At 62.9% G+C, this 56,360-nt stretch carries 52 protein-coding genes and 1 pseudogene; 27 read left to right on the top strand and 26 right to left on the bottom strand.

What is annotated here, in order from left to right; all coding sequences use genetic code 11:
- Positions 1–240: 240 nt before the first annotated feature.
- The 3 genes from HU720_RS07410 to HU720_RS07400 form a co-directional block, all read right to left on the bottom strand.
- Positions 241–702 carry a DUF6392 family protein gene (locus HU720_RS07410; protein ID WP_186518668.1) on the bottom strand — a complete coding sequence of 154 codons (462 nt, stop codon included), beginning with the start codon at positions 700–702 and terminating at the stop codon, positions 241–243.
- Positions 703–817: 115 nt separating this feature from the next.
- A complete protein-coding gene (locus tag HU720_RS07405; protein WP_186518666.1) occupies positions 818–1,324 on the bottom strand; it encodes a hypothetical protein in 507 nt (168 codons plus the stop codon).
- A gap of 390 nt (positions 1,325–1,714) precedes the next feature.
- A complete protein-coding gene (locus HU720_RS07400) occupies positions 1,715–3,004 on the bottom strand; it encodes an MFS transporter (protein WP_186518664.1) in 1,290 nt (429 codons plus the stop codon).
- 318 nt (positions 3,005–3,322) lie between these two features.
- Here HU720_RS07400 and HU720_RS07395 point away from each other — a divergent pair, with 318 nt between their 5' ends.
- The gene (locus HU720_RS07395) at positions 3,323–3,721 is read left to right on the top strand and encodes an acyl-CoA thioesterase (RefSeq protein ID WP_101322846.1); all 399 of its coding nucleotides are present in this window, start codon (positions 3,323–3,325) and stop codon (positions 3,719–3,721) included.
- 70 nt (positions 3,722–3,791) lie between these two features.
- Complete coding sequence (locus HU720_RS07390; protein WP_186518662.1) at positions 3,792–4,688, top strand: D-hexose-6-phosphate mutarotase; 897 nt, start codon at positions 3,792–3,794, stop codon at positions 4,686–4,688.
- A 238-nt stretch (positions 4,689–4,926) separates the two neighbouring features.
- Here the strand turns inward: HU720_RS07390 and HU720_RS07385 are convergent, their stop codons facing one another.
- The 4 genes from HU720_RS07385 to purE all read right to left on the bottom strand — a co-directional run bounded on the left by HU720_RS07385 (position 4,927) and on the right by purE (position 7,438).
- Positions 4,927–5,460, bottom strand: a complete 534-nt coding sequence (locus tag HU720_RS07385) for a DUF3299 domain-containing protein (RefSeq protein ID WP_186518660.1) — start codon at positions 5,458–5,460, stop codon at positions 4,927–4,929.
- Between the two features lie 50 nt (positions 5,461–5,510).
- Complete coding sequence (locus tag HU720_RS07380; protein ID WP_186518658.1) at positions 5,511–5,756, bottom strand: GlsB/YeaQ/YmgE family stress response membrane protein; 246 nt, start codon at positions 5,754–5,756, stop codon at positions 5,511–5,513.
- 97 nt (positions 5,757–5,853) lie between these two features.
- Positions 5,854–6,936, bottom strand: a complete 1,083-nt coding sequence (locus HU720_RS07375; RefSeq protein WP_186518656.1) for a 5-(carboxyamino)imidazole ribonucleotide synthase — start codon at positions 6,934–6,936, stop codon at positions 5,854–5,856.
- Positions 6,937–6,946: 10 nt separating this feature from the next.
- Positions 6,947–7,438 carry a 5-(carboxyamino)imidazole ribonucleotide mutase gene (purE, locus tag HU720_RS07370; protein ID WP_186518654.1) on the bottom strand — a complete coding sequence of 164 codons (492 nt, stop codon included), beginning with the start codon at positions 7,436–7,438 and terminating at the stop codon, positions 6,947–6,949.
- Between the two features lie 269 nt (positions 7,439–7,707).
- Here purE and HU720_RS07365 point away from each other — a divergent pair, with 269 nt between their 5' ends.
- A complete protein-coding gene (locus tag HU720_RS07365) occupies positions 7,708–8,328 on the top strand; it encodes a reprolysin-like metallopeptidase (RefSeq protein WP_186518652.1) in 621 nt (206 codons plus the stop codon).
- On the opposite strand, the gene HU720_RS07360 is transcribed toward HU720_RS07365, so the two are convergent.
- Complete coding sequence (locus HU720_RS07360) at positions 8,320–9,237, bottom strand: LysR substrate-binding domain-containing protein (protein WP_186518650.1); 918 nt, start codon at positions 9,235–9,237, stop codon at positions 8,320–8,322. The genes HU720_RS07365 and HU720_RS07360 overlap by 9 nt on opposite strands.
- A gap of 182 nt (positions 9,238–9,419) precedes the next feature.
- Here HU720_RS07360 and aspA point away from each other — a divergent pair, with 182 nt between their 5' ends.
- The 4 genes from aspA to HU720_RS07340 all read left to right on the top strand — a co-directional run bounded on the left by aspA (position 9,420) and on the right by HU720_RS07340 (position 14,451).
- On the top strand, positions 9,420–10,844 hold the full coding sequence (gene aspA / locus HU720_RS07355) for an aspartate ammonia-lyase (RefSeq protein WP_186518648.1): 1,425 nt from the start codon (positions 9,420–9,422) through the stop codon (positions 10,842–10,844).
- Positions 10,845–11,015: 171 nt separating this feature from the next.
- Positions 11,016–12,008, top strand: a complete 993-nt coding sequence (locus tag HU720_RS07350; RefSeq protein ID WP_186518646.1) for an AraC family transcriptional regulator — start codon at positions 11,016–11,018, stop codon at positions 12,006–12,008.
- A 296-nt stretch (positions 12,009–12,304) separates the two neighbouring features.
- Positions 12,305–13,351 carry a histone deacetylase family protein gene (locus HU720_RS07345; protein ID WP_186518644.1) on the top strand — a complete coding sequence of 349 codons (1,047 nt, stop codon included), beginning with the start codon at positions 12,305–12,307 and terminating at the stop codon, positions 13,349–13,351.
- A complete protein-coding gene (locus HU720_RS07340) occupies positions 13,348–14,451 on the top strand; it encodes an extracellular solute-binding protein (protein WP_186518642.1) in 1,104 nt (367 codons plus the stop codon). Before HU720_RS07345 ends, HU720_RS07340 begins: the two co-directional genes overlap by 4 nt.
- Positions 14,452–14,675: 224 nt before the next feature.
- Here the strand turns inward: HU720_RS07340 and HU720_RS07335 are convergent, their stop codons facing one another.
- On the bottom strand, positions 14,676–16,205 hold the full coding sequence (locus HU720_RS07335) for a PLP-dependent aminotransferase family protein (RefSeq protein WP_186518640.1): 1,530 nt from the start codon (positions 16,203–16,205) through the stop codon (positions 14,676–14,678).
- A 91-nt stretch (positions 16,206–16,296) separates the two neighbouring features.
- On the opposite strand from HU720_RS07335, the gene HU720_RS07330 reads away from it, so the two are divergent.
- The 3 genes from HU720_RS07330 to HU720_RS07320 are packed head-to-tail and all read left to right on the top strand — an operon-like array spanning position 16,297 to position 18,064.
- A complete protein-coding gene (locus HU720_RS07330; RefSeq protein ID WP_186518638.1) occupies positions 16,297–16,926 on the top strand; it encodes an FMN-binding negative transcriptional regulator in 630 nt (209 codons plus the stop codon).
- 12 nt (positions 16,927–16,938) lie between these two features.
- A complete protein-coding gene (locus tag HU720_RS07325) occupies positions 16,939–17,385 on the top strand; it encodes a GNAT family N-acetyltransferase (RefSeq protein WP_186518636.1) in 447 nt (148 codons plus the stop codon).
- 7 nt (positions 17,386–17,392) lie between these two features.
- The gene (locus HU720_RS07320; RefSeq protein WP_186518634.1) at positions 17,393–18,064 is read left to right on the top strand and encodes a GNAT family protein; all 672 of its coding nucleotides are present in this window, start codon (positions 17,393–17,395) and stop codon (positions 18,062–18,064) included.
- A 111-nt stretch (positions 18,065–18,175) separates the two neighbouring features.
- Here HU720_RS07320 and HU720_RS07315 read toward each other — a convergent pair whose 3' ends face one another.
- The 4 genes and pseudogenes from HU720_RS07315 to HU720_RS07300 form a co-directional block, all read right to left on the bottom strand.
- Positions 18,176–18,454: a helix-turn-helix transcriptional regulator gene (locus tag HU720_RS07315; protein ID WP_186518632.1), complete on the bottom strand. Its 279-nt coding sequence runs from the start codon at positions 18,452–18,454 to the stop codon at positions 18,176–18,178.
- Positions 18,451–18,888 (bottom strand): annotated as a pseudogene (locus tag HU720_RS07310) (HipA domain-containing protein); the annotation flags it as partial. The gene HU720_RS07315 and the pseudogene HU720_RS07310, both read right to left, overlap by 4 nt.
- Positions 18,889–19,021: 133 nt before the next feature.
- Entirely contained in the window at positions 19,022–20,830 is a 1,809-nt protein-coding gene (oadA, locus tag HU720_RS07305; RefSeq protein WP_186518628.1) for a sodium-extruding oxaloacetate decarboxylase subunit alpha, read from the bottom strand.
- Between the two features lie 98 nt (positions 20,831–20,928).
- A complete protein-coding gene (locus tag HU720_RS07300; RefSeq protein ID WP_186518625.1) occupies positions 20,929–22,344 on the bottom strand; it encodes an acetyl-CoA carboxylase biotin carboxylase subunit in 1,416 nt (471 codons plus the stop codon).
- A gap of 191 nt (positions 22,345–22,535) precedes the next feature.
- On the opposite strand from HU720_RS07300, the gene HU720_RS07295 reads away from it, so the two are divergent.
- The gene (locus HU720_RS07295; RefSeq protein ID WP_186518623.1) at positions 22,536–23,498 is read left to right on the top strand and encodes a LysR family transcriptional regulator; all 963 of its coding nucleotides are present in this window, start codon (positions 22,536–22,538) and stop codon (positions 23,496–23,498) included.
- On the opposite strand, the gene HU720_RS07290 is transcribed toward HU720_RS07295, so the two are convergent.
- Together HU720_RS07290 and hexR are read right to left on the bottom strand one after the other, a co-directional pair.
- On the bottom strand, positions 23,440–23,658 hold the full coding sequence (locus HU720_RS07290; RefSeq protein WP_186518621.1) for a hypothetical protein: 219 nt from the start codon (positions 23,656–23,658) through the stop codon (positions 23,440–23,442). The genes HU720_RS07295 and HU720_RS07290 overlap by 59 nt on opposite strands.
- A 301-nt stretch (positions 23,659–23,959) precedes the next feature.
- Positions 23,960–24,826 carry a transcriptional regulator HexR gene (gene hexR, locus HU720_RS07285; RefSeq protein WP_186518619.1) on the bottom strand — a complete coding sequence of 289 codons (867 nt, stop codon included), beginning with the start codon at positions 24,824–24,826 and terminating at the stop codon, positions 23,960–23,962.
- A gap of 103 nt (positions 24,827–24,929) precedes the next feature.
- Here hexR and zwf point away from each other — a divergent pair, with 103 nt between their 5' ends.
- Positions 24,930–26,372, top strand: coding sequence for a glucose-6-phosphate dehydrogenase (gene zwf / locus HU720_RS07280; protein WP_186518617.1), 1,443 nt, complete (start codon positions 24,930–24,932; stop codon positions 26,370–26,372).
- Here the strand turns inward: zwf and HU720_RS07275 are convergent.
- Entirely contained in the window at positions 26,369–29,230 is a 2,862-nt protein-coding gene (locus HU720_RS07275; protein ID WP_186518615.1) for a GGDEF domain-containing phosphodiesterase, read from the bottom strand. The two genes, zwf and HU720_RS07275, sit on opposite strands and share 4 nt — an antisense overlap.
- A gap of 251 nt (positions 29,231–29,481) precedes the next feature.
- On the opposite strand from HU720_RS07275, the gene uvrD reads away from it, so the two are divergent.
- The 3 genes from uvrD (at position 29,482) to HU720_RS07260 (ending at position 33,312) form a co-directional block, all read left to right on the top strand.
- Complete coding sequence (gene uvrD / locus HU720_RS07270) at positions 29,482–31,665, top strand: DNA helicase II (protein WP_186518613.1); 2,184 nt, start codon at positions 29,482–29,484, stop codon at positions 31,663–31,665.
- Between the two features lie 276 nt (positions 31,666–31,941).
- On the top strand, positions 31,942–32,790 hold the full coding sequence (locus tag HU720_RS07265) for a Tim44 domain-containing protein (RefSeq protein WP_186518611.1): 849 nt from the start codon (positions 31,942–31,944) through the stop codon (positions 32,788–32,790).
- A 114-nt stretch (positions 32,791–32,904) separates the two neighbouring features.
- Positions 32,905–33,312 carry an SMI1/KNR4 family protein gene (locus tag HU720_RS07260; RefSeq protein WP_186518609.1) on the top strand — a complete coding sequence of 136 codons (408 nt, stop codon included), beginning with the start codon at positions 32,905–32,907 and terminating at the stop codon, positions 33,310–33,312.
- 63 nt (positions 33,313–33,375) lie between these two features.
- Here HU720_RS07260 and HU720_RS07255 read toward each other — a convergent pair whose 3' ends face one another.
- A complete protein-coding gene (locus tag HU720_RS07255) occupies positions 33,376–35,136 on the bottom strand; it encodes a cation:proton antiporter (RefSeq protein WP_186518607.1) in 1,761 nt (586 codons plus the stop codon).
- 324 nt (positions 35,137–35,460) lie between these two features.
- Here HU720_RS07255 and HU720_RS07250 point away from each other — a divergent pair, with 324 nt between their 5' ends.
- Positions 35,461–35,946, top strand: coding sequence for an acyl-CoA thioesterase (locus HU720_RS07250; RefSeq protein WP_186518605.1), 486 nt, complete (start codon positions 35,461–35,463; stop codon positions 35,944–35,946).
- Positions 35,947–36,100: 154 nt separating this feature from the next.
- Here the strand turns inward: HU720_RS07250 and pdxY are convergent, their stop codons facing one another.
- Entirely contained in the window at positions 36,101–36,973 is an 873-nt protein-coding gene (gene pdxY, locus HU720_RS07245) for a pyridoxal kinase PdxY (RefSeq protein WP_186518603.1), read from the bottom strand.
- 117 nt (positions 36,974–37,090) lie between these two features.
- Between pdxY and HU720_RS07240 the strand changes: the two genes are divergently transcribed.
- Positions 37,091–37,483: a DUF3301 domain-containing protein gene (locus HU720_RS07240; RefSeq protein ID WP_186518601.1), complete on the top strand. Its 393-nt coding sequence runs from the start codon at positions 37,091–37,093 to the stop codon at positions 37,481–37,483.
- Between the two features lie 3 nt (positions 37,484–37,486).
- On the opposite strand, the gene HU720_RS07235 is transcribed toward HU720_RS07240, so the two are convergent.
- The 3 genes from HU720_RS07235 to zigA form a co-directional block, all read right to left on the bottom strand.
- Complete coding sequence (locus HU720_RS07235) at positions 37,487–38,458, bottom strand: CobW family GTP-binding protein (protein ID WP_186518599.1); 972 nt, start codon at positions 38,456–38,458, stop codon at positions 37,487–37,489.
- A 66-nt stretch (positions 38,459–38,524) separates the two neighbouring features.
- On the bottom strand, positions 38,525–39,145 hold the full coding sequence (locus HU720_RS07230) for a DUF1826 domain-containing protein (protein ID WP_186518597.1): 621 nt from the start codon (positions 39,143–39,145) through the stop codon (positions 38,525–38,527).
- Positions 39,142–40,350, bottom strand: a complete 1,209-nt coding sequence (gene zigA, locus HU720_RS07225; protein WP_186518595.1) for a zinc metallochaperone GTPase ZigA — start codon at positions 40,348–40,350, stop codon at positions 39,142–39,144. Before zigA ends, HU720_RS07230 begins: the two co-directional genes overlap by 4 nt.
- Positions 40,351–40,465: 115 nt before the next feature.
- On the opposite strand from zigA, the gene folE2 reads away from it, so the two are divergent.
- Positions 40,466–41,347: a GTP cyclohydrolase FolE2 gene (gene folE2, locus HU720_RS07220; RefSeq protein WP_186518593.1), complete on the top strand. Its 882-nt coding sequence runs from the start codon at positions 40,466–40,468 to the stop codon at positions 41,345–41,347.
- Here folE2 and HU720_RS07215 read toward each other — a convergent pair whose 3' ends face one another.
- Entirely contained in the window at positions 41,348–41,875 is a 528-nt protein-coding gene (locus tag HU720_RS07215) for a DUF3617 domain-containing protein (protein ID WP_186518591.1), read from the bottom strand. It abuts the gene before it with no gap.
- Between the two features lie 128 nt (positions 41,876–42,003).
- Here HU720_RS07215 and cls point away from each other — a divergent pair, with 128 nt between their 5' ends.
- The gene (gene cls, locus HU720_RS07210) at positions 42,004–43,443 is read left to right on the top strand and encodes a cardiolipin synthase (protein WP_186518589.1); all 1,440 of its coding nucleotides are present in this window, start codon (positions 42,004–42,006) and stop codon (positions 43,441–43,443) included.
- Positions 43,444–43,446: 3 nt separating this feature from the next.
- Here cls and cfaB read toward each other — a convergent pair whose 3' ends face one another.
- The 4 genes from cfaB to hcnA form a co-directional block, all read right to left on the bottom strand.
- On the bottom strand, positions 43,447–44,631 hold the full coding sequence (cfaB, locus tag HU720_RS07205) for a C17 cyclopropane fatty acid synthase CfaB (RefSeq protein WP_186518587.1): 1,185 nt from the start codon (positions 44,629–44,631) through the stop codon (positions 43,447–43,449).
- A 123-nt stretch (positions 44,632–44,754) separates the two neighbouring features.
- Positions 44,755–46,002, bottom strand: coding sequence for a cyanide-forming glycine dehydrogenase subunit HcnC (gene hcnC / locus HU720_RS07200; RefSeq protein ID WP_186518585.1), 1,248 nt, complete (start codon positions 46,000–46,002; stop codon positions 44,755–44,757).
- 2 nt (positions 46,003–46,004) lie between these two features.
- On the bottom strand, positions 46,005–47,399 hold the full coding sequence (gene hcnB / locus HU720_RS07195) for a cyanide-forming glycine dehydrogenase subunit HcnB (RefSeq protein WP_186518583.1): 1,395 nt from the start codon (positions 47,397–47,399) through the stop codon (positions 46,005–46,007).
- Positions 47,396–47,710 (bottom strand): cyanide-forming glycine dehydrogenase subunit HcnA, encoded by a 315-nt coding sequence (hcnA, locus tag HU720_RS07190; protein ID WP_186518582.1) that lies wholly within the window; start codon positions 47,708–47,710, stop codon positions 47,396–47,398. The genes hcnB and hcnA overlap by 4 nt, the downstream gene beginning before the upstream one ends.
- Before the next feature lie 474 nt (positions 47,711–48,184).
- Between hcnA and HU720_RS07185 the strand changes: the two genes are divergently transcribed.
- The 8 genes from HU720_RS07185 to HU720_RS07150 all read left to right on the top strand — a co-directional run bounded on the left by HU720_RS07185 (position 48,185) and on the right by HU720_RS07150 (position 56,205).
- Positions 48,185–49,423: an OprD family porin gene (locus HU720_RS07185; protein WP_186518580.1), complete on the top strand. Its 1,239-nt coding sequence runs from the start codon at positions 48,185–48,187 to the stop codon at positions 49,421–49,423.
- Between the two features lie 283 nt (positions 49,424–49,706).
- The gene (locus HU720_RS07180) at positions 49,707–50,513 is read left to right on the top strand and encodes an NAD(P)-dependent oxidoreductase (protein WP_186518578.1); all 807 of its coding nucleotides are present in this window, start codon (positions 49,707–49,709) and stop codon (positions 50,511–50,513) included.
- Positions 50,514–50,537: 24 nt separating this feature from the next.
- On the top strand, positions 50,538–51,419 hold the full coding sequence (locus tag HU720_RS07175) for an SMP-30/gluconolactonase/LRE family protein (protein WP_186518576.1): 882 nt from the start codon (positions 50,538–50,540) through the stop codon (positions 51,417–51,419).
- Positions 51,420–51,481: 62 nt separating this feature from the next.
- Positions 51,482–52,453 (top strand): TRAP transporter substrate-binding protein, encoded by a 972-nt coding sequence (locus tag HU720_RS07170; RefSeq protein WP_186518574.1) that lies wholly within the window; start codon positions 51,482–51,484, stop codon positions 52,451–52,453.
- Positions 52,454–52,519: 66 nt separating this feature from the next.
- Positions 52,520–53,047, top strand: coding sequence for a TRAP transporter small permease (locus tag HU720_RS07165; protein WP_186518572.1), 528 nt, complete (start codon positions 52,520–52,522; stop codon positions 53,045–53,047).
- Between the two features lies 1 nt (position 53,048).
- A complete protein-coding gene (locus HU720_RS07160; protein WP_186518570.1) occupies positions 53,049–54,329 on the top strand; it encodes a TRAP transporter large permease in 1,281 nt (426 codons plus the stop codon).
- A gap of 59 nt (positions 54,330–54,388) precedes the next feature.
- Positions 54,389–55,312: a DMT family transporter gene (locus HU720_RS07155; protein WP_186518568.1), complete on the top strand. Its 924-nt coding sequence runs from the start codon at positions 54,389–54,391 to the stop codon at positions 55,310–55,312.
- 23 nt (positions 55,313–55,335) lie between these two features.
- Positions 55,336–56,205, top strand: a complete 870-nt coding sequence (locus HU720_RS07150) for an aldose 1-epimerase (protein ID WP_186518566.1) — start codon at positions 55,336–55,338, stop codon at positions 56,203–56,205.
- Positions 56,206–56,360: the final 155 nt, after the last annotated feature.

Genomic DNA, 56,360 nt, shown 5'->3' with positions numbered 1-56,360 from the left:
GCTCCTAGCAGGAATATCGTAGGGGTTGTGATGGAACGGGCCCAAGTATCTGTAGGCCGTGTGAACACTCTATGACCCCAATGTGACAATTGGATGAAAGGCCACCACGAGACGCTCGGGTGGCCTTTTTCGCGATCCCAGGCGGTTGCCTCAGCCCTGCGGTTTCGTGCGGCGATCGCCGAACATGACGTAGACCGGGCTCAGGTTTGTCTGTGGTGCACCAACGCCGTTGCTTTGATGTTATTGCTTCAAGCCAAAACTGATACAGAAAACCGTTAAATCAGCGTCATATTTGAATACAACCCTAAGGTGTTCACGGCCTTCGCAAGTCATAGTGTAGCCATCCCATCCTCCGACCTCGCCAAGGGGGTCAGGAAGCCTGAGGGGCCCTTTGCTAACATGGGGAGCACCAAAGCGGTCGCGAACATCATCTAGTTTTTTGCATGATGCGTAGGGCTCGGGCAAGTTACCGGTGAAGAGGACGTCTTCGGGTACCAGTTTCCGCAGTGTGTACATGACTGACTCCAGCTGTTTGGTCTCAGCTAAAAATGCCAGATCTAAACCGGCTTGCGGTTGCCGATACAGGGTCAGCGAACCCGGATAGACCTCTATTAACCGTGAATCATCCAGCACGCCGTGCTCGATAAGTTCAACGTGGGTTTTACCCAGATGCTCAAGGTAGGCATTCAGCTCAATGTTCATCGGGAGCGCCCTTTGACAGAGTGAAGCTCGTACAGGTTGAGCCTGGCTGACTCAATGTCAGACTCGGCAAACCCGTGGGCCAGTAAACCTGGTGTTCAAGCCTCGACGTTGAGCATTAAAGCTCGGCCACAGTAGTTACAAGCATTTTGTCAAAACTTGTTACTTCCAAAGAAAAGGTAAAACCAACTACGTTTAGCCCAACATCATATTTGAAAACAACATTCACTCCTTCATAGCCAAGCGCTTTCAGGCAGTAGATATCCCACCCGCCCGACTCACCCAATGGCCGTGGCATTTCAAACGGCCCCTTCGACGTGGCCGGCTCGCCATGAACCTGCAGAACCTCCTCTCTGACGCTGCAATTTCCAAAAGGCTTTTCAACCTTGCCCTCAAAAACCTCAGATGAGGCGGCATCGGGCGCCAAGGTAATATGCAGCTTCTCGAAAGTTCTGGACTGCGCCCAGAACTCTAGCTCTATGCCTGCGTCGGGCTCATAAAATGCGGTCAGCGAACCGTCATATATTTCCTGCAGGCTGTTCGGAGGCAGTAGCCCCTCCATGACCAGCTCATCATAGGAACGGCCTAGCCTGCCGAGATAAGTGTCAAGCTTCAAAACACCCATCGATAAATCCCTTTTCCCGCGTGAGAATCATGCGGCGATTGCCTGGCAGCCTCTGTCTTGACCTCACCAGACCCATAGCCCAACAGGCCAGGTGAAGGCAGGCCCTCCTCCGCCCCGAACCCAGGAATTATGACCCCTGTATCGTCCGAGTTCGCCCCCGGATGTATTACAGGATCTGGCACCATCAGGCCCGTCATTCAATCTATCTCCAGCCATACAGTTCTCCTTGTCTGTATGGCGGAGGGTCTGGGTTATCCGGGAGGCGCCTGAGTTACATATGCATCAGGCCTGCATGGTTGGTTACGGCATGTTTCTGGGGCCAGAAACAACAAGCCGCCGCCGAGAAAACCCGGCGGCGGCTTGAGGGACGGCGAACGCGGTCAGTAACGCTTAACGCTTTTTCGCGCGCAAATGCAGCCCCAGCATCAGCCCTACCGCACACAGGCACGCCACGTAATACGCCGGTGCCATGGTGCTTAACTTGAGCAGCGCAGTAACCACCATCGGGGTCAGGCCGCCGAAGATGGCGTAGGCCAGGTTGTAGGAGAACGACAGGCCGGTGAAGCGCACCGTTGCCGGGAATGCCTTGACCATCACGTAGGGCACCACGCCGATCACGCCCACGCACAGGCCAGTCAGGGCATACAGCGGGAACAGCAGGTCCGGGCGCGTCGGCAGGCTGTGGTAGAAGGCCCAGGAGCTTGCCAGCAGCATCAGGCTACCGACAATCAACACACGGCCCGCACCGAAGCGGTCGGCGAGCCTGCCGGCGACGATGCAACCCACGCTCAGCAGCACGATGGCCAGGCTGTTGGCCTTGAGCGAGTCGATCGGGCTGATGTGGTAGATGCTCTGCAGCAATGCCGGCGTCATCAGGATCACCACCACAATGCCGGCAGACAGCAGCCAGGTCAGCAGCATCGACTGAATCACCGCATTACCGTGGTAACGCAGCACCGTGCGCAGCGGCAGGTCCTTGGCCAGGGCCTTGCGCGCCTGCATTTCGGCAAACACCGGGGTTTCGTGCAGCCAGCGGCGCAGGTACACCGAGAACAGGCCGAACACCCCGCCCATCAGGAACGGGATACGCCAGGCGTAGTCGGTGACTTGCTCTGGGGTGTAGAGGGTATTGATCAACGTGGCCATCAACGAGCCGAGCAGAATGCCCGAGGTCAGGCCGGCGGTCAGGGTGCCGCAGGCGTAGCCGGTGTTGCGCTCCGAAACGTGCTCGGAAACGAATACCCAGGCGCCCGGCACTTCGCCGCCAATCGCCGCGCCCTGGATGACGCGCATCAGCAGCAGCAGGATCGGCGCCCACAGGCCAATCTGCGCGTAGGTCGGCAGCAGGCCCATGATCAGCGTGGGCACGGCCATCATGAAGATGCTCAGGGTGAACATTTTCTTGCGCCCGAGCAGGTCGCCGAAGTGGGCCATGATGATGCCGCCCACCGGCCGCGCCAGGTAGCCGGCGGCGAAGATGCCGAAGGTCTGCATCAGGCGCAACCAGTCGGGCATGTCAGGTGGGAAGAACAGCTTGCCCACTACGGTTGCGAAGAAGACGAAGATGATGAAATCGTAGAACTCCAGCGCACCGCCCAGGGCAGACAGTGAGAGGGTTTTGTAGTCGCTGCGGGTCAGCGGCCGGGGCGGCTGCTCGATACTGCTGGGCACGGAGGTCATCGATGTTCTCTTGTTGGTGTGCAGGCCGCTTGGCATGCGGCTTCTGTGGGGTCCAAAGGAAGATAACAAATTGCCCGACGCGGCTGATAGCACTACAAAATCTGTACAGATATTCATCAATGCACGGTCGTAGCTGGCTGTGATGGTCTATATACTTGCCGTTCGTAGGAAAAGGTTGCGTTAAACCGGGGCTGTTGTGCGAAAACGTAAGGCATTACTGTCAGACTGTTTCGCAGAGTTTCCCCTTTGGCCGCCCCTGAAGCGAAGGCGTCCACCACTGCGCACCCACCAAGCGTTACGGGTCAGAGGCCCCACGGCATGATTGAGCTCGAACAAGAAGATCCTATCCCGCAGGGCGACCTGGCCTTGCAGATCACTGCTCTGCCGCGCGAAACCAACGGTTTCGGCGACATTTTTGGCGGCTGGCTGGTCGCCCAGATGGACCTGGCCGGCACCGCAATGGCCAGCCGCGTCGCCGGTGGCCGGGTGGCAACCGTGGCCATCGACCGCATGGCGTTTCTGGTGCCGGTGGCCGTGGGTGCGCAACTGTCGTTCTACACCCAGACCGTCGAAATCGGCCGCAGCTCGATCCAGATGATGGTCGAAGTGTGGAGCGACGACCCGCTGTCCAGCGAATGGCGCAAAGTCACCGAGGCGGTGTTCGTGTTCGTCGCCATCGATGGCAGTGGCCGCACCCGCTCGGTGCCTCGTCGCTGACCGGGCCGCGCGGTAAACTCGTTGCCCGGCATGAGGTCCAACGCCTCACTGCATTCAACGAGACAAGCGCATGCCTACCCCACAGGTCGAGTCCGAAAAACATGGCGAGCTGAACTGCTGGCGCCTGACCACCGCCAACGCCGAACTGCTGATTGCCCAACAGGGTGCTCAAATTCTGAGCTACCAGCGCGTGGGCGAGCCGCCCCTGTTGTGGCTCAGCGAGTCGGCCATCCTGCGCCAGGGCAAATCCGTACGTGCCGGGGTGCCGGTGTGCTGGCCGTGGTTCGGTAACCTGCAACGCAACCCCAGCGCCGTGCAGGCCATGTATAGCGGCAGCGAGGCACCGGCCCACGGCCTGGCCCGCACCCGTGACTGGCACCTGCTCGGCGCCGAGCAACACGCCGACGCCCTGCGTGTGACCTTCGAGCTGCCGCAGGCGCAGGGTCAACTACCGGGCTGGGCGCATGACGTGGCGCTCACCCTTACGGTAGAGCTGGGCGATGCGCTCACACTGACCCTCACCAGCCGCAACCAAGGCCAACACCCGGTCACCATCAGCCAGGCACTGCACAGCTACTTTGCGGTAAGCGGCGTGCGCCAGGTGCAGGTTGAAGGGGTTGAAGGGCTTGGCTACATCGAGACACTGGCTGACTGGGAACAACGCCAGCAGCAGGGCGCGCTGACTTTCAGCGGCGAAACCGACCGCATCTACCTGGATACGCCGCAACAGCTGAGCATCGTCGACCCGCATTGGGGCCGGCGCATTACCCTGGCCAGCAGCGGCTCGGCCTCGGCGGTGATCTGGAACCCATGGACCGAGCGTGCCCAGGAGCTGGCCGATATGGCGGACGATGGTTGGCAGGGCATGCTGTGCATCGAAACAGCGAATGTCTGGGATGACGTGGTGGAGCTACAGGCTGGGGCCAGCCATTCGCTGGGGCTGACCATTGGCAGCGAGAAGCTCTGAGTATTGCCTGTAGGCCTCATCGCAGGCTGGCGCCAGCTCCCACAGAGCTCGCCCATCCCCATATCGATGCCGTCTAAGCGGTCAGTGTAGGAGCGGCCTTGTGCCGCTCCTACACAATCAAAAGCGACTTGCCCGAAACCATAGAATCTCCCACCGGAGCTCAGCCAGGCATTTCTATTCCGGCCCGGCGCAGTCTTTGTGGGAGCGGGCTTGCCCCGCGATGAGGCCGGCACAGGCACTATAAATCCGCATCCTCCACCACCCGCACCTTCGCCGCATCCAGCGCATACGCCGCATCGGCCAGGTCATTGCTGACCGCTTCCACTTTCAAGGCGCCGGTCACCCACAACGGTGTGTAGATATCGTCGATCTTCAGGCCTTTGGGATAGCGCACCAGCACCAGCTGGTTAGGCGGCGGTGGCGGCACGTGGATGCACGCGCCCGGGTACGGCACGAGGAAAAACAGCGTGCTGTGCCCCTTGGCATCGCTTTCCAGCGGCACCGGGTAACCGCCCAGACGAATCTGCTTGCCGTTCATCGCCGCCACGGTCTTGGTCGAATACATCACCGCCGGCAAGCCCTTGCTTTGCTTCAGGCCACCCTTGTCGGTAAAGGTGCCCAAAGCTTCCGGGGAGTTGTGGTCGATTTCGGGCATTTGCTCGAGCGCCTTCTGGTCCGACTTGGGCATCAGCTCCAGCCAGTCGGTTTCGGGCAGTTCGGCGTGGGCCAGGGCGCTGGCCATCAGCAAGGGAATGAGGAAGAACGCACGCATGAGGATGCTCGGCAACTCAGGATTGAATTGCCGGGCATTCTAGCCTGAGTTCACTTCTTCTTGATGAAGCCGTAGATCACCAGCAGGATGACCGCGCCCACCAGCGCACCGAGGAAGCCTGCCGCCTGGCCGGCCTGGTAGATACCCAGCGCCTGCCCACCATAGGTGGCCAGCAGGGAACCTGCGATGCCGAGCAGAATGGTCATGATCCAGCCCATGCTGTCGTCGCCCGGTTTCAAGAAACGCGCAAGCAGGCCGACGATCAGGCCGATGAAGATGGTTCCGATGATGCCCATGGCAATCCCTCTGCAAATGAAGATGGAACAAGCCAAAGCCTAGACAGCGCTTTGGCCAGTTGCCATTTCAGAGGGGTGCCGGCGGGCAGAAGTTCGATCAGCCGACGATCAACGCCTCTACTTCGGCGATCTTGGCCTGCAATGTGGCCATGTCCTTGCAGCGCAGGGTAGCGTGGCCAACCTTGCGCCCGGCCTTGAAGGCCTTGCCGTAGTGGTGCAAGTGACAGTCGTCGATGGCCGACACCTTGGCCACTGGCGGCACTTCACCGATGAAGTTGAGCATGGCGCTCTCACCGACCTTGGCCGTCGAGCCCAGCGGCAGGCCGGCAACGGCGCGCAAATGGTTCTCGAACTGACTGCACTCGGCGCCTTCGATGGTCCAGTGCCCGGAGTTGTGCACGCGCGGGGCGATTTCGTTGGCTTTCAGGCCGCCGTCGACTTCAAAGAACTCGAATGCCATCACGCCGACGTAATCGAGTTTTTCCAGCACACGGCCCACGTAATCTTCGGCCAAGGCTTGCAGCGGGTGCGCAGCGCTTGCCACCGACAGGCGCAGAATGCCGCTGTCATGGGTGTTGTGCACCAGCGGGTAGAAGCGGGTTTCGCCATCGCGGCCGCGCACGGCCACCAGCGAGACTTCACCGGTGAACGGCACGAAACCTTCGAGCAACAACGGCACGCTGCCCAGCTCGGCGAAGGTATCGACAACGTCTTCAGGGGTGCGCAACACCTTCTGGCCCTTGCCGTCATAACCCAGGGTGCGGGTTTTGAGCACGGCCGGCAGGCCGATGCTGGCGACGGCAGCGTCGAGGTCGGCTTGCGAAAGAATGTCGGCGAAGGCCGGGGTCGGGATGCCCAGGTCGCGGAACATGCTTTTTTCGAACAGGCGGTCGCGGGCGATGCGCAGCGCCTCGGCGCTCGGGTACACCGGCACGAACTGCGAGAGGAAGGCGACGGTTTCTGCCGGCACGCTTTCGAACTCGAAGGTGACCAAGTCCACTTCGTCGGCCAACTGGCGCAGGTGGTCCTGGTCGCCGTAGTCGGCACGCAGGTGCTCGCCCAACGCGGCGGCACAGGCGTCCGGGGCCGGGTCGAGGAAAGCGAAGTTCATGCCCAGCGGGGTGCCCGCCAAGGCCAGCATGCGGCCCAGCTGGCCGCCACCGATTACACCGATCTTCATATCGTCAGCCTCAAGCCTGGCGCGGGTCTGGATTGTCCAGCACGGTGTCAGTCTGCTCAGTGCGGAACTGCTTCAGCGCGGCGTGATACTCCGGGTACTTGGCACCCAGGATGCTTGCCGACAGCAGCGCAGCGTTGATTGCACCGGCACGGCCGATGGCCAGGGTGGCAACCGGCACGCCGGCTGGCATCTGCACGATCGACAGCAGCGAGTCGACGCCCGACAGCATCGACGACTGCACCGGCACGCCGAGCACCGGCAAGTGGGTCTTGGCGGCGCACATGCCTGGCAGGTGGGCAGCGCCACCTGCACCGGCAATGATCACCTCGATGCCGCGGCCATCGGCCTCTTCGGCGTACTGGAACAGCAGGTCCGGCGTGCGGTGTGCGGAAACCACCTTCACTTCATAAGGGATGCCGAGCTTTTCCAGCATATCGGCGGTGTGGCTAAGGGTGGACCAATCGGACTTGGAGCCCATGATCACGCCAACCAGTGCACTCATCGTCGAGCCTCTCCTGCAAGCGCCTTCTGGCGCGCTAAAAAGCAACAAGCCACGCAGGTGGACCGGCGTGGCTTGTATACGGATTCTGATCGGCCAGCTAGCCGAAGGCGCGGGATTGTAGCGTATTTGCAAGCGGCCCGCCCACCCCCTTAAGCACAGCTCGGATCAAAGGGCAAGCTGTCTCGCGGGACAACTTTTTCCGGCTGCTCAGGAATGTCGCGCAACAGCACGCTGCCCCTTAACCACTGCATTGCATCAAGGGGAATACCATGCTTAAAACCGCACTTCTGACGCTGCTGCTGAGCCTGGGCACGCTGCTGCCACAAACCGTTCTGGCCCGACCACTGGTGGTAACGGTGTACCTTCACAACGATCTGGCCGGAGAAAGCGACGAGCAGATCAACACCAACTTCTTCGGCCACTGGCTGAAAGAGATGCGTACCATTACTCAGCATCCAGTCGAGCTGATTTTCCGGCGCAACGTCGAAGGGGTCACCGACATCCACTATGCGGGCAAACCTTCGCGGGAAGTTCTGGACACCTTCACAGCAGCGATCCAGGATTCGGAGGCCGGCAAACTCTTCTCGTACATGAACAAGCATCTGCTGATGACCCGTGGAAGCTACGACCACCGCGGCTTGAATTTCAACGCCGGGCTAGCATTCCAGAAAGGCAACACCGCGATCGCATCCGTGGCTGTCTACGGCGCTGCGGCGCATGAGATCGGCCATATGCTGGGTGCCACACACGAAGATGCAACGGTGAACTTCAATGGCTGGGCCTGCGAAACCTATACCAAACCCCGCCTGCCGCTGCGCTCGAACTGCTACCGCTACAGCGACAAGAACCGCGCAACCATCGTTGACTACCTGAAGTACAACTCAAACTGAGGCTTCATCAGCGGAGTTCGCCGATTCCAACTTGCGCCACAACAGGCGCACGTTGGCCTTGCGCACCAAGGCGCAGCGGTACACGCGGATCTCCAGCGGCACATGCCACTGGCTGCCCCCGCACACCACCAGCTCGCCCCGCTGCAGCTCGCCGCGCATCGACAGCCGTGGCACCCAGGCGATGCCCATGCCCTCCAGCGCCATGCTCTTGAGGCTGTCGGCCATCGCCGTTTCATACACCGTGGTGTAGCGCAGATTGCGCTGGCGCAGCAGCAAGCTCACCGAGCGGCCCAGGAAGGCCCCGGCGCTGTAGGCCAGCAGCGGCACACTGGCATCACCCTCCAGGTCGAACAGCGGCTGGCCATCGGCGTCCACCGCGCAGACCGGCAGCATCTCAGTGTTGCCCATGTGCAGCGACGGGAAAATCTCGGCGTCCATCTGCAGCGCAGCGTCGGGGTCATAGAAGGCCAGCATCAGATCGCACCCCCCCTCACGCAGCGCATGCACGGCATCGCCGACGTTGGTCGCAACCAGCCGTGTGGCGATGTTCATGCCATCGTTGCGCAGTTGAGCGACCCAGCGCGGAAAGAAGCCCGATGCCAGCGAGTGCGCCGCCGCCACCTGGATGACCTCGCCCTGCCCGCCTTCAAGGTGGTGCAAATGGCGAAGAACTTCGCTCAACTGGTCGACAACGGTACGCGCGGTAACCAGAAACAGCTGCCCGGCCTCGGTCAGCTCGATAGGCGTGCGGGAACGGTTTACCAGAGTCAGCCCCAGCGCGGCCTCAAGGCTGCGGATGCGGCGGCTGAACGCCGGTTGAGTGACGAAACGGCGCTCGGCCGCCTGCGAAAAACTGCGCGTTGAGGCCAAGGCACTGAAGTCCTCCAGCCATTTGCTTTCGAGGTTCATCGACTACTCCGCAGCGCGTGCACCAAAATGGAACACGCTCGATTGTCAATCGGCGTCACATCAAACCGTATGCCGTTTGTGCATAGGTTAGCGTGCAACAGCATTGGCTGCAAAATCGGCTTCAGGCCTAGGATTGGCGCCATTCCGGCATGTGCCGGGTCAAAATCGAGATGATATCCATCATGTCCGCTGCTGCATCGTTCCGCGTCGAAAAAGACCTTCTTGGCACCCTCGAAGTCCCTGCTGATGCCTACTACGGCATCCAGACTCTGCGCGCCGCCAACAACTTCCACCTCTCCGGTGTTCCGCTGTCGCACTACCCGAAACTGGTAGTGGGCCTGGCGATGGTCAAGCAGGCTGCTGCTGACGCCAACCGTGAGCTGGGGCACCTGAGCGATGCCAAGCACGCCGCCATCAGCGAGGCTTGCGCCCGTCTGATCCGCGGTGACTACCACGAGCAGTTCGTGGTGGACATGATTCAAGGCGGTGCTGGTACTTCTACCAACATGAACGCCAACGAAGTCATCGCCAACATCGCGCTGGAGGCCATGGGCCACCAGAAGGGTGAGTACCAGTACCTGCACCCCAACAACGATGTGAACATGGCGCAGTCGACCAACGACGCCTACCCGACTGCCATCCGTCTGGGCCTGCTGCTGGGCCACGACGCCCTGCTGGCCAGCCTCGACAGCCTGATCCAGGCCTTCGCTGCCAAGGGTAAAGAATTCGACCACGTACTGAAGATGGGCCGTACCCAGCTGCAGGACGCCGTGCCGATGACCCTGGGCCAGGAATTCCGCGCCTTCGCCACCACCATGACCGAAGACCTGAACCGTCTGCGGACCCTGGCACCGGAACTGCTGACCGAAATCAACCTGGGCGGCACCGCCATCGGTACTGGCATCAACGCCGACCCTGGCTACCAGGCCCTGGCTGTTCAGCGCCTGGCCACCATCAGCGGCCAGCCGCTGGTACCGGCTGCCGACCTGATCGAAGCCACCTCCGACATGGGCGCCTTCGTGCTGTTCTCCGGCATGCTCAAGCGTACTGCGGTCAAGCTCTCGAAGATCTGCAACGACCTGCGCCTGCTGTCCAGCGGCCCACGCACCGGCATCAACGAGATCAACCTGCCAGCGCGTCAGCCAGGCAGCTCGATCATGCCAGGCAAGGTCAACCCGGTAATCCCGGAGGCCGTCAACCAGGTGGCCTTCGCCATCATGGGCAACGACCTGGCACTGACCGTCGCTGCCGAAGGTGGCCAGCTGCAGCTGAACGTGATGGAGCCGCTGATCGCCTACAAGATCTTCGACTCGATCCGCCTGCTGCAACGCGCCATGGACATGCTGCGCGAGCACTGCATCGTCGACATCACTGCCAACGAACAGCGCTGCCGTGAACTGGTCGAGCACTCGATCGGCCTGGTTACCGCACTGAACCCGTACATCGGCTACGAAAACGCCACCCGTATCGCCCGCATCGCCCTGGAAACAGGCCGCGGCGTACTGGAACTGGTACGTGAAGAGAAGCTGCTGGACGACGCGATGCTCGACGACATCCTGAAGCCGGCCAACATGATCGCTCCACGTCTGGTTCCGCTCAAAGGCTAACCAGACCGCTGCACACCGTCTCACCAGGTCGGGGGACTAGACACCTCTCAACCTTTCAAGGGCCCGAGCGCACGCTGCGGGCCCTTTTTTTATGCCTGCGCCCGGCGGCTGGCCAACTCGGCGGCACACAACTTGCTCTGCATTGCCCCTCAGCCCAACGGGACAGCGCGCATGCTGCACAGCCACCTCACCACCCTCAACGCGGTTTCGCTGATTCTCCAGGTGTTCCAGGAAGACGGCGTAGACCCGCAGCAGATGCTCGCCGGCAGCGGCATCAGCCCGGCAGACATGGGCCACGCCGACGCCCGCATTACCACCCAGCAAGAACTGCAGGTATGCGCCAACGCGGTGGCCCGGCGCGAGGACATCGGCCTTGAGTTGGGCCGGCGCATGCATGTGTCGTGCTACGGCATGCTCGGTTACGCGCTGCTCTCCAGTGCCACTTTGGGTGACGCCCTGCGCCTGGCGCTGCAGTATCCGGCACTGCTGGGAACAGTTTTCCAGCTGCGCCTGGTGGACGACGGCCAGCGAGTCTGGCTGTGCGCCAGCGATCACTACGACGCACCGGCATTGGCCGCGTTCAATGCCGAATTCTGCCTGGTGTCGCTCAAAGTCATCTGCGACGACCTGTTGGGGCGGCCGTTGCCGCTGCTGGGTGCGCGCTTCGAACATGCTCGGCCCGGCTACCACGCGCTCTACACCGGTGCGTTTCACTGCCCGCTGAGCTTTGCGGCCAGTGACAACGCCTTTGCCTTCGAGCGCCGCTGGCTGGACACCCCACTGCCGCTGGCCGACCCGATCACCCACAAGGCGATGAGCGAACGTTGCCGGCGCCTGAACCTGGAGTTCACCGGCCGCCAGGCGTGGCTTGGGCGGATTCGCCAGTTGCTTGTCCAGCAGCTCGACGCGGCACCTGGCCTTGAGCGGTTGGCGCAGCAGATGAACTGCTCGTCGCGCACTTTGCGCAGGCATTTGCAGGCGCTGGGCAGCAGTTATCAGCAGTTGCTGGACGAGTTGCGCTTCGACCGGGCCAAGCAATTGCTGGCCGAAGACCAGATGCCGATCTATCAGATTGCCGAGACCTTGGGGTTCAGTGAGACCGCGAGCTTCAGGCATGCCTTCCAGCGCTGGAGCGGCGTGGCGCCCAGCCACTTCAGGGGTTGAGCCGTGAGCACTTGTTCGCCGGTGTAGGAGCGGCCTTGTGTCGCGAAAGGGCTGCGAAGCGGCCCCAGGCTCTGCGCCTCATGGACAATCGCTGAGGCCGCTTTGCGGCCTTTTCGCGACACAAGGCCGCTCCTACACCTGTCGCGTAAAACAGCGTCGATGCTAGCGGCACCCGCGAAAAGCTCAGCCCCGGATGCCTTGGCCACATCGATCCCCTTTTGGCCGTTTGCATCGTCCCCGGTTAGCTGCCAGCCCAGCACAATTGGCCTACGCCAGTGATAACCCGGAGAACAACAATGCTGACGGTCTATTCCGATGACCACCGCCTGCACCACGGCCGCTGCGAGCTGATCGACGGCCAACTGATGCCCTGCTTCGAAATGCCTTCACGCGCCGACCATGTGCTGCAACAGGTGCACAAGCGCAACCTTGGCGAGGTACGTGGCCCCAGCGATTTTGGTCGCGCCCCGCTGCAACGCGTCCACAGCGCCGAATACCTGGCCTTCTTCGAAGGCGCCTGGGCGCGCTGGGCGGCCCTTGGCCATGAAGGCGACCTGCTGCCGTTCACCTGGCCGGCGCGCACCCTGCGCCAGGTCAAGCCGGTCGGGCTGCATGGCGAGCTGGGCTACTACAGCTTCGATGCTGGCGCACCGATCACCGCGGGCACCTGGCAGGCGGCCTATAGCGCGGCACAAGTGGCGCTGACCGCCCAGGCCGCCATCGAGCAAGGTGCCCACGCGGCATTCGCCCTGTGCCGACCACCCGGCCACCACGCCGCCGCCGAAGTGATGGGCGGCTACTGCTACCTGAACAACGCCGCCATCGCCGCCCAGGCGTTCATCGACCAAGGCCGCGCCAAGGTGGCGATCCTCGATGTCGACTACCACCACGGCAATGGCACCCAGGACATCTTCTATACCCGCGCCGATGTGTTCTTCGCCTCCATACACGGCGACCCGCAGGCCGAGTTCCCGTTCTTTCTCGGCTACGCCGACGAAACCGGCGAAGGCCCAGGCGCCGGCTGCAACATCAACTACCCGCTGCCCGCCGGCAGCGACTGGGCAGCCTGGAGCGCAGCGCTGGAGGACGCCTGCCAGCGCATCGCCACCTACGACGCCGAGGTGCTGGTGGTTTCGCTGGGGGTGGACACCTTCAAGGATGACCCTATCTCGCAGTTCAAGCTCGACAGCCCGGACTACCTGAAAATGGGCGAACGCATCGCGCAGCTCGGCAAGCCAACCCTGTTCGTGATGGAGGGTGGCTACGCGGTGGAAGAAATCGGTATCAACGCCGTCAACGTGCTGGAAGGCTTCCAGCGCGCCCAGCCAGGAGCCTCGACATGATCCGCCGCAAACAATTGCTTGCCCCGCTGATTGCCGCCAGCCTGCTGGCCGGCGCCCTCCCGGCACAGGCCGAGCAGCGCACCTTACGGGTGTACAACTGGTTCGACTACATCACCCCGCAAACCCTCACCGACTTCCAGAAGGACAGCGCGGTGAAGCTGGTGTACGACATTTTCGACACCAACGAGGCGCTTGAGGCCAAGCTGCTCACCGGCAATTCCGGCTATGACGTGGTGGTGCCTTCCAACGTGTTCCTTGCCAAGCAGATCCAGGCGGGCGTATTCCAGCCGCTGGACCGCAGCAAGCTGCCCAACTGGCAGCACCTGGACCCGGCGCTGATGAAGCTGATCGAAGCCAACGACCCCGGCAACCAGTACGCCGTGCCCTACATGTATGGCACCGTGCTGATCGGTTTCAACCCGGCCAAGGTCAAGGCAGCGCTCGGCGAAAACGCCCCGGTGGACAGTTGGGACCTGATCTTCAAGCCCGAAAACCTCGCCAAACTCAAGCAATGCGGCGTGGCACTGCTCGACTCCCCGTCGGAGATTCTGCCGCTGGCCTTGCAGTACCTGGGCCTGCCGCCGAACAGCGACAAACCGGCTGACTACCAGAAAGCCCAGGAACTGCTGTTGAAGATTCGCCCGTCCATCACCTACTTCCATTCCTCCAAGTACATGGCTGATATCGCCAATGGCGACATCTGTGTGGCGGTGGGGTATTCGGGCAGCTTCTCGCAGGCGGCCAACCGTGCGCGCGAGGCGAACAATGGCGTGGTGGTGGACATGCGCCTGCCCAAGGAAGGCGCGCCGATCTGGTTCGACATGCTGGCGATCCCGAAGAACGCAGCCAACCCGGACGATGCCCACACGTTCATCAACTATCTGCTGCGCCCTGAGGTGATCGCGCCGATCAGCGACTTCGTCGGCTACCCCAACCCGAACAAGGATGCGACCGAGAAAGTCAGCCCGGCGATCCGCGACAACCCCAACCTGTACCCCACCGCCGAGGCGATGGCCAAGCTGTATACCCTCAAGCCCCTGCAGCGCGACGCCGAACGCGCCCGCACCCGCGCCTGGACCAAGATCAAGTCCGGGACCTGAAAGATCGATGGCGGACTCCACGCGGTCAAGGTTTTTACACGCCTGTTCGCACCAGATATATCTCCTTGTGGCGAGCGGGCTTGCCCCGCGTTGGGCTGCGCAGCAGCCCGAGGGTTACCCTTGGGTGTCGGGGCTGCTGTGCAGCCCAACGCGGGCCAAGCCCGCTCGCCACAACTATCTCTGTGGGCGATTCCATGGTTTTGTGCAAGCTTGTGCGGCCCCTTTCACCGGCGCCAAGCCTTGCGCAGGCGCAGCAACGCCCCGGCAATTTCGGCTTCTGGCACCGCTGCAAACCCCAGCACCAGCCCGGCGCGGTTATCCACAGGCACTGGGCTGTCCGGCAACCAATAAGCGCTCAGCGGATTCACCTCCACCCCCACCTCCTCAGCCTGCGCCACTAACTCCTGCTGCCGCGCAAAGTTATCCACAGCCACTTTCACATGCAGCCCCGCCGCCACCTGCGGCATGCCACCCAGCCCCGGCACGTCCTGCGGCCAACCCGCCTGCAACACGTTCCGCCGGGCCAGCGCAGCCCGGCGCATGCGGCGGATATGCCGCTGAAAATGGCCTTGGGCGATGAACTGCGCCATCACACACTGCGTACCCACCTCCGAGTGCCGCACCGCCAGAGCCCGGCCCTGGCCGAACGCCTGCACCAACCGCTGGGGCACCACCAGATAACCCAAGCGCAGCGCCGGAAAGGCAATCTTGCTGAAGGTGCCCACGTAAAGCACCCGACCCTGCCGGTCCAGCGCGGCCAACGGCGCCAGCGGGGCGCCGCTGTAGCGGTATTCGCCATCGTAGTCGTCTTCGATGATCCAGCCGTCCTGGCGCTCGGCCCAGGCCAACAGCGCCAAACGCCGCGCCAGGCTCATGGTCACCCCGGTGGGGTATTGATGCGCTGGGGTCACGTAGGCCAATCGGCAATCGCTGAAGCCGGCAAGCTGCGCGCAATCCATGCCCTGCTCATCCACCGCCACACCCCGCAGCGTCGCGCCAGCCACGGCGAAGGCGTTGCCGGCAGCGCGGTAGCCTGGGTTTTCCACAGCCACGGCATCGCCAGGCTCTAGCAGCAGCTGTGCACAAAGGCTTATGGCCTCCTGTGCGCCACTGGTGATCACAATTTGCTCAGCACTGCAACCAAGCCCCCGTGAGCGTCGCAGGTAGGTGGCAATCAATTCGCGAAGCTGCAACTCGCCAGCCGGGTCGCCATAGCCGAGCAGCGCAGGCGCCGGGCTGCGCCAGAAACTCGCGTGCAGCTTGGCCCACACCTCGAACGGGAACAGATCGAAAGCCGGCACGCCCACCCGAAACGCCCGTGGCGGGCCCGTTTTTGGCAACGGCAAATGGTGATTTTTCAGACGCTGCAAAGGCTCACTGGAAGCCCCTGAACTGGACAAATCCTCAGTGCCTTCGGGCTGAAATGTGGATAACCCTGTTGATAACCTACGGGATAACCCTGTGGATACTTGTGTGGATAGTTTTTTCAGCTGGCTCACGTAAGTGCCGTCCCCGACCCGGCTTTCGATGAAGCCTTCGGCATATAGCTGGTCGTAAGCACGCACCACGCTGTTGCGCGACAGCGCCAAGGTCGCTGCCAGGTCACGCGTGGCCGGTAGCCGGGTGCCGCCGCCCAGTCGCCCGTCCAGCACCCGCGCACGCAATGCCTGATACAGCTGCTGGCTAAGGCCACGACGACGGTCCAGCACAATACCGGCTGGGTCAAAAGGCAGTGCGTGGGTACGTTCGCTCATGGCATTGGACCTATAAAAACAGCCTTTAATGGCTCTTACACAGAACCAATAGCCTGCCTAGGATGGCGTCACAGCACAAGGAAACTTCAGCATGTACAACAGCAAACCGCACCAGGACCACGACCTTGCTCGCCTGCACCAGCACATGCAGCAAACCCGCCTGGCCATGCTCGTCAGCCACGGCGAACGGGGTTTGCTGGCCACGCACTTGCCAGTGCTGCTGACCACCAGCGAAGGCGAGTTCGGCACCGTGCATGCCCACCTGGCCCGCGCCAACCCGCAGTGGCAGGACCTGGCAAGCGGCGCCGAGGCGCTGCTGGTGTTCCCGGGTGACGATGCCTATGTCAGCCCCACGTACTACCCCAGCAAGGCCAGCAACCCGAAAACCGTGCCCACCTGGAACTACACCGCCGTGCACGCCTACGGCGTGGCCGAGGTGATCCATGAAGCTGCGCCGCTGCTGGATATCGTCACGCGCCTGACCGACCGCCACGAACAAGGCCGTGACACCCCGTGGCGCGTAACCGACGCGCCGGCCGACTACCTCGACGGCATGCTGCGCGCCATCGTCGGTATCCGCCTGCCAATCGCCCGCCTGCAAGGTGCGCGCAAGCTCAGCCAGAACCGCTCAGCCGAAGATTTTGCCGGCGTGCGCGAAGGCCTCGGCGCCAGCCGCGACCCGCTCGACAGACAACTCGCCGCGCATATGCGCACTCTCTAAAGGAAGAGCCCCATGCCCCAAGTAACCCTGCGCCCAGTCACTGCCGAAGACCACGCTGCCTGGCAGCCGTTGTGGCAGGCCTACCTGCGCTTCTATGAGACCGAACTCTGCGAAGAGGTCAGCGCCAACACCTGGCAGCGCCTGCTCGATGCCAGCGAGCCAACCCATTCGACGCTCGCCTGGGTCGACGGCAAGGCGGTAGGGATGGTCAACTTCATCTACCATCGAAGCAACTGGAGCATTGAGAACGCCTGCTACCTGCAAGACCTGTACGTCGACGCCGGCCAGCGCGGCCTGGGTGTAGGCCGCAAGCTGATCGAGCATGTGTGCGCCACCGCCAAGGCCGACGGCTGCAGCAAGGTGCACTGGCTGACCCACCAGACCAACGCCACCGCTATCAGCCTGTACCAGCAGGTCGCCGAGCGGTCCGGCTTCATTCAATTTCGCAAAGCCCTGTAGGCCGCCCATGACCGACGCACTGCACTTCAAGCCCGCAGCCATCCCCCAGGCAGACACGCTTGATGGCCGTTTCATTCGCCTGGAAAAGCTCGACCCGGCGCGCCACGGCGACGACCTGTGGCAAGCGCTGCAAGGGCCGGCCTCGGACCCGTTGCTGTGGGACTACCTGCCCTATGGCCCGTTCAGCGAGCGCGCCGCCTTCGACCGTTGGTTGCAGGGCAATGCCGCTGGCCGCGACCCGCTGTTCTACAGCGTCATCGACCGCGCCAGCGGCCAGGCCCAAGGCCTGCTCGGCTACATGTCGATCGTGCCTGACCACGGCCGCTTCGAACTCGGCCACATCGCCTTCGGCGCCGCCATGCAGCGCACACCCAAGGGCACAGAGGCGGTGTACTTGCTGAGCAAGCTGGGTTTCGAGCTGGGCAACCGCCGGCTGGAGTGGAAGTGCAACAACGCCAATGCGCGCTCGAAGCGTGCAGCTGAGCGCTTCGGGTTTGTCTTCGAAGGGGTGTTTCGCAACCACATGGTGGTCAAGGGCCGCAACCGCGACACCGCGTGGTACTCGATTACCGATGAACAATGGCCGGCGCTGGCGCGCGGGTTCGAGCGCTGGTTGAGCGATCAAAACCAGCCGCCAGAGGGCCAGTTGCAGACACTCGAAGCCTGCCGCCAGGCTTGACAGCTCGCGGGCGATTCTACTGTTTTATGCAAGCCTGTTCTCGCCACAACTCTCCATCATTTCCCACAGGATTGGGTCCAGCCAGCAATGTCGCGGTTACCAACCACACATCTATCTGACCTGCCGATTACGCCGCACCACCCCCATTTGCAGCCCAAACGGCTTAAACACGGCGTTCAACGACTTGAGCGTCGGATTGCCTTCGCCCTGCTCGATCTGGATCAGCGTGCGCACCGACACTTTGCACATCTGCGCGAACTGGGTCTGCTGCATCTGCGCCACCTCGGTGCGCAAACGCCGGACCGCAGCGCCTAGTTCAAGGCTGCCGTCCGCAATGCCTTCACGGACACTATCGATAAGCAGCCCACGGGCTTGAATGGACATCGTCATAGCAACCCCCACTGAGCCATACAGCGGTCAAGCCGCCTCAACGCAATGGCCGGGTGGTCCATCACCGCATCTGAGAGCCCCAAGCCGGCAAGTACATCGGGCAATGCCAAAAGCTGCCGGGCATCTTCGCGCAGCCGCTGGAAGGCTTGCTCCGGGTCGATGAGTGGCGCAAGCGCGGCGCATGCGCCTGGCCAATTGATCTCGCCCGCCCGCTCAATCGGCGCGGGCCATTTTGTCGTGCGGGTAATCCCTTCCTGGTCCATTACCATTGGCGCGAGGTCATAGATCGGTGCTAGCCGAACCGCATCACGAGTCCGAATAATGGCGGTATTGCGCCCATGGTTATCCGCGTTGCCGAGGATCTTGTTGATAAGGTCTCGACGCAAATAGTCAGCGATCAACTCGGGCACCTGATCCGCCTGCCCAGCTTCGCGCTACACGTTGACCAGCTTTTCGAGCACCGCCACGTGCGAAGGGTTATCTGCAACATAGTGCAGATATGGACACGAAAAAAAGGGGAGCATGCGCCCCCCTGAGGTAAACCGTTTTCAGCCAAGGGCTTTGGAATCAGCCCTCGATCTCGATCAAGATCTCGCCCGGTGTCACGCGGTCGCCCTTGGCGACGTGGATGGCAACCACTTTGCCGGCGATGGCCGCCTGGACTTCGGTTTCCATCTTCATCGCCTCGGTGATCAGCACCGCTTGCCCGGCCTTGACCACATCACCTTCCTTGACCAGCACATCGACGATATTGCCCGGCATGGTGGTGCTGACGTGGCCCGGCTCGCTGGCCTGCTTGCGCTTGCTGCTGCCGCCGCCGACGAAGTCGTTGAGCGGCTCGAACACCACTTCTTCCGGCATGCCGTCGATGGACAGGTAGAAGTGGCGCTTGCCCTCCGCCTTGACCCCGACACCGGTAATGTCCACGCGGTAAGTCTCGCCGTGCACGTCGATGACGAACTCAGTCGGCACACCCTCACCGCCCACCGAGGCCACCGCGCCGGCTTCCGGGATCGGCAGCAAGGCTTCAGGCGTCAGGCTGCCGGCCTCGCGCTCTTCGAGGAACTTGCGCCCGATGTCCGGGAACATGGCATAAGTCAGCACGTCCTCTTCACTGTGGGCCAACGCACCGATTTCGCTGCGCAGCTTGCTCATCTCAGGTTTCAGCAGGTCAGCCGGGCGTACGTCGATCACCTCTTCGCTGCCGATGGCCTGGCGCCGCAGTTGTTCGTTGACCACCCCCGGCGCCTTGCCGTAGCCACCTTGCAGGTACAGCTTCACCTCGTTGGTGATGGTCTTGTAGCGCTCGCCGGCCAGCACGTTGAAGAACGCCTGGGTGCCCACGATCTGCGAGGTTGGGGTCACCAGCGGCGGGAAACCCAGGTCTTCACGCACCCGTGGGATCTCGGCCAGCACTTCGCCCATGCGGTTGAGGGCGCCCTGCTCCTTGAGCTGGTTGGCCAGGTTGGAAATCATCCCGCCTGGCACCTGGTTGACCTGCACGCGGGTATCCACGGCGGTGAACTCGCTTTCGAACTGGTGGTACTTCTTGCGCACGGCATAGAAGTACAGGCCGATTTCCTGCAGCAGTTCCAGGTCCAGGCCGGTGTCGAACTCGCTGCCCTTGAGCGCTGCGACCATCGACTCGGTGCCGGGGTGGCTGGTGCCCCAGGCGAAGCTGGAGATGGCGGTGTCGATATGATCGGCGCCATTCTCGACCGCCTTGAGCTGGCACATGGCAGCCAGGCCTGCGGTGTCGTGGGAATGGATGAACACCGGCAGCGACTGCTCGGCCTTCAGCGCCTTGACCAGCTCGCCGGTGGCGAACGGGGTCAGCAGGCCGGCCATGTCTTTGATCGCCACCGAGTCGCAACCCATGGCTTCCATCTGCTTGGCCTGCTTCACGAAGGCGTCGATGGTGTGCACGGGGCTGGTGGTGTAGGCGATGGTGCCCTGGGCGTGCTTGCCAGCCGCCTTGACCGCCTCGATGGCCACGCGCAGGTTACGCACATCGTTCATGGCGTCGAAGATGCGGAACACATCGATGCCGTTGACCGCGGCCTTGGCGACGAAGGCTTTGACCACATCGTCGCTGTAGTGGCGGTAGCCCAGCAGGTTCTGCCCGCGCAGGAGCATTTGCAGGCGGGTGTTGGGCAGCGCGGCACGCAGCTTGCGCAGGCGCTCCCACGGGTCTTCCTTGAGGAAACGCACACAGGCGTCGAAGGTGGCGCCACCCCAGACTTCCAGCGACCAGTAGCCGACCTTGTCGAGCTTGTCGCAGATCGGCAGCATGTCTTCGGTGCGCATGCGGGTGGCCAGCAGAGACTGGTGGGCGTCGCGCAGGATTGTGTCGGTAACAAAGATTTTCTTGGACATTGTTTTCTCCTTGTAGCGGCAAGCTTCTAGCTACAAGCCACACGTAAAAGCTGGTCTGCTTCTACTCGCAGCTTGCCGCTCGCAGCTTGCAGCTGCATTCAAAGGCCTGCGTGGGCGGCGATGGCGGCGGCGATGGCCAGGGCCAGCTCTTCGGGTTTGCGCTTGATCGAGTAGTTGGTCAGTTCTGGGTGGCTTTCGACAAAGCTGGTATTGAACTGGCCACTACGGAATTCCGGGTTGCGCAGGATTTCCTGGTAATACGCGGCGGTGGTCTTGACCCCCTGCACACGCATGTCGTCCAGGGCCCGCAGGCCTCGGTCCATGGCTTCTTCCCAGGTCAATGCCCAGACCACCAGCTTCAGGCACATCGAGTCGTAGAACGGCGGGATGGTGTAGCCGGTATAGATCGCCGTGTCGGTGCGCACGCCCGGGCCGCCAGGGGCGTAGTAGCGGGTGATCTTGCCGAAACTTGGCAGGAAGTTGTTCTTCGGGTCTTCGGCGTTGATGCGGAACTGCAAGGCGAAGCCGCGGTGCTGGATGTCTTCCTGCTTGATCGACAGCGGCAGGCCCGAGGCAATGCGGATCTGCTCGCGGACGATATCGATGCCGGTGATTTCCTCGGTGATGGTGTGCTCCACCTGCACCCGGGTGTTCATCTCCATGAAGTACACCTCGCCATCGGCGAGCAGAAACTCCACGGTGCCGGCGTTCTCGTAGTCCACCGCCTTGGCGGCGCGCACGGCCAGGTCGCCGATGTAGGCGCGCTGCTCCGGGGTGAGCTGCGGGCTTGGGGCAATTTCGATGAGCTTCTGGTTGCGGCGCTGGATCGAGCAGTCACGCTCGAACAGGTGCACCACGTTGCCGAAGCTGTCACCGAGAATCTGCGCCTCGATGTGCTTGGGGTTGACGATGCACTTTTCCAGGAACACTTCGGCGGAGCCAAAGGCCTTGGTGGCCTCGGAAATCACCCGAGGGAAGTTCTGTTCCAGTTCTTCACGGCTGTTGCAGCGGCGGATACCGCGCCCGCCGCCACCGGAGGTGGCCTTGAGCATGACCGGGTAGCCGATGCGCTCGCCTTCCTGCAACGCTTCATGGATGTCGGCGACGTTGCCTTCGGTGCCCGGCGTAACCGGCACACCGGCGGCAATCATGGTGCGGCGCGCTTCGGTCTTGTCGCCCATGCGGCGAATGACGTCGGCGGCCGGGCCGATGAACTTGATCCCGCGTTCGGCGCAGATGTCCGCAAGCTCGGCGTTTTCCGACAGGAAACCGTAGCCCGGGTGCAGGGCATCACAGCCAGTTTCGACAGCAAGGTTGACCAGCTTGCGCGGGTTCAGGTAACCGGCCAGCGGCTCGGCGCCAATGCTGTAGGCCTCGTCGGCGCGCTTGACGTGCAAGGCGTGACGGTCGGCGTCGGAATAGATCGCCACAGAGCGGATGCCCATCTCGGCGCAAGCCCGCACGATGCGGACGGCAATTTCACCCCGGTTGGCGATCAGGATTTTTTTTATCACTTGGATTCTTCCCAAAGCCCGTAGGAACAGACGACCCGGTTTTACCGGTCGGCGCGTGACCAGACGTTGCTGGCCAGTCGCACATTCACCCTAGCGCTGTGGGTTGATAAACAAAAATCAATATTTGTTGGGGGTAGTATTAGCAAAAGCTTATAGTCAGGTAACAAGGTTTTGCCAATGCCGGGGAAATTATGCGTAAGTCCTTGATGCGAATGACTTTACGTCAGCTGCAAGTGTTCAACGAAGTGTGTGACTTGCGCTCCTACAGCCGGGCAGCCGAAGAAATGTCGCTGACGCAACCCGCCGTAAGTCTACAGATCAGGCAGCTCGAAGAGCTGGTTGGCCAGCCGCTGTTCGACTACGTCGGCAAGAAGCTGTACCTCACCGAAGCCGCCGAGGCCTTGCAGCGCGCCAGCCGTGACATTTTCGGGCGCCTGGAGAACCTCGACATGCAACTCTCGGACATGCAGGGCTCGTTGCAGGGGCAGTTGAAACTGGCCATCGAGTCCAGTGCCAAGTACTTCGTGCCGCACCTGTTTGCCGCCTTCAAGCAGCGCCATCCCGAGGTCAACCTGACCCTGACCGTGGTCAACCGCGCCCAGGCGATACGCCGGCTGTCCGACAACCGCGACGACCTGACGGTAATGTCGATGGTGCCGCAGGACATGGGCCTTGAGTTTCTGCCTTTTCTGAACAACCCGATCATTGCCGTGGCGCCGCCGGATCACCCGCTGTGCCAGTTGGAACGCCTGCGCCTGCAAGACCTGGAGCCGCATACGCTGCTGGTGCGCGAGCAGGGTTCGGGCACGCGCAAGGCGTGCGAAGAGTTCTTCAAGGACAAGCGCGTGCACTTCACCCAGACCCTGGAAGTGTCGTCCAATGAAGCCCAGCGCGAGTGCGTGGTGGCCGGGCTGGGCCTCGCCTTGCTGACCCGCCATGCAGTCAACATGGAGCTGACCACAGGCGTGCTCAAGGAGCTGCCGGTGGAGGAGCTGCCGCTGTACCGCAGCTGGTGCCTGGTGCAGTCGAAAAGCAAACGCCAGTCACCGGTGGCGCTGGCGTTTCAGGCGTTCATCCGCAGCGAACGGGCGCAGATCAGTGGGCTTGTTGAGCGTTTCTCGGGGAAATTGCCGCTGACGCCTGCCACACGTTGAGCGCTTGCAGGTCGGGGTAGTCGGCGATCTCGCGCAGCAATTGGCGTTGGTCGCTGTAGGTCTCGATGGCGCGGCGGAATTCCATGCGGCGATGGTCCTTTTCCTGCTGCTTGCGACTTTTGGCGGTGGGTTGATACGAACCGTCGATATCACGTGCCATTGCCTGTCTCCCAGAAAGGATGTGGGGAGCTCCAGACTGGCGTCAGGGGTTTACCGTTTGGTGTTCAAAGGATGACAGAACCGTGAAGTTTGCAGCGGACTGTGGGCTTGCGCTGTATCGACGCCGTTGCGCGGTCAACGTAGGAACGGCCTTGTGTCGCGAAAGGGGTGCGACGCGCCCCCAGGATTTGTGCTTCAAGCTGAAATAGCCGGGGCCGCTTTGCGACCCTTTCGCGACACAAGGCCGCTCCTACACAAGGCCGCGCTGCTGGTAGACCAGGGCAACCTGAGGACCTCCCAAATCAGTCGTCCGTCGCCTTGATCGACTTGGGCGACAGGCGCAGGCTGCGCAAGCTGCGCTTGACGCTCTTGAGGTGGTTGACCAGGCTCGGGCCGCGCGCCATGGCGACGCCCATGGCCAGCACGTCGATGACCACCAGGTGCGCAATGCGCGAGGTCAGCGGGGTGTAGATTTCGGTGTCTTCATGCACGTCGATGGCCAGGTTGACCGTCGACAGTTCAGCCAGCGGTGTCTGGCTGGGGCACAAGGTGATCAGCGTGGCGCCGCTCTCACGCACCAGGTTGGCCGTGATCAGCAGGTCCTTGGACCGCCCCGACTGCGAAATGCACACCGCCACATCACCGGTTTTCAAGGTGACTGCCGACATCGCCTGCATGTGCGGGTCGGAATACGCCGCCGCGCTGAGCAGCAGACGGAAGAACTTGTGCTGGGCATCGGCCGCCACCGCACCGGATGCACCAAAGCCGTAGAACTCCACGCGCTGCGCCTGGGACATGGCCGTCACCGCCGCTTGCAGGGCCTGCGGGTCGAGGTGCTCGCGCACCTCCATCAGGGTATGCAGCGTGGTGTCGAAAATCTTCAGGCTGTAGTCGGCAACCGAGTCATCCTCATGGATGGCGAATTGGCCAAAACTGGCACCGGCCGCCAGGCTTTGCGCCAGCTTCAACTTCAGGTCCTGGAAGCCCGAACACCCGATCGCCCGGCAGAAACGCACGATGGTCGGTTCGCTGATGCCCACGTTATGCGCAAGGTCCGCCATCGAACTGTGCATGACCGCAGCCGGGTCCAGCAGCACATGGTCGGCCACTTTGAGTTCCGATTTGCGCAGCAGGTGGCGCGATTGGGCGATATGTTGCAACAGATTCACGGGCGGGACTCGGTTATGATCGACTGGCCGGGATGTAGCTTTCTTGTAGTTATACTACATGCTTGCCAACCCGCCCAGTTAAACGAACGTGGAGAGTGGCGGTTTGACTATTCCTTGCGACATTCTGGTATTCGGCGGCACCGGCGACCTGGCCCTGCACAAGCTGCTGCCAGCGCTCTACCACCTGTACCGCGAGGCCCGCCTGCACAAGGCCGTGCGCATCATCGCGCTGGCCCGCCGGCCATTGCCGCGTAACGACTACATCAAGCTTGCCGAGCGCCACTGCCGCGCCCAGATCGCCCGCCAGGACTTCGACGAAGACGTCTGGCAGCGCTTCAGCGCACGCCTGGACTACTTCCCCATGGACGCCGGGCAAAGCGCCGACTTCGGCCGCCTGGCACGCTACCTGGGCGAGCCTTTCGGGCTGACGCGTATCTACTACCTGGCTACCGCGCCCAAGCTGTTCGTGCCGATTGCCAACCACCTGCGCATTGCCGGGCTGGCCGACAGCGAAGCACGCATCGTGCTGGAAAAGCCCATCGGCCACTCGCTGGAGTCGGCCACCGCCATCAACGAGGCGATTGGCGAGGTGTTCGCCGAGCGCCAGGTGTTTCGCATCGACCACTACCTGGGCAAGGAAACCGTGCAGAACCTCATGGCCCTGCGCTTTGCCAACGCCCTGCTGGAGCCGGTGTGGCGCAACAGCCAGGTCGACCATGTGCAGATCAGCGTGTGCGAAACCCTCGGCGTAGAGAACCGCGGCGCCTACTACGACCGCGCCGGCGCCACCCGCGACATGCTGCAAAACCATCTGTTGCAGCTGCTGTGCCTGGTGGCCATGGAGCCGCCGGCGGAGTTCGAAGCCGAGGCGGTGCGCGATGAAAAAGTGAAGATTCTGCGTGCGCTCAAGCCCATCACCGGCCAGAACGTGCAGGACACCACCGTGCGCGGCCAGTACCACGCCGGCAAGATCGGCGGCCAGGAAGTGCCCGCCTACTATTTCGAGAAAGACGTCGACAACGACTCCGATACAGAGACCTTCGTCGCCGTACAAGCGCACATCGACAACTGGCGCTGGGCCGGCGTGCCGTTCTACCTGCGTACCGGCAAGCGCATGGCGCGGCGCTCGTCGCAAATCGTCATCCAGTTCAAGCCGGTGCCCCACGAGCTGTTCAGTGGCGGGCAGGTCAACCAGTTGCTCATCCAGTTGCAGCCGGACGAACACATCAGCCTGCGCATGATGACCAAGAGCCCCGGTAAAGGCATGCGCCTGGCGCCGGTCGAGCTAGACCTGAACCTTGCCCAGGCGTTTGCCCAGACCCGCCGCTGGGAGGCCTACGAGCGCTTGCTGCTGGATGTGCTTGAAGGCGATTCGACGCTGTTCATGCGCCGCGATGAAGTGGAGGCGGCGTGGGCCTGGATCGACCCTATCCTGCAGGGCTGGGAGGAGCATTTCCAGGCCCCGCGCCCCTACAGCGCCGGCAGCAACGGCCCGGAGCAAGCCAACAGCCTGTTGGCCCGCAACGGCCACGCCTGGCACAGTTAGTTCAGCCAATACTCGGCCGGCCGCTCCAGCAATGCCCTGAAGGTTGCCGGGTCGACGGGCCGGCTGATCAAGTAGCCCTGCACCTCGTCACAGCCGTGCTCGCGCAGGAACTGCAACTGCTCAGCGGTTTCGACGCCTTCTGCCACCACTTGCAGTTGCAGGCTCTTGGCCATGGCGATGATCGCCCGGGTAATGGCTGCATCCTGGCTGCCTTCGAGCAAGCCGCGAATGAACGCCTGGTCGATCTTCACGTAGTCCACCGGGAAGCGCTTGAGGTAACTCAGCGACGAATAGCCCGTGCCGAAGTCATCAATCGCCAGTTTCACCCCCAACTGGTGCAGTTGCTCGAAGGTGGCGATGATGTGGTCGACGCTGTCCAGCAGTTGGCTTTCGGTGAGTTCAAGCTCCAGCAGATGCGGCGCCAAGCCTGATTCCTCAAGCACCTGGCGCACCAGGCTGACCAGCTTGCCCTGGCGCAACTGATACACCGACAAGTTGACCGAAACGCGGATTTCGAGCCCTTCACGGCGCCACTCACAGGCCTGCCAGCAGGCCTGGCGCAGCACCAGTTCGCCCATCGGCGCGATCAGCCCGGTTTCTTCTGCAAGCCCGATGAATTCGCTCGGCGGCACCATGCCCAATTGCGGGTGCTGCCAGCGCACCAAGGCTTCTGCGGCATGCAGGCGGCCGCTGCGCAGGCACAACTTGGGTTGGTAATACACTAGCAACTGGCGCTCGTCGATGGCCTTGCGCAACTGGGTTTCCAGTTGCAAGCGCTCAAGGGTGCTGGCGCGCAGGCTTTCGGTGTAGAACTGGAAGTTGTCGCCACCCAGGTGCTTGGCATGTTGCTTGGCCATATCGGCCTGGCTGACCAGCGCGTTGAGGTCGAAATTGCCATCAGCGAGCAGGCTGATGCCCACCGAGGCACTGATAACCACCTCGTGCCCGCCCAGCCGCTGCGGCACGCGCAGCTTGTCGAGCAGGCGCGTGGTGACGCGCACCAGGCTGGACAGGTTGGTATAGCCATCGAACAGAATGGCGAACTCATCGCCCGACAGGCGCGCCACCGTATCGGCCTCGGGCACCGCGTTGGCGATGCGCTGGGCCATCTTTTTCAGCAGTTGGTCGGCCACTTCATGGCCAAGGCTCTCGTTGAGCAACTTGAAGCGGTCCAGGTCGACATGCAGCAAGGCCAGGCTGCGGCCATTGAAACGCATACGCTGCGCGCCTTCGTGCAGGCGCAGGCGGAACAGCGCCCGGTTGGCCAGGCCCGTGAGGTCGTCATAGTGGGCCAGGTAGCGCAGGCGCTCTTCGGACTCACGGCGCGCCGACAGGTCGGTGTAGAAGCCGACGATGCTGGCGACGCCGCCGCGCGCATCGCGCACGCTGTTGAGCTGCAGCCACTGCGGGTAGAGCTCGCCGTTCTTGCGCGCCTCGACCAGCTCGCCCTGCCAGCGCCCTTGCTGCTCCAGTGCCTGGTCGATGGCCTGGCTGTGGCGCCGCGCATCGCGGCTGCACGAAAGCTCCAGGGCGTTGCGGCCAATCAGCTCGGCGCGCCCGTAGCCGGTGACGTCGCAGAACGTCTGGTTGACTGCCAGCAACTGGAAGTCGGCATCCAGAATGGCAATGCCTTCGCTGGCCGCCTCGAATACCGTCGCAGCCAGGCGCTGCTGCTCTTCCTGCTGCTTGCGCGCCGACACATCCCGCCGGGTGCCGAGCATGCGCAGCACCCTGCCGTTGGCATCGCGCTCGACCGCTCGCCCCCGGTCCTCGATCCAGCACCAGTGGCCCTGCACATGCCGCACGCGGTATTCAACCTGGTAGTCCTCGGTACGGCCCTTGAGGTGTTCGACCACCGTGCGCCGCAGCATGGGCAGGTCATCGGGGTGCAAGCGCGGCTTGAGGTCGGCGCGCACCGAGCGCACCTGCTCGGCATCCAGGCCGAACAGGGCATGCAGTTGCGTGTGATGCACCTCGTCGGTTTCCAGGTTCCAGTCCCACAAGCCCAGTTCGCTGGCCTCCAGCGCCTGGGCCAGGCGCTGCTCGCTCTTGCTCAGGGCCTGGTTGGCGAGGTCCAGTTCGTGGCTGCGCTGCGCCACCCGCTGTTCCAGGCCCGCGTGCGCCTGGCGCAGTTCGTCCTCGGCCTGGCGGCGCTGGCGCACCTGGGCGGTGAGCTGGTGATTGAGGTGTTCGCCCTGGCGCTGGGCGCTTTGCAGATGCTCGATCAGCGACTGGTTCTGGAAGCGCCGCAGCAGGCCATGCTCGATCAGCCGATTGACCTGCCAGGCCACTACCATCAGCGCGCCCAGCAGAATCAGCCCGAGCCAGCCCCAGCCGCTCTGCTGGCCGGCGTCGTAAACGAACAGAAAGACGATCGGCGGCACCAGGCAGGGCAAGGCGAAGCTCAGAAACGCCGGCAGGCTCACCGCATAGGCAACACTGGCCGAAAGCGCCGCCGCGCCAAGCAAGCCGAACACCCAAGCCTGCTGCACGAAGTTATCCACAGGTGCCAGGGCAATCGCCGCGCTGGCCAGCGTCAGCCCGCTGAACGCCGAGCCGCCAAGAAACATGCGCCTCCAACTGGGGCTGGCCTGGCGCGCCGCAGGCGCTGCCTCGAAGGCCGCCACCTGAACCACCCGCAGCACCACCAGCGCCACCAGCCAGACCAGCCACACGGAAACCTGCACATAACGCGCAGGCGCCCACAACAGCCAGGCGCAAAGCAGGCCGGTAAGCAGCATCAGCAAAGTGGGCAACAGCGAGCCTTGATAGAGCAGACGGGTGCGCTCGATCGAAAGCTCGGTGGCGTATTGCCTGCGAACGTTCGGTGACATCGGCGGCGATGTTCCGATCGCCATGCAATCCTGGGTCATAGGGCTCATTTCTGGTGGTGTTCTTGTTATGGCTGGCCGCACGAGCACGGAGAATACACAAGCGTCACGCCAGACCAAACTGCTCTGCGTCACGATTTCGAAAATGTATCGGCCGCCCCGACCAACCGCTCAACGGCGCCGCAGCCCAGCCCTTGGCGATGAACGGTAAAACGCCACCCGGGCGATTTGCGCAGGCCGCGTTTGCCCTGCCCCCTGTGCGGCCCTAGAATGGCCGGATGCCTACTGACGACCTCTCCCTCCTGCTGAACTCCCTCAACGACGCTCAACGCCAGGCCGTAGCGGCCCCGCTTGGGCGGCAACTGGTACTGGCCGGTGCCGGCTCGGGCAAGACCCGCGTGCTGGTGCACCGTATCGCCTGGCTGATCCAGGTCGAACAGGCCTCGCCGCATTCGATCCTGTCGGTGACCTTCACCAACAAGGCCGCGGCAGAAATGCGCCAGCGTATCGAACAACTGCTGGGCATCAACCCGGCCGGCATGTGGGTGGGCACCTTCCACGGCCTGGCCCATCGCCTGCTGCGCGCGCACTGGCAGGAGGCGGGGCTGGTGCAGAACTTCCAGATTCTCGACAGCGACGACCAGCAGCGCCTGGTCAAGCGGGTCATGCGCGAGCTGGGCCTGGACGAGCAGAAATGGCCGGCGCGTCAGGCGCAGTGGTTCATCAATGGGCAAAAGGACGAGGGCCTGCGCCCGCGCCACATCCAGCCAGGCGGCGACCTGTACCTGAGCACCATGCGCGATGTCTATGCCGCCTACGAACAGGCGTGCGAGCGCGCCGGCGTCATCGACTTCTCCGAGCTGCTGCTGCGCGCCCTCGACCTGTGGCGCGACCAGCCGGGCCTGCTGGAACACTACCAGCGCCGCTTCCGGCACATTCTGGTGGACGAGTTCCAGGACACCAACGCCGTGCAGTACGCCTGGCTGCGCCTGCTCGGCGCCGGGGGCCACAGCCTGATGGCGGTCGGCGATGACGACCAGTCGATCTATGGCTGGCGCGGCGCAAAAATCGAGAACATTCACCAGTACACTGCGGATTTCCCTGACGCCGAAATGATCCGCCTGGAGCAGAACTACCGCTCCACCGGCGGCATCCTCAAGGCAGCCAACGCCTTGATCGCCAACAACAGCGGGCGCCTGGGCAAAGAGCTGTGGACCGACATGGGCGAAGGCGAGCCCATCACGCTGTACGCCGCGTATAACGAGCACGATGAAGCGCGCTACGTGGTCGAGACCATCGAGAGCCTGATCAAGCAGGGCAATGCGCGCAACGAGATTGCCATCCTGTACCGCTCCAACGCCCAGTCGCGGGTCCTCGAAGAGGCGCTGCTGCGCGAGCGCGTGCCGTACCGCATCTATGGTGGCCAGCGCTTCTTCGAACGTGCCGAAATCAAGAACGCCATGGCCTACCTGCGCCTGCTCGAAGGCCGCGGCAACGATGCGGCGCTGGAGCGGGTAATCAACGTGCCGCCGCGTGGCATTGGCGAAAAAACCGTCGAAGCCATCCGCGACCACGCCCGCCACAGCCAGCTGTCGATGTGGGAGGCCATGTGCCAACTCATCGCCGCCAAAGGCCTCAAGGGCCGCGCCGCCAGTGCGCTGGGTGCGTTCATCGAACTGATCGAAAACCTTGCCGCCAAACTGGTGGACAGCCCGCTGCACCTGATGACCCAGACCGTCATCGAGCAGTCCGGCTTGATCATCTATCACCAGGAAGAAAAGGGTGAAAAGGGCCAGGCACGGGTAGAAAACCTTGAGGAACTGGTCAGCGCTGCGCGCAACTTCGAAAGCGCCGAAGAAGACGCCGACCTGTCGCCGCTGTCGGCCTTCCTTGGCCACGCCTCGCTGGAAGCTGGCGACAGCCAGGCCGACGAGCACGAAGACAGCGTGCAGTTGATGACCCTGCACAGTGCCAAGGGCCTGGAATTCCCCTATGTGTTCCTGGTGGGCATGGAAGAGGGCCTGTTCCCGCACAAGATGAGCCTCGAAGAGCCTGGTCGCCTTGAAGAAGAGCGCCGCCTGGCCTACGTGGGGATCACCCGGGCAATGCGCCAACTGGTGATGACCTACGCCGAAACTCGGCGCCTGTATGGCAGCGAGACCTACAACAAGGTGTCGCGTTTCGTACGGGAGATTCCGCCAGGGCTGGTGCAGGAAGTGCGGCTTTCCAATAGCGTCAGCCGTCCGTTTGGCGGCGCAAAGGCTGCGCCAAGCAGCATTTTCGCCAATGCCAACATCCCCCAGACGGCCTTCAACCTCGGCCAGCGGGTGCAGCATGCGGTGTTCGGTGAGGGCGTTATCCTCAACTTCGAAGGCTCTGGCGCCCAGGCCCGGGTGCAGGTGAACTTTGCCGAAGGCAGCAAGTGGCTGATGATGGGGTACGCCAAGCTCGAAGCGCTTTGAGCGCAACAGGGTTTTGCTCCGCCCAGGGTAGGAGCGGCCTTGTGCCGCGAATGGGCTGCTCTGCAGCCCCGGCGATTTTGCATGAGGCCGAGATCCTGGGGCCGCTACGCAGCCCTTCGCGACCCAAGGCCGCTCCTACGCCGGCCGAGGCGCTTGTGATGCAGAAATTCCCTACGCCGTTTAGGCAAAAATCCGAAACATGTTGTTGCTGGCCTTGTCTGCACCTTCATGTGCACCATGACGCGCGTGCAATTCACAAAATGGGAAACCCCAACTATGCAACGTTTTCTTAGCATCGCCTTGGCGCTCTGCGTCGGCCTGACGCTGAGCCTCGACGCCAACGCCAAGCGCTTCGGCGGTGGCAAGAGCTCGGGCGCAGCGCCTATGCACCAGACCCGCCAGGCCGCTCCGTCCACGCCTGCCGCCGCGCCAACCGCGCCTGGCCGCGCTCCGGCCGCTGCCAGTGGTGCTTCGCGCTGGCTCGGCCCGCTGGCTGGCATCGCCGCCGGTGGCCTGCTGGCCTCCATGTTCATGGGCGACGGCTTCCAGGGCATGCAGATCTTCGACTTCCTGATCATCGGCCTGATCGCCTTCCTGGTGTTCCGCTTCATCGCCGCGCGCCGTCGCCAGCAGCAGCCGCAACACGCCGCCGCCGGCCACGCCCCGTACCAGCGTGAAGTGCAGCCGCAAGCAGCACCGCAGTCGATCTTCGGCGGCTCCTCTTCGCAAGCCGCGGCGCCGGCTATCAACGCCCCGGCCTGGTTCAACGAAGCCAGCTTCCTGGCCGCTGCCCGTTCGCACTTCCAGTCGCTGCAGCAGCACTGGGATGCCAACGAAATGGACAAGATTGCCGAGTTCGTCACCCCGCAGATGCTCGACTTCCTGAAACGCGAGCGCGCTGACCAAGGTGATGGCTTCCAGTCCACCTACATCGATGACCTCGACGTGCAGCTTGAAGGTGTCGACGACCGCGCCGACAAGACCATCGCTACCCTCACCTTCCGTGGCGTGTCGAAAACCTCGCGCTTCGACCAAGGCGAAGTGTTCAGCGAAAGCTGGCACATGGAACGCGCACAGGGCGAAAACCAGCCTTGGCTGCTGGCTGGTATCCGCCAGAACGCTTGACTGCGGCACGTTGTCCATAGAACCCCGGGCCTGTCCCGGGGTTTTTGCTTTTGCCAGAGTCGGCTACTAGGGTATAACGCGCAGCGTTGTCATCAAGGCTAGAGGATGTGAACCGTGGAAGAAGTGATTGAACAACTCCGTGAAGCGAACGAACCGGTGCCTGTACCGCTGGAGCTGCCCGACGAGGACCAACTGGTCGAGATCGAAGAACAGCTGTTCATCAACATCCCCTTCGTGTTCAAGGAATACCTGCTCACCGTCAGCGATGTGGTCTATGGCAGCCTGGAACCGGTGACCGTGACCGACCCGCAGTCGCACACCTACCTGCCGGATGTGGCGTCCAACGCCTGGGACAGCGGTGTACCGCGCGAGCTGATCCCGATCTGCCAGGACGGCGAGGACTACTACTGCGTCGAAGAAGACGGCACCGTGGTGCTGTGGTCGGGCGAGGAAGAAATCGTCACCGAAGAGACTTGGGAATCGGTGTGGCACTGGGCGCGGGATGTCTGGCTGGAAAGCTGAACACCCCCAAGGCCGTCCGCACAATGCCGTCGCCAGGCTTCAACGGCCTGGCGACGCGTTTGCTCAGTGCGTATGGTCGCGGCTGTTCTCCAGTGTTTCCAGCAGGGCAATCTGCATGCGCGTATGAACGCGGATGAACCAGCGCCACAGCACCGCCACCACCCCCGCCGCTACCACCACGATCACCAGCAGCAGTTCGCTGGTTGGCAGAATGCTGGCCGAAAGCGCCGACAGCAGCAGGAAGATCACCAGCAGCGAGATCAACGGGATCACTTCGGCCACTACACGCCGAACCCGCTGCGTATGCCGCCCCGCCATTTCCGGCTTGACGCCCATCTCTGCCAACAGCATCGACAGCGCCTTGAGCTTGCGATACGCCGCAATCAGGAACGGCAGCGACAGCAGCAAGGCCGCACCCCAGATCATCGCCTTCTGCTGGCCGACATCACCCAACCACTCGCTCAGTTGCAAGCCGATACGCTCGGCAAAATAACCGCCGCTGAAGAAGATCGCGATCACCAGCGCCAGGTTGACGCCCACCTGCAACAAAATGCGCCGGATCATCGCCGCCAGCATGGCGCCCTCACCTTGGGGCTGAATACTGCGCAGCCATTCGCCGTAAAGCGACAAGACACGCGACAGGCGGCTTGGCACCACCTTGCCCAGGCTGATCGACAGCGGGTCGGCGGCGCGTATCAAGTAGGGCGTGAGCAGCGTGGTGATGACCGACACGGCCACCGCCACCGGGTACAGGAAGTCGCTGGTGACCTGCAGGGTCATGCCCAACGCGGCGATGATGAAGGAAAATTCGCCAATCTGTGAAAGGCCCATGCCCACGCGCAGCGAAGTGCGCCCGTCATTACCGGCAATGAACGCGCCCATGCCGCACGAGAGCATCTTGCCCAGCACCACCGCAAAGGTGATGACCACGATCGGCCAGGCATATTCGACCAGAATGCTCGGGTCGAGCATCAGGCCGATGGCGACGAAGAAAATCGCGCTGAACAGGTCGCGAACGGGTTCGATCAGGCGCTCGATTTTCAGCAACTGGCGCGATTCGGCCATGATTGCGCCAATCAGGAAGGCGCCCAGCACCATGCTGTATTCCAGCTTGACCACCAGCAGGCAGAAGCCGAAACATAGCCCCAGCACAGTGATCAGCAGCATCTCGTTACTTTCAAACTTGGCCACATAGGCCAACAGGCGCGGCACCAGCAGGATGCCGATGACCAACGCGACGATCATGAACAGCGACAGCTTGCCGACGGTGGAGAACACTTCGCCCGAGCTGACCGTGCCACTGACCGCGATGCCCGATAGCAGCGCGATGATGCCGATGCCGAGGATGTCCTCGACGATCAGCACGCCGAAAATCAACTGCGCGAAGCGCTCGTTTTTCATCTTCAGGTCGTTGAGCGCCTTGACGATGATGGTGGTCGAGGAAATCGCCAGGATAGCGCCGAGGAACAGCGAGTCCATGGTATTCCAGCCGAACCAGCGGCCGATCTCGAAGCCGATCCAGATCATCAGCACGATTTCGAGGAAGGCGGCGATGAAGGCCGTGGCCCCCACCTTGAACAGCTTGCGCAGGCTGAATTCCAGGCCCAGGCAGAACATCAGGAAGATCACCCCCAGCTCGGCGAGGGTCTTGATAGTGTCTTCATCGTGGATCAGGCCAAAGGGCGGCGTGTGCGGGCCGATAATGAACCCGGCAACGATGTAGCCCAGTACCACGGGCTGCTTGAGACGATGAAAAAGGATGGTCACCACGCCGGCGACCAGCATTATCACGGCCAGATCCTGGATGAAACTTATGGCATGCATGGCGTGAATACTCCTTGTCTCGATGCACGGACCGACCACTCCTCGGCCAGAAACGCTGGCGCATGAAGCAGACACATACTGTAGTGATAAGTGGAAAAGCCCACGTTGCGTGGGCTTTGTCAGGTTAACATCGCGCCTGACCGCACATCGCCTGTGCAATATGCGGAAACAGATCCGCCGTCTGCACAGCGTAGACGGCAGGGTCAGCGTGACGATGGAGCGTCAGCCGACGTCCCGTACCAGGATGGGCAACCTCAAAGAGGGGAACCAGAAGTGTCAGCAGATACCAGCCCCGTTTCAGCGCAATTTCACCGTGAGCTCTCTATGGAACCTGGAAACGCCCAGTTGTCGATGACCGTCCTGATGACCCCGGACATGGCCAACTTCTCTGGCAACGTACACGGCGGCACCCTGCTCAAGTACCTGGACGAAGTGGCCTATGCGTGCGCCAGCCGTTATGCCGGCAGCTATGTCGTGACCTTGTCCGTGGACCAGGTCATTTTCCGCGAGCCTGTGCATGTGGGTGAGTTGGTGACCTTCCTGGCCTCGGTCAACTACACCGGTAACACCTCGATGGAGGTGGGTATCAAGGTGGTGACCGAGAACATCCGCGAGCGCTCGGTGCGCCATTCCAACAGCTGCTTCTTCACCATGGTTGCGGTGGACGACAACCGCCGCCCGGTCCCGGTGCCACCGCGCCAGCCGCTCAACAGCGAAGAGAAACGGCGCTTCTTGCAGGGCCAGCAGCGCCGCCAGATCCGCCAGGAACTGGAGCAGCGCTACCAGAACCTGAAGACCGACTCGATCTGAGCGGACTACCCACTGTAGGAGCGGCCTTGTGTCGCGAAAGGGCTGCGCAGCAGCCCCAGTAGCTGCGCATCATGCAGAATCGCTGGGGCCGCTACGCGCCCCTTTCGCGGCACAAGGCCGCTCCTACAAGAGACCGCGTCGATTGTGAGGTTTTTCAGATCGCCAGGCGCTGCGCCTCGAAGCGCACGCGCGGGTGGGCGATGCGGTCCTGGGCCCGCACCAGTTGTAGCTCGTAGCTGGTGCAGGCCTGGGTTTCCAGCAGTACCTCGTGCACAGCCGCGGCGGTGAACTCGAACGCTTGCAGCCAGTCGTCGCCCAGCAGCACGCGCGCCAGGAACAGGCCTGAAGTCAGGTCGCCAACGCCCACCGGCTGGCGCGGGAAGGCCAACAATGGGCGGCGCAGGTGCCAGCTGCCTTCGCCCGTCACCAGCAGCATTTCAAAACTGTCGTCGGCGCGGCCGGGGTAGTTCAGGTGTTTCACCAGCACCACCTGCGGCCCGCGGGCCAGCAGGCTGCGGGCCATGGCCACGCAGTCTTGCAGCGACTGCGCACGGCGCCCGCAGAAGCTGTCCAGCTCAAGCTGGTTGGGGCACAGAATGTCGGCCTGCGCTGCCGCTTCATCGAGCAGGAACGTGCCTACTTCAGCCGGCACGATGCAGCCCTTCTCGGCGTGGCCCATCACCGGGTCACACAAGTACAGCGCCTTGGGGTTGGCCGCCTTGATGCGCGCCACCCCGGCAAGAATCGCCCGGCCCTGTTCGGCGCTGCCCAGGTAGCCCGACAGCACCGCATCACAGTTGCCCAATTCGCCGATGTTGCAAATGCCTTCCACCAACGCAGGAATTTGCGCCGGAGCAAGCACTTCGCCCGCCCACTGTCCATACTGAGTGTGGTTGGAGAATTGCACGGTGTTGAGCGGCCAGACATTGACCCCGACCCGCTGCATGGGAAACACCGCGGCGCTGTTGCCGGCGTGCCCGAAGACGACGTGGGACTGGATGGCGAGCAGGTGCGGTGTACGTTTCATGCAGATAATTCCGAAACTGTGAACAAATAGGCGGGCCGCAGTATGAACCCGAATGCCACCTGTACGACAGGCCAGAGACGCAGTTAAGCTGGATCGACCTGTCTGGAGCTAACGCAAATGCTGACCCTGGAAAACCTTTTCGTCCTGATGCTGGTGGCGGCCGCAGGCGCCTGGCTGTGGCACAACCATGGGCTGCGTGAAAAGGCCCTGGCGCGGGTCAAGCAGCATTGCGCCAAGCTCGACCTCGAACTGCTCGACGATGCCGTGGCGCTCAAGCGCATCGGCTTTGTGCGCGATGCCAATGGCCGCAAGCGCCTGGCGCGCATCTACAACTTCGAGTTCACCGTGACCGGTGAGCAGCGCCACCCAGGTACCGTGACCCAGTTTGGCGCCCACACCATGCAGATCGAACTGGCCCCCTACCCGTTCGAGATCAAGACCCCGCCGCGCACCGGCAATGTGATCGAGATGCAGCAGTGGCGCCAGGAGCACAACCGCTGGGGCAATTGAACATCAGCCCAAACGGCAGGCAGCCAATGCCGCCTGTAAAACCGGCAATGGCTGCTGCTCGGCGAAGATAAGCTCAAGCCGGGAGTCCTGCCGCCATTCGCTGGGTTGCCAGAGGGCGTCGCTGCTGGGCACGGCATTGAACGACTGCCAACCGTCACCGCTGTGGATAACCCCTTTGGCCCGCTGCCACGGCCACTTATTCAAGGCATCACGCAGCAACTGTGCATCGAAGCGCTGACTGGGGTGCCAGCGCCAACCCACACTCCAACCGCCTTCACCTAGCTGTGCCTGGCAGATCGGCTGGTCAACATCTGTCCACAGGGCCGGCATACTGCCTTGCAGGTTGTCCACAGGCGGATTTTCCGCACCTGGCGAGCGACTTGCACCTGTGGAGAAGCCCGGCACCAGACCCAGCGGCAGCTCACCATTTTCGGTCCAGTAGGCCGCAACGTCGGCGAACTTGTGGGTTATCAACAGGCGGCTGTGCTCATTCACGGCACGCGACTTGTTGAACACCAGCAACGCACAGGCGGGCAATGCAGCCTGCTGCGCATCGGGCAGCGGCTCACCCCTGGCCAGAGCCTGGGCATCGAGCACCATCAGCAGCGGCTGCACAGCCAGCACACCGGCCCAAGGCGCCTGCGCCAGTTGCATCAACAGCTGGTGCGGATGGCCGAGCCCGGATGGCTCGATGAACACGCGGTCAGGGCGTGCCTTGCGCAGCAGTCGGCCCAGGCCCACTTGGAATGGCATGCCGTTGACGCAGCACAGGCAGCCACCCGCGACTTCGCCAATGGCGATGCCGTCATCGCCTTGCGCCATGAGGGCTGCGTCCAGGCCGATCTGCCCGAACTCATTCACCAGCACAGCCCAACGCTCACCCGCTGGCCGTTGTGCAAACAGCTGGCGGATCAGGCTGGTCTTGCCAGCGCCCAACGGGCCGGCGATGACATGGGTGGGGATGTTCTGCAGCATGGCCTTGGTTTCGCCTCAGGTTTGGCGCCAGTCTACCCCGCGCCAATGCCTATGGGTGACCGCGCTTCATGCCAGCCAGTCCAGGCTCAGCAGCAAGCGCCGCTCGCCGGCTGGGGTTTGCGGCGACCTGTGGACAACGCCTGCACCTTCGTTGCCCTGCCATTTCTCGCCTTTGAGCAGCGCCACATCACCCGGCACCAGCTGCCTTATGTTATCCACAGGCGGCAGTTGGCTGGCCAAGTGCTGGCGATCAATCGCACCCTCTTCCAGCCATTCACTGCCTGCCCCGCTGTAGGTGCTGAGCAACCGCAGCGGTACATGGTCGACGTGAAAACGCGGGCACATCGCGCCATCGAGCACGCGCAGCCGCAGCCCCACCCGGCGCGCCCCGACCAGGCAGATGTAGGCGGATATCAGCCAAGCCACATCGGCGACGAAGCTCTCATAGCCATGCAGTTCCGCCGCCTCGCGCAGCAGGCCGGGCAGTTGCGGTGGCTGCTGCTCGTCTACCTCGATAACCCGTTCGTCGGCAAAGGTGTGGCCCAGGCTGAGCACCAACGCGGAAAAGTCCTGCACCTGAACGGGCAACTGCCGCTGCCACACCGCCAGGTTGACGCCATCACGCAGGATATCGGTCATTACCTGCGGCGAAGGGCCGAAGACGTGGGAGATATCCACAGCCGTCATGCAGCCACCTCTTCGAACCACGGGCCGAACGGGTCAGGCAGTTCGCGCCAGGCTTGCGGGCTCAACGCCATTTCTGCTTCGGTCAACAGGCACGCGTCCAGCTCTGTGGATAACTTGGCGAAGTCGATGTTCTGCCCGATGAATACCAGCTCCTGGCGGCAATCGCCGGTCTCGACCGCCCACTGCTTGAGGATGGCAGCGGTGCTTTCTTCGTCCTGTGGCCAGTGCTCGCGGGGAACGAACCGCCACCAGCGCCCGGCCATGCCATGGCGCATCATGCCGCCAGCCTGGGACCAACTGCCCGCCTCCTCGTACTTGCTGGCCAGCCAGAAGAACCCTTTGGAACGCAGCAACCGGCCGTTGCTCCACGGCCTGTTGATAAAGTCGTAGAAGCGCTGCGGGTGCAGGGGCCGGCGCGCCTGCCAGGTGCTGGCGGCGATGCCGTACTCTTCGGTCTCGGGCACGTGTTCGCCGCGCAGCTCCTGCAGCCAGCCCGGCGCTTGCGACGCCTGGTCAAAGTCGAACAGCCCGGTATCGAGGATGCGCGACAGCGCTACTTCGCCCATTACCATCGGCACGATTTGCGCACGGGCGTTGAGGCTGCGCAGGATAGCCGTCAGTTCCTCGCGCTCGTGCTGGCTGATCATGTCGATCTTGCTCAGCAGCAGCACGTCGGCGAACTCGACCTGTTCGATCAGCAGGTCGCTGATCGAACGCTCGTCATCCTCACCCAGGCTCTCGCCACGGCTGGCCAGGCTGTCGGCGGCCTGGTAATCGTGCATGAAGTTCAGCCCGTCGACCACCGTGACCATGGTGTCGAGCCGCGCCATATCGGAAAGGCTGCGGCCTTGTTCATCGCGAAAGGTAAAGGTTTCGGCCACCGGCAGCGGCTCGGCGATGCCGGTGGACTCGATCAGCAGGTAGTCGAAGCGGCCTTCTGCGGCCAGCCGCGCCACCTCTTCGAGCAGGTCCTCGCGCAGGGTGCAGCAAATGCAGCCATTGCTCATCTCTACCAGTTTTTCCTCGGCGCGGTTCAGGCTGACGTTGCGCTGCACCTCGCTGGCATCGATGTTGATTTCACTCATGTCGTTGACGATCACCGCAACCCGCAGATCTTCGCGGTTGCGCAGCACATGGTTGAGCAAGGTGCTTTTGCCGGCGCCGAGAAAACCGGACAGCACGGTGACAGGAAGACGGTTGGGCATGACGAACCTCATCGGGCAGGCGCATTCGAAGCGATGCGTTTGCACAATGTTATAGTATAACAATACACTTTCGCCAACCCAGCTTCACCAACGGTCGCCTCCAAGGAAACAAACCATGACTAGCCTGGCCCTTCCCGATGTCGCCGCGCAGAGCAGCGATCAATCTCAGCCACTGGATTGGGTCGGCATGTGCGGCATTGCACTGCCAATCGTGGTGGAGGGCCATTGCTTGAGTGCACGGGCTGATGCCGGGGTAAGCCTGGACGACGGCACGGCTCGCGGCATTCACATGTCGCGGCTTTACCTCGCGTTGGAAGCCTTGGAGCGACAGCCGTTGAGCAGGCCAGTGCTGCGGGGGGTGCTGGAGCAATTTCTGGGCAGCCACCAAGGCCTGTCCAACCGCGCCTACCTGCAATTGCGGTTCGACCATCTACTCAAGCGCCCAGCACTGATCAGCCCGCTGGCAGGCTGGAAGCACTACCCAATCGCGGTGAATGCGCGCTTGGAAAACGGCATGTTCCACGTGGAACACTCAGTGGATATCGCCTATTCATCCACCTGCCCGTGCTCGGCTGCACTAGCGCGCCAGCTGATTCAGGCACAGTTCGACAGCGACTTCCCGGGGCAGCAGCTGGGCCGGCAAAGCGTGCGCGACTGGCTCGGCACCAGCAACGGCGTGGTCGCCACCCCGCATAGCCAGCGTAGCCTTGCCCGTTTGCAGGTGCGGTTAGGCGAAGGTGAGCTGGACATCAAAGCCTTTATCGACCGCGCCGAAGCGGCCTTGGGCACTGCGGTGCAAACCGCTGTGAAGCGCGCAGACGAACAGGCCTTCGCCTTGGCTAACGGGCAAAACCTGATGTTCTGTGAGGATGCGGCGCGGCGCTTGCACCGGGCGCTACGCCAGATGCCGGGCATCGCGGCGTTCAAATTGCGCGTGGAACATGCAGAAAGCCTGCATGCCCACGACGCGGTAGCCGCCAGCCACTGGCGGTGGTGATCAGCTGCGGGGTTTTACCGTACCGCAGTCGTTGCCCAGCCAAACAGCGCGGGTATCCATGCTGCCTTGCTGTTGCACCCCAGAAGCATTGAAGGTGCCGTTCACCTTGGTCAGGAACTCGCGGTCGCTGAGGAAGGTTGCCTGGCCTTGGCCTTGAGCTTTAGGGCAGCTGAACTCGAACTTCCAGACATTGCCGTTGCGCTCGGTGATTTTCTGCGTGCAGCCGGATTGCGGGTCCTGCAGCGGAATGTCGTCAGTCTTCACTTGCTCCGGCGTCAGGCACGAACGCACGCCCTTGCCGCCCACGCTGATGCCTTGCTTAGCCAGCACGCCTTCCATCATCGCGCGCTGCTCAGGCGGCAGGTTTTTCATCTGGCCGAGCATGAACTCCATGTCGGGTAGCGGCTTGCCATCGACCTGCATGTTGCTGGTGGTCAGTTCCCACAAGCCGGGTTGCAGCATCTGCGCGTGGACCAGCGGGCTGCCCAACCCCAGGGCCAGGGCAAGCAGTGGCAGACGAATCTTCATGGATCAGTGCTCCTCGAAATACCGGCTCTGGCCGGACTGTGCCGTTAGACGCCAATTATGCCTGCGGGTTGCAGCCAACCCCATGAACGTGGTCTGTTAGGCAGGTGCCAACGGCAAGCAGGATGCATATGGATTACCACAGCCCCTACTTTTTCGGCTACGTGCTCGGTGTTATCCACCTGCTCGGCATCGTCGCCGCGCTGCACGCCGTGTTTACCGTGCGCACCGCCCAAGGCGCCATCGCCTGGGCCATGCCGCTGTTCTTCATTCCTTACCTGGCACTGATCCCGTACCTGGTGTTCGGCGCACGCTCTTTCTATGCCTACATCCAGGCCCGGCGCCAGGCCAACCAGGAAATGCACGTGGCCATGGCCAGCCTCAACTGGCGGCCTTGGGTGGAAGAGGCCCTTACCGCGCGCGAGTCCGACAGCTACGCCGCCCTGCGCGCACTGCCCAAGCTTGGGCGCATGCCGTGCCTGGCCAATAACGAAGTGAAGCTGCTGATCAACGGCGAGGCCACCTTCGCGGCCATTTTCGCCGCCATCGAACGCGCCCGCGATACGGTACTGGTGCAATTCTTCATCATCCACGACGACAACCTCGGCCAGCAGTTGCAGCAGCTGTTGCTGCGCAAGGCCGCCGAAGGGGTGCGGGTGTTCGTGCTGTATGACCGCGTCGGCAGCCATGCCTTGCCGGCGCGCTACAGCCAGACGCTGCGCGACGGTGGCGTGGAGATCCAAGCCTTCGCCACCCGCCGTGGCTGGTTCAACCGCTTTCAGGTCAACTTCCGCAACCACCGCAAGATCGTGGTGGTGGACGGGGTGCTGGGCTTCATGGGTGGGCATAACGTGGGTGACGAATACCTCGGTGCGCACCCGCAACTGTCGCCATGGCGCGATACCCATGTGCAGATCTGCGGCCCGGTGCTGGCCTGCTTGCAGGAGTCGTTTGCCGAAGACTGGTACTGGGCCACGCGCCAGCTCCCCCCGCTGATTCTGCCCGACACCTACCCCGAGGACGGCGTGCTGTGCCAGGCACTGGCCAGTGGCCCGGCCGACCCGCAGGAAACCTGTGCGCTGTTCTTTCTGGAAGCGATCCATTCGGCCACCCGGCGGGTGTGGATCACCAGCCCGTACTTCATTCCCGACGAAGCCATCTTCGCCGCCCTGCGCCTGGCCGTGCTGCGCGGGGTCGATGTGCGCATCCTCATCCCGTCGCGGCCCGACCACCGCATCGTCTATGCCGCCTCCAGCCTGTTCGCCTTCGAGGCAGTACGCGCGGGGGTGCGCATGTTCAGGTATCAGCCGGGCTTTTTGCACCAGAAAGTGGTGCTGGTGGACGATGAAATCACCGCCATCGGCAGTGCCAACCTGGATAACCGCTCGTTCCGCCTGAACTTCGAGATTACCCTGCTCACCGTCGACCGGGCGTTTGCCGACCAGGTGGAACAGATGCTCACCGAGGACTTCGAGCAGGCCCGGGAAATTACCGCCGAAGACAGCCGCGATACCCACCGCCTGCAGCAGTTGGGCATGCGCATCGCACGGTTGATTTCACCCATCCTGTGAGTTTCAGCGGTACATGTCGTCGCGCGTCCAGGGCAGCTGATGGTGGCCATCGGCAAAGGGTTTTACCGCAAGGATCTGGTGCAGGTTGATCCAGCCCTTGGTGAAGGCGTAGGCACACCCGGCCAGGTACAGGCGCCAGATACGCAGGGTTTTCTCCGGCACCAGCGCGGCGGCGCGGTGTAGCTGGTTCTCGAGGTTTTCGCTCCAGTGGTTGAGGGTCTTGGCGTAGTGCAGGCGCAGGCTTTCGACGTCCACCACCTCCAACCCCGCTTCGCAGATGCGCGCTGTGATCATCGAAATATGCGGCAGCTCGCCGTGGGGGAACACATAGCGGTCGATGAAGTCGCCCGCACCACGCCCCACCGGGCGGCCATCTACATGCTTGGCAGTGATGCCATGGTTCATCACCACGCCACCTTCACGCACCGCAGCGAACAGGCGTTGGCAGTACAGTTCGAGGTTGGCGTGGCCAACGTGCTCGAACATGCCGACACTGACTGCCTTGTCGAAACGGCCGTCCTGGGGCAAGTCGCGGTAATCGAGGATCTGCAACTCGACCTTGCCGGCCAGGCCTTCCTCCTTGACCCGCTGGCGCGCCAGCTTCAGTTGCTGCTTGCTCAGGGTGATGCCGAACACCTTCGCCCCGTACTCGCGCGCGGCGAACCGCGCCAGCCCGCCCCAGCCGCAGCCCACATCCAGCAGATAGTCGTCGGCTTGCAGGCGCAGCTTGCGGCACAGGTGGTCGAACTTGTCTTGCTGGGCTTGCGCCAGGGTATTGTCCGGCTCCTTGAAGTACGCGCAGGAGTAGACCATGTCCGGGTCCAGCCATAGCTGGTAGAAGTCGTTGGACAGGTCGTAATGGTAGGAAATCGCCTCGGCGTCGGTGCGTTTGTCATGGGCGCAGCGCACCGGCAGCACATCTTCTTCATCCTTGAGCAAGGCGTCGCTGAGTTCATCACAAACGCGGATTACCTCGCCGATATCACCCTCAAGCTCCAGCTTGCCTTCGACGAAGGCTGAACCAAGCTGTTCAAGGTTCGGATGGGTCAGCTGTGCGATCAGCTGGGGTTCCTTGACCACGATGGTGACCTGAGGGTTTGGCCCCAGTTCGAACTGGTTGCCGTCCCACAGTTTCACGCGTAGCGGCAAGTGCAGGCTCTGCAATGCGGGTGGAAGTTGCGCAAGCATTCATGACCCTCCCCAATCGATGACGGGACGTCGCCTTACAGTTAACGACGTCACCGCATCAGGGTAGTTCATTCACACAGCGGGGGCCGTCGAGCAGCCCCCACCGTGCGCACAAGCGCGGGCTCAGCCAATGGCGGCTTTGCGTTGATCTTCTGCGAAACGAGACGCCAGGAAGGGTGTGATATCCAGCGGCAGCGGTTCGTTGTGGATAACTTTATCCAGCATCACGCCGGTGATGGCCGACGTCAGGATGCCGGTGCGGAAATGCCCACAGGCGTTGTAGTACCCGTGGATGTGGTCCACCGGCCCGAGAATCGGCAACTCGTCCGGCGAGCCTGGGCGCAACCCCGCCCAGGTGCGCTTGAGGTTGACCTTGGCCAGCTCCGGCAGGCAGCGGATAGCGCCTTGCACCAGGCCGTTGATCTCGGGGAAGGTGTTGCTGACGTCGAAGCCCTTCTCCTCGGTGGTGCTGCCAATCAGGATTTCGCCGTTGTCCTTCTGCGCCATGTAGCAGTCGCTGGTGGTGATACAGCCATTGAGCAGGCGCGGCAGGCGCTCGGTCAGCACAATCTGCCCTTTCACCGGCTTGACCGGAATGCTCTGCCCGGTGGCCCATTCACTCAGCTCGGCCGCCCAGGCGCCGGCAGCGTTGATCAAGGTCTCGCAGTGGAACTCACCAGCCTCCGCGGTTTGCACACCTTTGATACGCCCGCCCTGATGCAGCACGCCAGTCACATTGACGTTGGGGTACAGGTCGACGCCATTCTGCCGCGCCGCTTCCATGAAGGCGTCGCCCAGGCGATACGGGCTGACCTGGTGATCGCAAAGAAACTCCAGCGCGCCATGGGCATGCTCGGTGACGCCCGGCTCGGCTGCGCGCAAGGCCGCCTGGTCGAGCCAGCGCACCTGGTCAGCCAGGTGCGGAATATGACTGACGATGTGCTGGGCGTACAGCTGGTCCTCTTCGTCCTGAATGATGTACTTGAGGCCGGTGTGCTCGAACTTGAAGTCCATCCCGTGGCGCTCGATCAGCTCTTCGTGCAGCTGTGGATAAAGCGCGTTGGACTGCAAGGCAAAGTCGAAGAAGCACTGCGGCAGGATATGCGGCGTGCTGGAATCGACCACCACCGCCGCGCCATTGGCCTCGCGCTTGCTGCGCGAGGACATCATGCGAAAGAAGATCACCCCGCAGCCCAGCCCCACCGACTCGCCGATGGCCCATAGGCCGCCGGCCGAAGCGCGGGTGGCGTTGCCAGGGCGCTTGCTGTCGATCAGCGCGATACGCAGGTTCTTGCGCTTGGACAGCTGGTAGGCGCACGAGGCGCCGATCACGCCGCCGCCGGCAATGATGATGTCGTAATGCTTAGCCATGTTCAGGCCTCCGTGCCCAAGTGTTCGAATGCAGAAAATGGAATCGGGTCAATCGGGAAGCGTGGCCGCAGCCAGCCCACATCCTTGCGCCCGGTGGCGGTGCGCAGGCGGTCGCTGCAGTAGCCGACGCACATGCGGCCCTGGCAGTCGCCCATGCTCACGCGGGTGCGCATCTTCAGGCTGGCCATGTCCTGCACGCCCTGCTCCAGGGCAAGGTCGATCTGCTCGCGGGTGACGTGTTCGCAACGGCAGATCACCGTCTCGGCCTGGGGCAGTTCGACTTGCGCAGCGCCACGGGCGGTGAAGCGCTCGACGCCGGCACGGAAGCGCCCGATCGCCGCCAGCTTGCCGAGGTAGCGCTCACGCAGTTCGATGGCTTGCGCTGCGTCCAGCTTGCCCATTTGCAGCAATACCGACACCGCAGCGATACGCCCGGTGAGCATTGCCGCCTCGCCACCCCGAATACCGGCCATGTCGCCCGCCAGGTGGACCTCTGGGCGGCTGCTTTGCTGCCACACATTGCACTCGGCGCGCAGGTAGCCGTCGGCACTGAACCCGTGGGCCAAGCCCAATTGCTGGCTGAGCTGGGTGCGCGGAATGAAGCCGTAGCCCACCGCCAGGGTTTGCACCAGTTCGCGCTGCACGCGGGTCATGTCCGGCTTCCAGTCAGCGGTATAGGGCGCCACACTGACTTCGCGCAGCTCATCGTCCCCGCTGGCACCGACCACGCCCCAACCGTAATGCATGGGGATGCCATTAAGCTTCATGTAGGCCAGCAGGCTCAGGCCGTCGAGAAACAACTGCGGCTTGTTGAGCAGTGCCAGGCTTTCGCGGGCGATGCGGTTGAATGCGCAGGCCTCGTAGACGCCCGCCACCTTGGCCCCCGCCGCGTGCAGCTGGCAGGCGACCAGCGGCAGCAGCGGCCCGGTGCCCGCAATCAAGGTGCTGCCCAAGGGCTTCACTACCCCGCTCTTGATCTGCAATTGCAAGCCGCCCAGCAGCATCACCCCTGGCAGCGTCCAGCCAGGGAACGGCACATTGCGCTCGTGGCAGCCGGCGGCCAGCACCAGGTGGCTATAGTCGATTTCGTGCAGGCGTTCGTCGCCGTCGAGCACCATCAGTCGCTGGTCATCGCCGCCCACCACGCGGTGGTTCAGGCGCAGGTCGATATGCTCGGCACTGGCGGCAAAGTCTTCATGCAACGCGGTCAGCGCCTTGGCGTAGCGCGAGCCGAGGTAACCGAGGTCCACCCCCGCGCGCAGCGGGCCGCGATACACCACACCGCCTGCACGCGAGGCTTCGTCGAACAGCAGGCTGTCGACGCCATGTGCGGCGAATTCGATGGCGGCGCCCATGCCAGCCGACCCACCGCCAACGATCACAGGACGCAAGCTCATGGCTGGCCCTCCCCGGCGACCGCGTTCACCTGGGTTTGCACCTGCATCCCAGGGCGCACCACGGTCTGACAGGCCCGGCGCTTGGGCCGGCCGTCGATCTGCACCAGGCAGCAATGGCAAACACCCATGCCGCAGAACGCGCCGCTGGCCTGGCCATGGTCGTTGCGTGCCACCTGGCGCAGGCCGACCGCACTGAGGACGCTGAGCACCGTTTCACCCGCAGCGGCAACGACCGGTTGGCCATTGAGCTGCAAGGTGACATCCGGGTGATCAAGGGGTTGGATATCGTGTGAACGCTGCAGTGTCGTCATGACTTTCTCATCCATGGTTTACGTGAGGTCCGAGAAAGTAGGCCAAGCGCAGATTGCTGCCATTGATCCATGCCAGTCAGCGGGCATGTAAGGCGTTTCCGATAATAGAAGAGCGACCAGCGGCTCTAGGTTGCGGAAAGTCGGATAAGCGGCGTAGGACTATGCAAACTCACCGTTGACAGCCCCTTGAGCGCTTGATAATAATCCGCCACGTTGTACGACAACAGATAACAAAAATAACAAAAGAATGGACCTCCTCATGTCGACATCCCGCACTGCATTCGCACGCCACTCGTACCGCCTGCTCGGCAACCCTCGCCTCTTCGACCCGTTGTGTCCCCCTTCGGGCACCTGACGCCGCTCACCGTAATTTCACCCAAGGCCCATGCCGGGCCCGGTATCCACCGCCCCAACTTCCGGCGCCAACGCGTGCACGGGGGACGGGCAGCTACACCCCCAGGGAGCACAACAATAATGAAAATCGGCCAGACCCTTCCCTTCGCCCTGCTCGGCGCCAGCGTCCTCGGTGGCCTGCCAGCCACCGGCCTCGCCGCAGGCTTCGTCGACGATGCCAAGGCCACGCTCGGGTTGCGCAACTTCTACATCAACCGCAACTTCACCAACCCCGCCAACTCGCAGAGCAAGGCGGAGGAATGGACGCAGAGCTTCATCCTCGATGCCCGCTCCGGGTTTACCGAGGGGCCGGTGGGGTTTGGTGCAGATGTGCTTGGGCTCTGGTCGGTCAAGCTCGACGGCGGCGGCGGCACCTACGGCACCGGGCTGTTGCCACGCCACCAGGATGGCCGGCCGGCCGATGACTACGGGCGCCTGGCGGTAGCGGGCAAGGCGCGGATTTCCAAGACCGAGCTGAAGATCGGCGAATGGATGCCGGTGCTGCCGATTCTGCGGTCCGATGACGGCCGTTCGCTGCCGCAGACTTTCCGTGGCGGGCAGGTGACGTCCAGTGAGCTGGCCGGGCTGACGCTGTATGGCGGCCAGTTCCGTGGCAACAGCCCGCGCAACGACGCGAGCATGGAAGACATGAGCTACGGCGGCGGGCTTTCGGACCGCTTCAACTTTGTCGGTGGCGAGTACACCTTCAATGAAAAGCGCACGTTGGTTGGCGTGTGGAATGCCGAGCTCAAGGACGTGTACCAACAGCAGTACCTGCAACTGAGCCATAGCCAGCCGCTGGGTGACTGGACCCTGGGCGCCAACCTTGGCTATTTCCATGGCGATGACGACGGCGCGGCGCGGGCCGGCAAGCTGGACAACAAGACCTACTCGGGCATGTTCTCGGCCAAGTACGCCGGGCACACCTTCTGGGTGGGCTTGCAGCGGGTCAACGGCGACACCTGGATGCGGGTCAACGGCACCAGCGGCGGGACCCTGGCCAACGACAGCTACAACTCAAGCTTCGACTTGGCCGAGGAGCGTTCATGGCAGGTGCGCCATGACTTCAACTTCGTCACGGTCGGCGTGCCGGGGCTGACCTTGATGAACCGCTATATCAGCGGCGAAGACGTGCGTATCGGCAGCGTGACTGACGGCAAGGAATGGGTGCGCGAGACCGAGCTTGCGTATGTGATCCAGAGTGGGGCGTTCAAGGACCTCAGCGTGAAATGGCGCAACTCTTCGATCCGCCGCGATTTCAACAATAACGAGTTCGATGAGAACCGGCTGATATTCAATTACCCGTTGTCACTTTTGTAACAGGCGATTCGACGGTTGTTTATAAGCCTGTCCTGGCCTCATCGCAGGCTGGCGCCAGCTCCCACAGGGGCCGCGTTGCTCTTGATCTTGTGGGAGCTGGCGCCAGCCTGCGATGAGGCCCTGGCAGGTAACCCAGAACATTAGATCGGCGGAATATTTCAGCCGGGCTGGTACAGGACAGTTGATCACCTGCCCACCATGCCCCGTTGACAACCTGCAAACGCACTGTCGATAATCTTCGCAGTCATACGACAACTTACAACAATTAACAAAAGAGCCGGCCATGACCCCTACTCCCTTCAAACGCCTGCTGCTCACCGGAGCCGCAGGCGGCCTGGGCAAGGTCCTTCGCGAACGTCTGCACGACGTTGCCGAGGTCCTGCGCCTTTCTGATATCAGCCCCATGGACCCGCCACGCGGTGCCGACGAAGAAGTGGTCACCTGCGACCTCGCCGAGAAAGCGGCGGTGCACGCGCTGGTCGAAGGCGTAGACGCCATCATCCACTTTGGCGGCGTGTCGACCGAGCACTCGTTCGAAACCATCCTCGGCCCGAATATCTGCGGCGTGTTCCACGTCTACGAGGCCGCGCGCAAGCATGGCGTCAAGCGCATCATCTTCGCCAGCTCCAACCACACCATCGGCTTCTACCGCCAGGACGAGCGCATCGACGCCCACTCCCCACGCCGCCCGGACAGCTACTACGGGCTGTCCAAGTGCTACGGCGAAGACCTTGCCAGCTTCTACTTCGACCGCTACGGCATCGAAACCGTGAGCATCCGCATTGGCTCATCGTTCCCCGAGCCACAAAACCCCCGCATGCTCTGCACCTGGCTGAGCTACGACGACCTGGTGCAACTGATCCAGCGCGGGCTGTTTACCGCCAATGTCGGCCACACCATCGTCTACGGCGCCTCCGACAACCGCACCGTGTGGTGGGACAACCGCCATGCCGAGCACCTGGGCTACCAGCCTAAGGACACCTCCGAGGTGTTCCGCGCGGCCGTCGAAGCCAAGCCGGCGCCAGCCGCCGATGATCCGAGCATGGTCTACCAGGGCGGCGCCTTCGCGGCGGCCGGCCCGTTCAACTGACCCTGCACCGCAGAAGGCCTGGCGATGAACTGCGAACTGATCCTCGATGCCCGTAATGGCACCGGCGAAAGCCCGGTGTGGCACCCGCTCGAACAGGCCCTGTACTGGGTCGATATCCCCGCGCGCCAGCTGCACCGCTGGCAACTGGCCGATGGCCTGCACCAGGTGTGGCAAGGCGAGCAGATGCTCGCCTGCATCGCCCGCAGCGCCCATGGCTGGGTGGCCGGCATGGAAAGCGGCATCTTCCAGCTACGCCCCCAGGCCGACGGCAGCCTCGCCAGCCACCTGCTGAGCAGCGTTGCCCATGCCCAGCCCGGCATGCGCTTCAACGATGGCCGCTGCGACCGCCAAGGCCGCTTCTGGGCCGGCACCATGCTCATGGACATGCAACAAGGTGCGCCAGTGGGCGCGCTGTACCGGCATGACGGCGAAGGCCGCCTGCACCTGCAACAGGACGGCATGATCGTGCCCAACGGCCTGGCCTTCAGCCCGGACGGCCGGCGCATGTACCTGTCTGACTCGCACCCCCAGGTGCAGCAGATCTGGGCCTTCGACTACGACATTGATACCGCCACGCCGCACAACAAACGCCTGTTCGTCGATATGCGCGAATACCCCGGCCGCCCCGATGGCGCCGCCGTCGACCAGGACGGCTGCTACTGGATCTGCGGCAACGACGCCGGGCAGATTCACCGCTTCACCCCGGACGGGCGCCTCGACCGCTCGCTCGACGTGCCGGTGAAAAAACCGGCCATGTGCGCCTTCGGGGGCGCCAACCTCGACACCCTCTACGTGACCTCGATCCGCCCCGCCAACACCGACCTCAGCGACCAGCCGCTGGCCGGTGGGGTATTCGCCCTAAACCCTGGCACCCGAGGCTTGGAGGAGCCTGCCTGGCAAGGCTGAACGCCCTGGCATCCAACACTTGCACGAACGAAACCGGATAATAAAAAACACGGAGTTTCATCATGACTTTCAAACGCAAGCTGCTTCTTGCCGTACTCCCGCTGACCTTCAGCCTGGCCATGCCGGCCTCGGCGCTGGACATCAAGTTCGCCGAAATCCACCCGGCCGGCTACCCGACCGTGGTCGCCGAACAGAACATGGGCAAAAAACTCGAACAGGCCAGCAATGGCGCTATCACCTTCAAGATGTTCGCCGGCGGCGTGCTGGGCTCGGAGAAGGAAGTGATCGAGCAGACGCAGATTGGCGCCGTGCAGATGACCCGCGTCAGCCTGGGCATCGTCGGCCCGGTGGTGCCGGATGTGAACGTGTTCAACATGCCGTTCGTGTTCCGCGACCACGAGCACATGCGCAAGATCATCGACGGCGAGATCGGCCAGGAGATCCTCGACAAGATCACCAATTCCGAATTCAACCTGGTGGCCCTGGCCTGGATGGATGGCGGCTCGCGCAGCATCTACACGAAAAAACCGGTACGCCGCCTTGAAGACCTCAAGGGCATGAAAATCCGCGTGCAAGGCAACCCGCTGTTCATCGACATGATGAACGCCATGGGCGGCAACGGCATCGCCATGGACACCGGCGAGATCTTCAGCGCCCTGCAGACCGGCGTTATCGACGGCGCCGAGAACAACCCGCCGACGCTGCTCGAGCACAACCACTACCAGAGCGCCAAGTACTACACCCTCACCGGCCACCTGATCCTGCCGGAGCCGGTGGTGATGTCCAAGACCACCTGGGACAAGCTCACCCCCGAGCAGCAAACCCTGGTGAAAAAGGTCGCCCGCGAAGCGCAGATGGAAGAGCGCGCCCTGTGGGATGCCAAGTCCGCCGCCAGCGAAGAGAAACTCAAGGCGGCCGGTGTCGAGTTCATCACCGTCGACAAGAAGCCGTTCTATGACGCCACTGCCTCGGTGCGCGAGAAATACGGCGCGCCTTACGCCGACCTGATGAAGCGTATCGACGCCGTCCAGTAAAGCCGGCCCCTTCCAAGACAAACCCGGCAGTGCGGCGCCCGTCGCCCTGCCGCTTTGGTGATGCCAATGAAATCACTGTTTCTGAGCGTGAACGACACGCTGTATCGCGGCTGCATCTGGATCGCCGGCCTGTCGATCCTGACCATGTCGTTGATCATCCCGTGGGGCATCTTCGCCCGCTATGTGCTGGGCACCGGCTCCAGTTGGCCAGAGCCGGTGGCGATTCTGCTGATGGTGGTGTTCACCTTCGTCGGCGCCGCCGCCAGCTACCGCGCCGGGGCACACATGGCGGTGGCGATGATCACCGACCGCCTGCCACCCATCCCGCGCCGGCTGCTGTCGGTACTGGTGCAAGTACTGATGATCGTGGTCTGCGTGTTCATGACCTGGTACGGCACCAAGCTGTGCATCACCACCTGGAACCAGTCGCTGGCGTCGCTGCCAGGCATCCGCGTGGGCATGACCTACGCGCCGATCCCGATTGGCGGTGTGCTGACGCTGTTTTTTGTGGTGGAAAAACTGCTTCTGGGCGATCAGAGCCAGCGCAAGGTCGTGCGCTTCGACCATTTCGAAGAAAGCGAAGGAGCGGCCTGACATGGATGCATTCATTTTGTTGGGCAGCTTTATCCTGCTGATTCTGCTCGGCATGCCAGTGGCCTATGCCCTTGGCCTGTCGGCGCTGATTGGCGCCTGGTGGATCGACATCCCGCTGCAAGCGATGATGATTCAGGTGGCCAGCGGGGTTAACAAGTTCTCGCTGCTGGCGATCCCGTTCTTCGTGCTGGCGGGCGCGATCATGGCCGAAGGCGGCATGTCACGCAGGCTGGTGGCCTTCGCCGGGGTGCTGGTGGGCTTTGTGCGGGGCGGGCTGTCGCTGGTCAATATCATGGCCTCGACGTTCTTTGGCGCCATTTCCGGCTCGTCGGTGGCCGACACTGCATCGGTGGGCTCGGTGCTGATCCCGGAGATGGAGCGCAAAGGCTACCCGCGCGAGTTCTCCACTGCCGTGACCGTCAGCGGTTCGGTGCAGGCGCTGCTGACCCCGCCGAGCCACAACTCGGTGCTGTATTCGCTGGCGGCCGGCGGCACGGTGTCGATTGCCTCGCTGTTCATGGCCGGGGTGATGCCGGGGTTGCTGCTCAGCGCGGTGATGATGGGCCTGTGCCTGATCTTCGCGAAAAAGCGCAACTACCCCAAGGGTGAGGTAATCCCGCTGCGCCAGGCGCTGAAGATTGCCGGCGAAGCGCTGTGGGGGCTGATGGCCATGGTCATCATTCTGGGCGGCATTCTGTCCGGGGTGTTCACCGCAACCGAATCGGCAGCCGTGGCCGTGGTGTGGTCGTTCTTCGTGACCATGTTCATCTACCGCGACTACAAGTGGCGCGACCTGCCCAAGTTGATGCACCGCACGGTGCGTACCATCTCCATCGTGATGATCCTGATCGGCTTTGCCGCAAGCTTCGGCTACGTGATGACGCTGATGCAGATCCCGTCGAAAATCACTACGGCGTTCCTGACCCTGTCGGACAATCGCTATGTGATCCTGATGTGCATCAACTTCATGCTGTTGTTGCTGGGCACGGTGATGGACATGGCGCCGCTGATCCTGATTCTCACGCCCATCCTGCTGCCGGTGATTACCGGTATCGGCGTGGACCCGGTGCACTTCGGCATGATCATGCTGGTGAACCTGGGCATCGGGCTGATCACACCGCCCGTGGGTGCAGTGCTGTTTGTCGGCTCGGCGATCGGCAAGGTCAGTATCGAAGCCACGGTGAAGGCGTTGCTGCCGTTTTATCTGGCGTTGTTCCTGGTGCTGATGGCGGTGACCTACATTCCGGCGATTTCGCTGTGGCTGCCTAGCGTCGTACTTTAAACCCGCGCCGCTCCTACACACAGCTAGCAAAGCGCTGTTTTGCAAAATGGACTCTGCACATGGCTGTAACCTCCCTGGCTCCTGCCCTTTTCCCACGCAAGCTGGCCATCGCCCTGTTGGCGCTGCTGGCGTGTTCCTTCGCTGCCAACCACGTCGCCGCCCGCATCGCCTTCGATGACGGCACCGGCGTGCTGCTGGCCATTTTGTGCCGCTCGGGCATTACCTTCCTGGTGCTCGCCGGCCTGCTGCTGTGGCAGCGCCAGAGCATCGGCCTGCCCAGCGGCACGCGGCGCTGGCAATTGCTGCTGGGCCTGCTGATCGCCACCCAGAGCCTGTGCCTGTATTCGGCCGTGGCGCGCATTCCGGTGGCGCTGGCATTACTGGTGGGCAGCACCTTCCCGATGCTGCTGGCGCTGCTCACCTGGGCGCTGGGCGGCGCGCGCCCGACCGGGCGCACGGTGCTGTTCATGGGGTTGATCCTGTGCGGCCTGGTGCTGGCACTGGATGTGCCTGGGCGCCTGGCCGCCAGCAGTGACGCCAACCCGCACTGGGCGCTGGGCGTCAGCCTGGCCTTCGGCGCTGCCTGCGCGTTCGCCTGTGCCCTGTGGATAACCGACCATAAGCTGGCCAGCGTTCGCGGCCCGGTGCGCAGCCTGCTGACCTTGCTGATCGTGTTTTCCAGCATGTTGGTGGCGGGCGCCAGCGGCGTGATGCCGTCCGGGTTGTCACTGCCGGGCAGCAGCACCGGCTGGGTCGCCCTGGCAAGTCTCGTGGTGTTGTATGGCGTGGCGTTCACCTTGCTGTTCGTCTGCGTGCCACGGCTGAACATGGCGCAGAACGCTCCGGTGATGAATGTCGAACCCATCGCCACCCTGCTGCTGGGCTGGGCGCTGCTGGGCCAGCAATTGGGCAACCTGCAACTGCTCGGCGGCGCCGTGGTGGTGAGCGGCATCGTGCTGCTGACGTACCGCCGGGCCAACTGACCCCTCTTCAAAGGAGCCTTGAATTGGCCGTGACCGAACTGCACCTGCAAGACCACCTGACCCGCCTGAGCCTGGCACCCGCAACCGGCGCCAGCCTGGTCAACTGGCAGGTCAAGGCCACCGGCCAGGCGCTGCTGCGCCACAGCGACGCAGCCGCAATCGCCAGCGGCACGCCGCGGCGGCTGGGCTGCTACCTGCTGGCTCCCTGGTCCAACCGCATCGCCGGAGGCGGTTATGCCCGCCCCGATGGTTGGCAGGCGCTGGCGCCCAATACCGACCATGACGTCTACCCCATCCATGGCAGCGCCTGGTTGCAGGCCTGGCAGGTTGAGCACCACAGCCAGCGCCGGGCGCGCCTGAGCCTGGACAGCAAAGTGCCGTTCGCCTACCGCGCGACGCTGGATGTGGAACTGCATGACGGCTGCCTGCAACTGGACCTGCAGGTCACTCATCAAGACCCCGTCGCCAACTGGTACGGGCTGGGGCTACACCCCTATTTCCCGCGCCATGCCGATACTCGGCTGCAGGCGGCGGCGCAGCATGTGTGGCTGGCAGACGAAGGGCAGTTGCCTTCGCGCCAGGCGGCACTGCCGCAAGACTGGAACTTCGAGGCGCTCGGGCCTCTGCCAAGCGGAGTAGTCGATCATGGCTTTGGCGGCTGGCCGGGCAGCTGCATTATCGAGCAGCCAAGTGCTGGCTACCGCCTGGCGTGCAGCGCCACAGGCGCCGAGCACTTCTTGCTGTTTTGCCCGCAGGGCAAGGACTTCTTCTGTTTCGAGCCGGTCAGCCACCCGGTCAATGCGCATCACTTGCCCGGGCGGCCGGGGCTGCGCTTGTTAGAGCAAGGTGAAGTCATGAGCCTGGGGTTCAGGATGCAGTATCAGGCGCTGTGAGCAGGTAGCGGTGTTTGGGCTTCGCTGTGCGCAGAGCACTGGGGCAGCGTGGGAGATTCTATGGTTTCGGGCAAGTCTCTTTTGATTGTGTAGGAGCGGCCTTGTGCCGCGAAAGGGCTGCGAAGCAGCCCCAGGATCTGAGCACCCTCCAGAAT

Source organism: Pseudomonas sp. SWRI51 (genome assembly GCF_014268825.1).
GTDB classification, from domain to species: domain Bacteria; phylum Pseudomonadota; class Gammaproteobacteria; order Pseudomonadales; family Pseudomonadaceae; genus Aquipseudomonas; species Aquipseudomonas farsensis.
The sequence above is the reverse complement of the archived record's forward strand: the minus strand, read 5'-3'. Positions and strand labels throughout refer to the sequence as shown.

Bases quoted from the DNA above. Each gene is read 5' to 3' on its own strand.
- HU720_RS07250 (WP_186518605.1), top strand. From the start codon at position 35,461: ATGGAACCTGGAAACGCCCAGTTGTCGATGACCGTCCTGATGACCCCG.
- HU720_RS07350 (WP_186518646.1), top strand. From the start codon at position 11,016: ATGCTGCACAGCCACCTCACCACCCTCAACGCGGTTTCGCTGATTCTC.
- purE (WP_186518654.1), bottom strand. From the start codon at position 7,438: ATGAGTGCACTGGTTGGCGTGATCATGGGCTCCAAGTCCGATTGGTCC.
- HU720_RS07365 (WP_186518652.1), top strand. From the start codon at position 7,708: ATGCTTAAAACCGCACTTCTGACGCTGCTGCTGAGCCTGGGCACGCTG.
- HU720_RS07165 (WP_186518572.1), top strand. From the start codon at position 52,520: ATGAAATCACTGTTTCTGAGCGTGAACGACACGCTGTATCGCGGCTGC.
- HU720_RS07160 (WP_186518570.1), top strand. From the start codon at position 53,049: ATGGATGCATTCATTTTGTTGGGCAGCTTTATCCTGCTGATTCTGCTC.
- HU720_RS07395 (WP_101322846.1), top strand. From the start codon at position 3,323: ATGATTGAGCTCGAACAAGAAGATCCTATCCCGCAGGGCGACCTGGCC.
- HU720_RS07235 (WP_186518599.1), bottom strand. From the start codon at position 38,458: ATGCTGCAGAACATCCCCACCCATGTCATCGCCGGCCCGTTGGGCGCT.
- pdxY (WP_186518603.1), bottom strand. From the start codon at position 36,973: ATGAAACGTACACCGCACCTGCTCGCCATCCAGTCCCACGTCGTCTTC.
- HU720_RS07240 (WP_186518601.1), top strand. From the start codon at position 37,091: ATGCTGACCCTGGAAAACCTTTTCGTCCTGATGCTGGTGGCGGCCGCA.
- HU720_RS07335 (WP_186518640.1), bottom strand. From the start codon at position 16,205: ATGAGCGAACGTACCCACGCACTGCCTTTTGACCCAGCCGGTATTGTG.
- oadA (WP_186518628.1), bottom strand. From the start codon at position 20,830: ATGTCCAAGAAAATCTTTGTTACCGACACAATCCTGCGCGACGCCCAC.
- HU720_RS07265 (WP_186518611.1), top strand. From the start codon at position 31,942: ATGCAACGTTTTCTTAGCATCGCCTTGGCGCTCTGCGTCGGCCTGACG.
- HU720_RS07405 (WP_186518666.1), bottom strand. From the start codon at position 1,324: ATGGGTGTTTTGAAGCTTGACACTTATCTCGGCAGGCTAGGCCGTTCC.
- hcnA (WP_186518582.1), bottom strand. From the start codon at position 47,710: ATGACGACACTGCAGCGTTCACACGATATCCAACCCCTTGATCACCCG.
- hcnC (WP_186518585.1), bottom strand. From the start codon at position 46,002: ATGGCTAAGCATTACGACATCATCATTGCCGGCGGCGGCGTGATCGGC.
- zigA (WP_186518595.1), bottom strand. From the start codon at position 40,350: ATGCCCAACCGTCTTCCTGTCACCGTGCTGTCCGGTTTTCTCGGCGCC.
- HU720_RS07400 (WP_186518664.1), bottom strand. From the start codon at position 3,004: ATGACCTCCGTGCCCAGCAGTATCGAGCAGCCGCCCCGGCCGCTGACC.
- HU720_RS07330 (WP_186518638.1), top strand. From the start codon at position 16,297: ATGTACAACAGCAAACCGCACCAGGACCACGACCTTGCTCGCCTGCAC.
- HU720_RS07230 (WP_186518597.1), bottom strand. From the start codon at position 39,145: ATGACGGCTGTGGATATCTCCCACGTCTTCGGCCCTTCGCCGCAGGTA.
- HU720_RS07360 (WP_186518650.1), bottom strand. From the start codon at position 9,237: ATGAACCTCGAAAGCAAATGGCTGGAGGACTTCAGTGCCTTGGCCTCA.
- folE2 (WP_186518593.1), top strand. From the start codon at position 40,466: ATGACTAGCCTGGCCCTTCCCGATGTCGCCGCGCAGAGCAGCGATCAA.
- HU720_RS07170 (WP_186518574.1), top strand. From the start codon at position 51,482: ATGACTTTCAAACGCAAGCTGCTTCTTGCCGTACTCCCGCTGACCTTC.
- HU720_RS07185 (WP_186518580.1), top strand. From the start codon at position 48,185: ATGAAAATCGGCCAGACCCTTCCCTTCGCCCTGCTCGGCGCCAGCGTC.
- HU720_RS07410 (WP_186518668.1), bottom strand. From the start codon at position 702: ATGAACATTGAGCTGAATGCCTACCTTGAGCATCTGGGTAAAACCCAC.
- HU720_RS07180 (WP_186518578.1), top strand. From the start codon at position 49,707: ATGACCCCTACTCCCTTCAAACGCCTGCTGCTCACCGGAGCCGCAGGC.
- HU720_RS07390 (WP_186518662.1), top strand. From the start codon at position 3,792: ATGCCTACCCCACAGGTCGAGTCCGAAAAACATGGCGAGCTGAACTGC.
- cls (WP_186518589.1), top strand. From the start codon at position 42,004: ATGGATTACCACAGCCCCTACTTTTTCGGCTACGTGCTCGGTGTTATC.
- HU720_RS07155 (WP_186518568.1), top strand. From the start codon at position 54,389: ATGGCTGTAACCTCCCTGGCTCCTGCCCTTTTCCCACGCAAGCTGGCC.
- HU720_RS07340 (WP_186518642.1), top strand. From the start codon at position 13,348: ATGATCCGCCGCAAACAATTGCTTGCCCCGCTGATTGCCGCCAGCCTG.
- HU720_RS07380 (WP_186518658.1), bottom strand. From the start codon at position 5,756: ATGGGCATCATCGGAACCATCTTCATCGGCCTGATCGTCGGCCTGCTT.
- HU720_RS07320 (WP_186518634.1), top strand. From the start codon at position 17,393: ATGACCGACGCACTGCACTTCAAGCCCGCAGCCATCCCCCAGGCAGAC.
- HU720_RS07290 (WP_186518621.1), bottom strand. From the start codon at position 23,658: ATGGCACGTGATATCGACGGTTCGTATCAACCCACCGCCAAAAGTCGC.
- HU720_RS07175 (WP_186518576.1), top strand. From the start codon at position 50,538: ATGAACTGCGAACTGATCCTCGATGCCCGTAATGGCACCGGCGAAAGC.
- HU720_RS07345 (WP_186518644.1), top strand. From the start codon at position 12,305: ATGCTGACGGTCTATTCCGATGACCACCGCCTGCACCACGGCCGCTGC.
- HU720_RS07375 (WP_186518656.1), bottom strand. From the start codon at position 6,936: ATGAAGATCGGTGTAATCGGTGGCGGCCAGCTGGGCCGCATGCTGGCC.
- cfaB (WP_186518587.1), bottom strand. From the start codon at position 44,631: ATGCTTGCGCAACTTCCACCCGCATTGCAGAGCCTGCACTTGCCGCTA.
- HU720_RS07255 (WP_186518607.1), bottom strand. From the start codon at position 35,136: ATGCATGCCATAAGTTTCATCCAGGATCTGGCCGTGATAATGCTGGTC.
- HU720_RS07275 (WP_186518615.1), bottom strand. From the start codon at position 29,230: ATGGCGATCGGAACATCGCCGCCGATGTCACCGAACGTTCGCAGGCAA.
- aspA (WP_186518648.1), top strand. From the start codon at position 9,420: ATGTCCGCTGCTGCATCGTTCCGCGTCGAAAAAGACCTTCTTGGCACC.
- HU720_RS07315 (WP_186518632.1), bottom strand. From the start codon at position 18,454: ATGACGATGTCCATTCAAGCCCGTGGGCTGCTTATCGATAGTGTCCGT.
- hcnB (WP_186518583.1), bottom strand. From the start codon at position 47,399: ATGAGCTTGCGTCCTGTGATCGTTGGCGGTGGGTCGGCTGGCATGGGC.
- HU720_RS07385 (WP_186518660.1), bottom strand. From the start codon at position 5,460: ATGCGTGCGTTCTTCCTCATTCCCTTGCTGATGGCCAGCGCCCTGGCC.
- uvrD (WP_186518613.1), top strand. From the start codon at position 29,482: ATGCCTACTGACGACCTCTCCCTCCTGCTGAACTCCCTCAACGACGCT.
- HU720_RS07215 (WP_186518591.1), bottom strand. From the start codon at position 41,875: ATGAAGATTCGTCTGCCACTGCTTGCCCTGGCCCTGGGGTTGGGCAGC.
- HU720_RS07325 (WP_186518636.1), top strand. From the start codon at position 16,939: ATGCCCCAAGTAACCCTGCGCCCAGTCACTGCCGAAGACCACGCTGCC.
- HU720_RS07295 (WP_186518623.1), top strand. From the start codon at position 22,536: ATGCGTAAGTCCTTGATGCGAATGACTTTACGTCAGCTGCAAGTGTTC.